This window comes from Odoribacter sp. N15.MGS-14 (genome assembly GCF_000980245.1).
Taxonomy (GTDB): Bacteria; Bacteroidota; Bacteroidia; order Bacteroidales; family Marinifilaceae; genus Odoribacter; species Odoribacter splanchnicus.
In genome coordinates this window covers 1-52,652 of the sequence record NZ_LARE01000020.1, presented here as the reverse complement: position 1 = coordinate 52,652, position 52,652 = coordinate 1, and the positions used below count along the sequence as shown (strand labels likewise).

Genomic DNA, 52,652 nt, shown 5'->3' with positions numbered 1-52,652 from the left:
ATAACGGCATTCTGCGGACGTACATATCCTTCCATTTGCTGCTGTTGCTCATTCCCACGGCCATTCCAAAGGATATATCCCGCCACACCTAACCCCAAAGGTAACACTACGGCAACTGCATACTTTATCACATTCCACCATAATCTCCGCTCCTTATTCCTTACCGTACCTATCTCCCTTTGTACTTTATCAAACACTTCTTCTATATCCAACTCCGGTTCTTTTACAGCCATATACATTTGGTCGACAACTTCCCGCACCTGCAATTCATCTTTGTTCCCCTCTTCATAAAGAGCTGCCCATACTTTACGGAATAATTCCTCTTTGGTACTTGTATCCATGCTCCTGCATTTTGAAATTCTTTTATAAAGAACATGAACATCCCGAAAGGGTGAAAAAATTATAGTATTTTTTTTAAGGAAAGTAAAAATAAAATAGTAAGATACATATTATCAGGAGATTTCTGAACCGTATTTTTTAATTTCTTATAAGCAATCTTCACTTGTGACTTTACTGTATTCACCGACACCCCCAATTCCTTGGCCGTATCTGTATAGCTCATTCCCTCAATTACAGACATCACAAATATCTTTCTACATCCTTCCGGCAATGCATCAATTACTTTCTTTATAGTCAATAATTTAGCATCTACATCAATCTCATCGTACGTCAACCCCGCTAACCATTCCTGCTCACGCACAATCTCTTTTTCCTGCCTGATCCGGATATTTTGATGCCGGATATAATTCAACACATAATGCCGCACACAAGAATATAAATAACCCTCTATGGCAATATCAGGCTTCATCTCCTTCCGATGGTTCCACAAATACACAAAACTTTCCTGAACAGCATCTTCTGCCACAGCTGTATCCCGATAAAGTCCTAATGCCACAAGCTGCATACTTCGCGCATATTTCCGGAACAAACGTTCAAAAGCCTTCACATCGCCGGCAATAAACTTATTTATGGTTATCTGATCTAACATGATTTCAATTACAAAATTGAAAAAAATAAATACAAACACAATTCTACCCAACAATTTTTTTCCAAAAAAATAAAAATATCACCAATACCATTATTTTTCAATCACACTTTTTATATACTTTTGTAAGGAAAAACAACAAATACAATTATGGCACAACTTCCTTCTATACCAAAGGGAACAAGAGATTATTCACCTGAAATCATGGTGAAGCGCAATTATATATTCGATACGATCAAGAGTGTTTTTAAACTATACGGTTATATGCCGCTGGAAACGCCAGCCATGGAAAACCTGTCCACTTTAATGGGCAAGTACGGAGAGGAAGGGGATAAGCTATTATTCAAAATCTTAAATTCAGGAGATTTTATCGGGAACATCTCCGATCAGGAATTATTAGAAAAGAATAGTATAAAGCTCACCAACAAGATCTCAGAAAAAGGATTACGTTATGACCTGACTGTCCCTTTCGCACGATTTGTCGTACAACATCAAAGCGAATTAACCTTTCCTTTCAAACGTTATCAAATCCAGCCGGTTTGGCGGGCCGATCGGCCTCAGAAAGGACGTTACCGGGAATTTTATCAATGTGACGTAGATGTTGTCGGAAGTGATTCGCTTTTGCATGAAGTAGAGTTGATTCAAATGGTCGACGAAGTATACCGGCGTCTGAAAATCAAGGTGCGTTTATTAATCAATAACCGGAAAATACTGGCAGGAATTGCAGAAATCATAGGTTATCCGGACCAGCTGACAGATATTACAGTAGCCATCGATAAAATGGACAAAATCGGTCTGGACAAGGTTAATGCTGAATTACGGGAAAAAGGAATCACCGAAGAAGCAATCGTCAAATTGCAACCTATTTTGAACCTGGAAGGAAGTAATAGTGAGAAGCTGGAAAAACTCAAAACTATTTTACAGGATAGCCCTATCGGTTTAAAAGGTGTCGAAGAACTATCCATTGTATTCGATTATCTGAAGGATGTGGACATCCGGACCGAAATCAAACTGGACCTTACCCTGGCCCGTGGTTTGAGTTATTATACCGGTGCTATTTTTGAAGTAAAAGCCTTAGATGTCCAGATCGGTAGTATCACCGGAGGTGGACGTTATGATGACCTGACCGGTATTTTCGGATTAAAAAATATGTCGGGAGTAGGTATATCCTTCGGTGCCGACCGTATTTTCGATGTCATGAATCAACTGGATCTGTTTCCCAAAGATAATATGACAACCACTCAGATCCTTTTCGTCAATTTCGGTAAGCAGGAAGAAAGATATTGTTTACCACTTCTCAAACAACTGCGGGAAGCCGGTATCAATGCGGAAATTTATCCGGAAGCCGCTAAAATGAAAAAACAGATGACTTATGCAGATAAAAAAGAGATACCTTTCGTAGCCCTGATCGGCGAAAATGAAATGCAAGAAGGTATTATCTCCCTGAAAAATATGCTATCGGGTGAACAGCATAATGTTACAATGGAAGAGTTAGTCGAAAGACTCAAGCGATAAGACGAATAAAACATTCATCAACCGGTATTTATGCAGATATATAAAAAGGAACATCGTCCCCTGAAAAGTCACGGATACGATTCCAGATGTCCATGATAAAATGAAAAAGAACAGTGAAAACGGGAAACAACTTTCACTACATGTGATGTGTGCATTTTTCAATTTTTAATTTTCAACATTCAATTATCATGGTACATTATATATCTCCAGCACCTCTTACATTCGAGGTCATCGATAAAATTTTAAGTAAGAATTACAAACTGGCTCTTTCCGAAGATAGTAAAAAATTAATCAACGATTGTAAAGCCTACCTGGATCATAAAATCGAGAGTTCTGCCAAACCTTTATATGGCATAACGACAGGTTTCGGTTCATTATGCAAAATCAGTATTTCCAAAGAAGACCTCAGCCAATTACAGGCCAACCTGGTGATGTCACACGCTTGTAGTCTTGGAGAACCGATTCATCAGGATATCATTCGTCTGATGTTATTGCTGAAAGCACATGCTTTGTCGCTGGGGAAATCCGGTGTGCAGTTAGTGACCGTCGAACGGATCATCGATATGTTCAATCATAATGTATTGCCGGTAGTCCGTGAATTAGGTTCTTTGGGAGCCTCCGGCGACTTAGCTCCTTTGGCCAATCTATTTTTACCTTTAATTAACGAAGGAGAAGTGTGGTATAAAGGCAAGATTTGCGATGCAAAAGCAATCAATGCCAAATTGGGTTGGGCCCCGATCGAACTCGGAGCTAAAGAAGGATTGGCACTATTAAACGGTACTCAGTTTATGAGTTCTCATGCCGTATATGCTTTATTGAAAGCTTTCAAGATTGCCAAATATGCCGATATCATCGGAGCGCTTTCATTAGAAGCTTACGACGGTCGAATCGATCCTTTCTTACCTCAGATCCAGGCCGCACGTCCTCACCCGGGTCAAATCGAAACAGCACGCAATATCCGTACTTTACTGGAAGGGTCCGAATTCCAGCAAAAAGAAAAAACACATGTTCAGGATCCCTACTCTTTCCGTTGTATGCCACAAGTTCACGGAGCCAGTAAAGACAGTATCATGTATGTCGCTTCTGTTGTAGAACGGGAAATTAATTCCGTAACGGACAATCCCACCATTTTCATGGAAGACGATTTGATTATTTCCGGCGGCAACTTCCACGGTCAACCTCTGGCTTTGGTGATGGACTTCCTGAGTATTGCTTTGGCAGAGTTAGGCAGTATATCCGAGCGGCGTACTTACCGGCTGATTTCAGGTGACCGGGGAAATATTCCTGAATTCCTGGTAGCCAATCCGGGCCTGAACTCCGGTTTTATGATTCCTCAATACGCAGCAGCAGCTATTGTAAGCAAAAATAAACAATTGTGCACTCCCTGTTCTGTAGACTCTATTCCTTCTTCCAACGAACAGGAGGACCATGTCAGCATGGGAGGAAATGCAGCGACGAAAACGGTTAAGGTTGCCGAAAACGTAGAACGTATTTTAGCAATAGAACTGATGAATGCAGCTCAGGCAATCGATTTACAGCGGCCAACCAAAACCTCACCTTACCTGGAAGAGTTCCTGAAAGAATTCCGTAGCATCGTCCCCTTCAACGGGCAAGACAGAGTGATGTATAAAGACATCGATGCCGCCACAGAATTTTTAAAACAAGGTGATTTCGAATAAAACCCAGCGATTTCTTCAGTAGAATATCCCCCAAGTCAAAAAAGCTTTGGGGATATTCCCGAAGAAATTCTTTCATTCATTACGATGTTTGCGCAGATAACGTGTCAAACTTCTTTCACCAATCAAAAGAAGTATAAAAATCCCCAGCAACACAAGGATACGCATACAAACCCCGGAATACAACGAAAAAGTAAAATGACGCATATCGATCATCATCACACTCAACAAAATCGATAAAACATCCAGATACATCACTCCCCGGATCAGTTTCAATCTTTTACTTTTCAATATCTTATTTCTACTTTCCATATTGCCAATAAAGATAACAATCCTAAAATAAAAGACAAAACTTTTCTTTTCTTACCACAAATTATTTTTAATTTTATGGAATTCCATTCGTTTTTGCATCTCTAAGACGATAAATATTTCGTATGTATCATAAAAATAGAAACAGATGAGACTAAGTAAACTTTTAATCGGCATACTATTATTTATAGGTTCAGCCACTTACGCACAGCACTCCCCGCAGGACACCTTGACGGCCTACTACTATCGATATCCTCAACAAGCCATCAAAGACGCCGAGGCACTATACCGACAAGCCATCAAAAACAACGATACCCCTTTACTGATCAAATCATTGATTTTAAAAACTACTTTTACATTAGCGATCGATCACGAGGACTATCCGGCAATATTAAGCGAAGTCGAAAAATACCTTTCCCAGGAGACGGATTCTGCCGGTATAGCTGTCATAAATTCCTATTGTGCCCAGCTTTATGCAGAGTACTACAATAACAACAGCTATCTGATCAACCAACGCACCCCCGTAACCGATTATATTCCGGAAGATATAGCAAGCTGGAGCAGTAATATTTTCGCCGAAAAAATCAAAAAATGTGTAGCAGCCTCTCTGCTTCCTGCCCGAAAATTACAAGAAACTCCTTTGAGCGCATACAAAGCCATACTGACTTCTTTGACTCCAGCGGATTCATTACGTCCTACACTTTACGACTTTCTTTGTTACCGGGCTATAAATATTCTTTTGCAAACCAATACTCCCGGCTTTGCAGAACCATCTTCCGATTCTCCTTTACTATTCGCTCCGGCCGACGAATTTATCGCCACTCCTATTCCCGCAGAACTAAAAGGGCGGTCGGCTACCATTTTGCAGATATGGCAAGAATTACTCCGCTTCCGGAAAAAACAAGCCAATCTCCCGGCTTTCCTGGCTACCGATCTGGACCGTCTGGAATATGCCAAAAAACTTTCTTCCGAAGACAGAGATTCCCTTTATCTAAAAGCTTTGCAGGAACTGACCCAAAAATACATCGGCAGTCCTTTTGTCATCGAAGTGATGGCTAAAGAAGCCAATGAATATGTACAAGCCCTATCTTCCTTTACATTTGGGCAATCTGCCGATCCACAACAACTCATCAAAGAAAAAGAAAAGATCATCAACTTCTGCGAAAAAGGGATACATTTATATCCTAAATATACACGTATCAACTTGCTACGTTCGATCGTCAGCGAAATGAAAGCTCCTAAACTATCGCTCCAACTCCCTGAAGTAATCTACCCGGAAGAAAAGGTTGCCTTAAAACTGACTTCACAGAACCTGGACAATGCCACCTTACAAATCTACCGAATCGATCTCACGACCGAGGCATACGAACAATTGAAAAATCAGGATAAGAACAATGTCCAACGTAAAGTTTACGAAAAACGTTTCACCTTAACTCCCAGTCTGATCGAACAAGATACCACCATCCATATCCCCCTTCCCGAAGCCGGACTCTATCAGATTTCATTAAATACAACGGAGACAAAACATAGTGTATCCCAAACTGTTATCGCCACCCGTTTATTTTCAAATTCTCAGAACAGCAAGAACCAGCAAATTTATTCCGTATACGATTCGAAGAGTGGCAAACCCATTCCCAAGGCCAAAATTCTTCTTTATAAACCCAACTATCCGGGTTACACCCTACTAGACACAGTGTTTACCAATTCCCGGGGACTGGCATTCTCTTCCCAAAATTTATCTAAACAAAATCTGGCTTATCAGGTAATCAATCCGGAGAACCCTAATGGTCCCATCAACCCGATATACCGGTGGTATACCTCTCCTACCTCTCAAAACCATACGACCTTAATCACCGACAGAAGGATTTACCGGCCAGGCCAAACGGTTTATTATAAAGGTATCGGCTGGAAAGCAACCCTAGATACCCTTTATACGCTGGAAGGTCAAAAATACAAAATCAGCTTTAAGGATGCCAACGACAAGGAAATCGCCCAACAAGAAGTAACATCCAACCGATACGGTTCCTTCACAGGAAGTTTCGTCATTCCGGCCCGCATCCTTAACGGATATTTTACCCTCTATACCGAAAAAGGTCAGACTACCATCGAGGTTGCGGATTACAAACGACCTGAATTCGAAATCACCTTTCACAAACCGACACGAACCTATTTTGTCGGTGATATCGTCCGGCTGGAAGGACAGGTCGGAAGCTTTTCCGGCGTAAAAATGGCTAATACCGAAATCAATTATGCCATTTCGGTATCATCGCCGATATTCTATTTTCCACATAGAGACACCACAATCCACGGTATTACCAGAAGTAACGCCGAGGGAAATTTCGAGATTACTTTTAAAGCCCAGGATATTCCGTCCTATCCCTCTTTCCGCAACTCCTATCTCTATGAAATAAAGGTAAAAGTGACGGATACCAAAGGTGAAACAGAGGAAGCGGGCACGAGTATTCCCATCTATTCCGGCAAAGCAACCCCAGCTTTACAAATCCCGGAACAAGTGAATAAACAACAACGTACTGCTTTTCATATCTCACTAGAGGAAATCGGCAACGACTCCAGTGCTTATCCGGTAAAGTACACCATACAAAAATTGGTATCCCCCAAACAATTACAAACCAATTTAGAAATCAAAGACACTATCGTAGAAAAAAACATCCTTGAAGGTCATCTAGACGTCTTCCGAAAAGATTCTATTTTTCCGGATTTAACCCAACAAACATCAGGTATATATTTATTTACAGTGGAATGCAACCAAATCAAGACAAATCGAGTCTTTTTCCTCTATTCCCCTCTGGATCAGAAACCACCTTTCCCGACCTACGAGTGGATTGTCAGAGAAAAGACCACTTGCCGTCCGGGTGAAACAGCACGTATTCTTTTCGGTACTTCAGTCAAAGAAGCCTATGTCAGATATGATATTTATACTTCCGATAAATTAATCAAACGGTCTTACCCTGTTCTTTCAGACGAAGTGCTTTCGATCGATATCCCTTTTCTGAAAGAATACGGAAAACAAATCTGGTTGTATATCTCCTATGTAAAGGACAAAAAGTTTTTCTCGGAGATCATCCCTATCCAAAAGACAGAACCGGATCGTAAGTTAACCGTAGAGACCAAAGTTTTCAGAGACCACCTTACCCCGGGACAATCGGAAAGCTGGAAATTTCGGGTTGTCGATGCTGCAGGCAAACCTGTGACAGCAGAGCTATTGGCCATGATGTACGATGCCTCCCTCGATAAAATCGCACCTTATTATTTTAATTTTCAACCGACTCACTTAAATCCTGGCGAACCTTATTCATGGGGGGCTCCATTCCATTATAACCTCGAGAACCGGATTATTTTGTGGAGTAATATCTTTAAACGTCCTTCTTATCCTGTCACACCTCTTTCTTTCAGTGAATTACAGACTTATGTATCTTCACATTCCCATTATCGGTTTTCAACCAAAGCGTTGGGAAATACCTACATGACCGGTTCAGCCAAGTTGGCTGCCAGTGATTTTGCAGAAGCGGCATTAGACGAAGCCGGATCATCCGGAATGCCAACCCCCGAAATAAACTACCGGGAGAACTTCCAGGAGACCGCCTTTTTCTATCCCCAACTACAAACAGATCCGGAAGGATATGTCGATATCAGTTTTACTATACCTGACGCGACAACCCAATGGAAATTCACAGCTCTCGCCACGACACCCGCCTTACTGTTCGGGCAATTATCCGAAACGATCGTTACTTCCAAACCGCTGATGGTACGCCCGAATCTGCCCCGTTTCCTCAGAACCGGCGATCAGACGGAATTGCAAGTAACCGTCAGTAACCTGTCGGATACTCTTCAGCAAGGCAAAGTAAACTTTGAATTTTTCGATCCGGCAAATCAAAAAGTTTTCATGCAGCAAAATCAGACTTTCCGGACACACCCCCAGGGCAGTCAAACGCTAACTTTCCAGTTCACTGTACCGGCAGATATCGATTTGCTGGGATTCAGAGTATCCGCTCAAAGCGGGCACTTCAGTGATGGCGAGCAACATTTGCTCCCCGTATTGCCGACAGAAACTTTAATCACTCAGACCTTACCGATCTACACGAATCAGACCGGCAAGCATACCTTTACGCTAAAACAACCCAACACCACGATCACTCCTTATCGGCTAACTTTCGAATTAACCGAGAATCCGATCTGGTATGCTGTTTTGGCTATCCCCTCCATACAACAACCTCAGAACGAAAATATCACCGACTTATCAGGTGCCTATTATGTCAACAGCATAACCCAGCGTATTATACATGCCAATCCTCATATCGCCGGAGTTATCCGCAGCTGGCATCTATCCGCAGACGACCCGACTTTATTGTCCAAACTGGAACAGAACCAAGAGCTGAAATCCATTTTGCTGGAAGCTTCACCTTGGGTAATGCAAGCACAATCGGAAACAGAATGTATACAGAGTTTGGTTCAATTATTCGACCAAAACAGATTAGATTACCAACAAAAAAGTATACTCCAAAAGCTTGCAGCATTACAAAATCCGACAGGAGGCTGGAGTTGGTTCAAAGGAATGTATCCGAGTCGTTTTATGACTGCCAATGTTCTTGCGATTATGGCCAGGGCTAATCTTACCGGCCAACGGGCTTTCAATGAGCAAGAGAAAGAGATGCAAATAAAAGCACTTCGTTACCTGGATAATGAAATCCGAAAAGATTTTGAGACAACTCCCCAACGAATCGGATACGAACAAATCCTTTACCTCTATGTCAGGAGTCTATATCGGGATATCCCCTTGGGAGATGCTTTGAAAGCACACAAATATTTTATAGCATTAACTCAAAAGCAATGGAGCGATTTCACTCTGTATGAAAAAGCTTTAACTGCCGTTACATTAAACCGATACGGTTTTAAGCAAGAAGCACAAAACATACTGAAATCCCTGCGCCAATATGCAGTCACGAATAATGAACAAGGGATGTACTGGCCTAATAACCGGAGACAAATTTACAGAAATTCAGCCATTCAGACTCACGTTGCCTTGATGGAAGCTTTTTACGAGTTAGAAGGGAATACGCCCGAGACCGAATTGATGAAACAATGGTTACTCCGGCAAAAACAAACTCAAAATTGGGGAAACGTTCCTTCTACCGTAGACGCGCTCTATGCCCTGCTGTTAACAGGGAAAGATCAACTGAATCAATCTGAAAAAATAACTGTCGAATTAGGGAAACAGACATTACCGGTCTCTACTACCGCCAATCCCTTAGGTTATTTAAAGTATACCTATACAGCATCCGAAATCCAACCCGATATGCTGAATGCCGATATCACCAAAACGACCGATTCTCCTAGCTGGGGCGGTTTATATTTGCAATACTTCGAAAAATTCGATCAGGTACAACAACAGAAAGGAATACTCAGTGTCACTAAAAAACTCTTTATTGAAAAAATAGGGTCGGATGGCAAGCAAGAACTCCTTCCTCTCGGAAAGGAAAAACTGAAAACAGGAGATAAAGTGATTACCCGCCTAACGCTTTCTTTAAAACAAGACATGGATTTTCTTTACCTGAAAGATTTCAGAGCTGCCTGTTTCGAACCCATCGGGCAGTTATCGGGCAATCAATGGAAATTCGGTACCGTATACTATGAAGAATCTAAAGATGCCGTTACCAATTTCTTTTTCAATTCTCTGGCCAAAGGTACCTACGTATTGGAATACCCGGTATGGGTAAATCAGGCAGGCACCTATCAGGACGGGATCGCAACTTTCCAAAGCATGTACGCCCCGGAATATACGGCCTATAGTGAGGCAGGAAAAATAACCGTAACCAAGTAACAAAAAAAGCTGAGGTTTACCCTCAGCTTTTTTTACTCTTCAATCACCAACCGGAAACCGGAGCCGTGAACGTTCTCTATCTTTATATTCTGATCATCTTTAAAATATTTCCTCAATTTAGTCACATAAACATCCATACTTCTGGCTGTAAAATAATCATTGGTCCCCCATATCTCGGTCAATGCTTTCTCACGGGGTAACAAGCCATCTTTATAATTATACAGCAATTCCAGCAGACGAGCCTCTTTCGGGGTCAATTTGATTTGTTCCTCATTTTTTGTGATCGTCCGCAATTCGGTATTGAACACATATTCACCGATAGTGATAAATTTCGGTTTAGGCTCGGCTTCTTCGTGTTTACTACGGCTAAGGATCGCTTTAATCTTCAAAATCAGTACTTCAGAATCAAAAGGCTTTACAATATAATCATCCGCCCCGATCTCATAACCTTGTTTCATATCTTCTTTCATACTTTTAGCCGTGATATAAACAAAGGGCACATTTCCATCGATCTCACGAATTTTTTTACCTAAGGTAAAACCGTCCATTTCAGGCATCATAACATCCAGTAAACAGATGTCGAACTTATCTTTCCGGAAAGCCTCCAAACCATCGTTACCATTCACACATAAAGTAACTTCATAATCGGATAATTCCAAATAAGATTTCAATACCGAACCAAAACAGGGGTCATCTTCCACTAACAATATTTTCTGTGCCATACTTTTTGATTTTTGACTTACGATTTACAATTTACGATTTCAACTTTTAATGCAAGGCTTTTCAAAGCTCTTTTCGTAAATCATAAATCTGAAATCTAAATTATTTTATTCTTTTTTAAATTCTATCTCTACCAAAGTTCCTTTATTTTTCCTGGAAGTCAATTTCACGCTTCCACCGTGCAACTCTACGATAGACTTCACATAACTCAGCCCCAATCCGAATCCTTTCACGTTATGTAAATTTCCACTCGGGACACGGTAAAAACGTTTGAATACTTTCTTCTGGGCTTCTTTCGATATGCCGATACCATGATCTTGCACTCCGATCAGATAAGCTCCGGTCTTTTCTTGTGTATATACCAATATCTCCGGTTTTCCGCCCGAATATTTAATGGCATTATCGATCAGATTGCATACAGCATTCATCATATGAACTTCATCTACCGAACGGATGAAATGATCGGCTTCAAACTTGCACTCCAAAGTTCCGCCGGCATTTTGGACAATGAGCATAAAATGTTCAGCTGCTTCTCTGACCATTTCATTGATATCTACCTCAGTCTTATTTATTTGCAATTCTCTCCGATCCAACTTCGCTTGTTGCAAGATCCGCTCGACGTACTTATTCATCCGGTCATTTTCACTCTTAATCATGGTATTGAATTTCAGGATCTGTTCCCGGTCGTTCAATACCTTATCTTTCATAATAGCAGAAGTAGCCAGAGATATCGTCGCTATCGGGGTCTTGAATTCGTGCGTCATATTATTGATAAAATCGTTCTTGATGACCGATAATTTCTGTTGACGCATAATGATAACGATCGTAATAATAAATACGAACATCAACCCGAAAATACAGAATCCGGAAGCTAAAAACAGCCACCCCATATTTTCCAGTAAGACCGGCTGCACCGACTCAAAGCTCACCCCCAGATAATATCCTTTTTTGACTAAATCCTGTTGAAACAGTTCCACATAATAAAAATTCTTAGGAGCCCCACCTTTTACCCTGTTCAGCAGTCCCTGTTTAGTCATAATCTCATAAGTGAAAGGCAAATGAATATTATAAGTCCGGAAACCATACAATAATAAATTATCGATATCAATATGAGCCAGACGTTGTTCGGCAGATACATTTTCAGGATCTTTTTCATGAAGCAAACGTATCAGAAATTCTTGCATCTGCTGACTGAGCTGTGCCAGTCTGGCAGCCCGTGCCGTACTATCCCGCTGAGGTAACTCCATCGACCGGATCGTTTGCTCGATAAATTCCTGATCTATTTTCTTCCCGATTCCGGAACGGGCATACGGGACAACTGAAAACAAATAGGAACGCTCACCTTTCAACCGATTGATATCGTTATTCAGAATATTAAACAAATTGTTGGAATACCATTCAGAGGAGGTTCCCCCTTGCTGGGAAGCGATCAGGTCATTGTAGTTTTTAATCTCCCCGATCTGTTCATTCATTTCCTGTTTGTATCTCAGGTAATTGAATTCATCGATCCGGTTGACCACCCGGTTCAATACATCGTATACCTGCGAAGTAAATTTCGTTTCCCGTTCCCGGATAGCATATTTTATCCACAGCCATTGCACAACGACTACTGCCGTAAATGCAGCCATCATCACAACCAAAAGAATTTTAATAATTGTCTTCTTTATCATACTCCAGGAATATCTCCGTAAAAATAGTATTTATTACAAAATAATCAAAATCTGCATGATATGAAAATAAAAAGGGGGTACCGGACAGGTACCCCTAAAAACAACTAAGTAATAAAAACGGGAAAACAAAACCATTTACATGGCTTTACTTTTATTGCAATTTTTCTGCAGTAGTCTTATAAATATTACTTTCCTTATTGGCAATTTCCAATTTTTTGAACAGCTCTCTCTGTAAATCGAGACTATCTTTCAGTTCGTCTTGTAATAAGAAAAGAGACAATTCCATCGTCGGGTTAACTTCGATCAGGTTCTTGACATATTTAGCACGAGCGCGGATATAACGTTGTCTTTGCAACTGATGAACTCCCAACAATACTTCTTCTTCTTTCGATCTTTTGGGTTTTTCCATGATCTTTTTGATTGCTTTGTCGATCGGTTCGATCGGTCCTTCATATTTCTCCTTGAACATTTTTTTCAACTTCGCATATTCCATATCCAGGCCCGAACCTTTCACTTCAATTTGATCGGGGAATTTAATTTTTCCCTGAATCCATATCTGATCTTTACTATCGAGAATAAATTCCAATGTATTTTTTCCTGCCACATCCACCCATACTCTAGCTGGTATTTGCAATGCCTCTGTTTCGAGATCGATATTACCGTCAGTAACATCTTGCTGGGCTAAGATCACCAATCCTTGTTGTCCCGGCATCTCTGCCAACAATTTTACAGTACCCTGTAAACCAATAACTTTCCCTCTGACTTTTACCTTATTAGAATTACATCCGGCTAATAAAAGCGTAAAAGCAATTAAAAATAAACAAATCCTTTTCATTTTCTTATCTCACTTTGTAAATTTTATAGCGCAATTTTCTACAAAGATATAAAAAAACCAAATGAACCAAGAAAATTTAAGAATTTGTTTCGGTTGCAAAAGTTAAAAAGCGTGTACCCTTAAAGCTCCAATGTTTCAAATAATTGCAAAATCTGTCCCGAAGGTCTGGGGGCATTCGAATTTAAAATTTTCCCATCGGGTCCGATCAGGATAAATCTCGGCACACTGATAATCATATAATCTTCTGCAAATTTATCTGCGGCCCCACTAAAGGTATGATTTCCAGCATAGGGATTCTGATGCAGAAAATTTAGCCAGGTATTCTGCTCATCAGCGTTTCTTCCCACCGCGACAGTCAAAAATTGAATATTTTTACCGGCATATTTCTTTTGTAATAAATTCAAATAAGGCAATTCGCTTTTACAAGGTACACACCAAGTCGCCCATACCATGATATACAAATAGGATCCCCGGAAAGCTTCTAAAGTCACTGTTTTCCCCTCGGTATCCCGAAGGGCAAAATCAGGAGCATCGTGTCCCGGTAGAATCTTTTCCCATAATTCTACCATACCGTCGATATAAGCGATTTTATTCGGATCCGTACATTCCTGATGAAAAACGGACAACAAATAATCAGCTCCCTCAATTCCGTTATTTTCACAGATATAATTATAAACGAGCTGAGTCAGTAAGAAACTCTTAATCGTCGGACTATTTACGGTAGCCAGTATATAATCGGCAATCCCGTTGGAATAATTCTCCCATCCCTGAGCACCGCGACTTCCTTGTATATAAACATAATTCAACAAGAAATCACGGTAATCTTTTGCTCCGATCAGCCTTTCATTATTAATCGAGAAAGAGGATAAGAAATCGGAAAAAACACTCCCCGGACGATAGTCTTCGTCCGGATACATATTCCTCCGGAAAGAGGGATACAACGACGCTCTTACAGCAATGGAATATCCGATTCGTTGTTTTTCCAATTCTGTAAAAGAATCGTCAAAATTTTTCGCTTCCAGCAATTTCACCTTTTCATCGATAAGTGCCCTCATCTTCTGCACGAACTCTTCTTCGTTCAGCGCGTAATAGTCTTTATCGAAAAAGACTGCAATCTCCTGTTCTTTCAGGTAGCTATTGATCCCACCCAAACTCCCCCGAAAATACAAAGACCCTGAGAAATTTTTTGCATTCACATAGATTTCCAGATCCTCTCCCGGACTCAGATAAAGATTCAGGGCATTATGTAACATCGTGGCATATCCACCTTTTACCATATCGATCTTACCTGAAAAAAAACCTTGCTGATCCAAGGACAAAGTATAAATGCTGTCGTCTACCAAAATACTGACAATAGAATCTCCGTTCTCAATCCGTCCACTGACTTGTACAACGTCACTTTTCGAACATGAAAACAAAGAAACCAGCACCAATATTAAAACAATTATTTCTTTCATTATTTTTCAGCCAATTATCATCCATAATAAGCCATATTACTCTGATTAGCAAATATAAAACAACAATCGGGAAAAATATGTTAAAGAAAGGCTAAAAGAAAAGATTGTTCTGAATAAGAAAATAAAAAAAGCTGCGGAAATAAAATCCGCAGCTTTATATTGAACTATGGCATTCAACTTATTTTACAATAGCTTGGAAATCAGCATTGTCAAACAATTTAGCGAATTCCATATCAGTAGCAGCTAATTTCTTCATAGAAGCATCTTTGCTACAAGCAGTTTTCAAGTTAGAAAGCACTGCACTATTATCGTTGTTACGGGCAGCGATAACAGCTTTCAGGTAAGAAGCCAAAGCAGAATCATCTTTACCTTCATTCAGTTTTTTAGCAGCTTCGTTATTGTTACCTGCCAGGATATTAGCTAAAGCAGCATTGACACAGTTGCATTTTCCGAAATAGTCTACAGCAGCTTTATAGTCACCTTTCATGATAGCCACGATACCTTTGTTGTAGTTTACTTCGTTGCCAGCACCGGTAGCAGCACCGAACAGTACTTCAGCTTCTTTTACGTTACCGTTGATCAATTCAACAGCACCTAAGTTGTTCTTAATCGTTTTATTGTTTGCAGACAGAGCATTCGCTTTTTCGAAGTCAGCTTTAGCCTGAGCAACTTTACCCGTTTCGAACAGAATCATACCTGCGTCATTGAAACCTCTCCAATCGTTCGGGAATTGTCTCATAGCAGCTTCGTAGATAGCTAATTTATCTCCATTATTATCGAACAGCGTAGCTGCATACAGTAATTCTTCAACATTCAGAGCAGAAGGATTAGATTTTGCCAGGTTACGGATTTCTTCATCCGATTTACCGATGCGTTCTGCATTTACAACAAATTTAGAACGTCTCAGTTTCGGCAGGATTTGTTCAGCCACTACAGAATAAGCAGAAGAAATATTTTTGATTTCTCTTTCTCTTACTTCAGGATCTGAATACATAGCCAGTACACGCAAGATCAATTCTTTGTCGCGGATATTAGATTCTTCCATCGCTTTTTTGAAACCTTCCCAGTCTTCAGCCACAACATATTTTTTGAAGAAATCCAAGTCTTTGTATTCTTCTACTTTATTTTTCTTCATGTTGTTTTTAACGAACTTGTCAGCAGCACCTTCCCGGTTGTTAGCCAAATTCTCGTTAAAAGACATCGGACCATCAGGAGAAGCATAAGACTGAATCTGGATATTTTTCAATTCCATATCTTCTGCAGCTTTCGCATCTTTGATGAATTTTTCCATTGCCTTGATTTCTTTTGAACTCATTTCTTTGGTACGGATCTGAGCAGAATTGATCAAATAATAGATAGCAGCTTCCTGTTCTTCCTTGGTGATTCTTTCGAACTGATCCGCACCGATAGCGATAGCCGGAGCATTATTCACCATAGTAGCGGTAGCAATCACACCATCAGCAATTTTACGGGATTCGTAATCAGCAGATTTTTTACCTTTAGATCCCTGAAATTTCACATACAAGCCGGAAACTCTCATTCCTTCTTCAAAAGGAACGGTTCCACTATAATTGACAGTCTTTTCGGTAGCATAAGGTACAACCTCGTTGTTTCCCTGCACTTTTTCGCCCTGGAAAGTTTTAGGTTCATAAGCTTTTTCTCCACCATTTTGGAATTTTAAAACCGGAGTAGCAACCAAAGTTACTTTCTTGTTAAAATATTTAGCAGGAATAGTAGCATCGATTTTAAGGTCTACTTGGCCACCTTTAGCTTCCAGCATTTCAGGAGTTACCTTATAAGCAATGTTCTTTTCTAATCTTTTCATCTTATTCAGAGATGAACAAGAAGCAACAACAAACCCGGCTAACGCAACGGTAGCAACAGTTTTCAATGTTCTTTTCATAATCACTTTCAAATTTATTCTTAATATTCAAATTGGTTGCTCAATAAGCAAAGCAAATGTATAAAAAAATATTAAAACATTCACTTATCTGGAAAAATATTGAAACTAATCTACATTAATTTTATGCATCACTAACTTTTCTGCTTTTTCGATGGCTTTTTCTATTCCTTCCGGATAGGCCCCTCCCGCAGTTGCGAAGAAAGGTTGTCCGCCTCCGCCACCTTTTATTTCCTGAGCAGCTTCACGCACGATCTGACCGGCATTCAACCCGTAGTCTTCTGCTATACTATTACTGATCATCACGGTCAGGTGAGGCTTCCCGGCATTTACACCTCCCGCAATGAAAATCACTTTTTCATATTCCCCTTTCAGTTGAAAAGCGATATCTTTCGCTTGAGCTGCGGGGATAGACAAATTCGTAATAATCAGATTGATATCCCGGTATACCTTTTTCTCGTTTTTCAACCGTTCTTTCAATAAACGTAAGCTTTCTTTAGCAAATTTTTCAGTTTCCTTTTTTAATCCTTCGTTCTCTTCCAAAACATTCTTTACGCATTCCATCAAATTTTTATTGGATTTGAACATTTTCTCCATTTCCCGGATGATAGCAAAAGAGTTATTGATGTACTCTTCCGCTTTATCGGCTGTGATCGCTTCGATACGACGCACACCGGCAGAAACCGAACTCTCAGACAGAATCTTGAAAAAACCAATTTGTCCGGTAGCCGGAACGTGTGTACCTCCACACAGTTCGACAGATTCCCCGTACTTGATCACCCGGACCAGATCGCCATATTTTTCCCCGAAAATAGCTAAAGCTCCCATAGCTTGTGCCTTAGCCATAGGGACACTGCGATGTTCTTCCAAAGGAATATTCATACGGATCAACCGGTTTACAATGGCAGCAACCTCGGCCAGTTCTTCATCGGTCACTTTCTGGAAATGTGAAAAATCGAACCGTAAATGCTCGTCACTCACATAAGAACCTTTCTGTTCGACATGCTTTCCTAACACTTTCCGCAAAGCATAATCCAGCAGGTGAGTAGCCGAGTGATTATTAGCGGTCAGCACCCGCTTATGTTCATCCACTTTCGCGATGAAAGTCTGGGTTACATCCTCCGGCATCTTCTCCGCCAAATGAATGGTCAGTCCATTTTCTTTCTTAGTATCGATAATCCGGATAGTCTCTTTCTCTCCGATCAGTACTCCGCTATCTCCTACCTGTCCTCCTCCTTCTCCATAGAAAGGAGTAATATTGAATACCAGGTGATAGAGGGTCTTGTTCTTGGTAACTACTTTCCGATAGCGGGTGATTTTCACGTCCACCTCGGTATAATCATATCCTACGAACTCCTGAACATCGTCGTCGATCAATTCGATCCAATCGTCCGTATCTACAGAAGATGCTGAACGGGAACGCTCTTTTTGGGCTTCCATTTCAGCTTTGAATTCCCGGCGGTTAACCACCAACCCTTTCTCCCGCAAGATCAACTCGGTCAAATCGAGTGGGAATCCATAAGTATCGTATAATTCAAAAGCAACATTACCGGGAATCGTCAGAAAATCTTCTGCTTTAGTTTTCTCGATAATCCGATCCAGCAATTTGATACCTTTATCCAATGTCCTCAGGAAGGCATTTTCTTCTTCCCGTATCACTTTTTCAATCAATTCTTGCTGAGCGACCAATTCCGGATAATGTTTTCCCATCACTTCTATCAAAACAGGCACCAACCGGTACATGAAAGCTTCCTTCTGATCCAGGTAAGTATAAGCATATCTCACCGCTCTCCGCAAGATCCGGCGGATCACATAACCTGCTTTCACATTCGAAGGCAATTGCCCGTCTGTAATAGAGAAAGAAATAGTACGCAAATGGTCTGCAATCACCCGCATAGCCACATCGGCATCGTGTGACACCCCATACTTCAAACCGCTAAGCCGGGATATTTCATCGATGATTGGAGTAAAAACATCCGTATCATAATTAGAAGTTTTTCCTTGCACAGCCATACAAAGCCGTTCGAATCCCATTCCTGTATCCACGTGATGATTGGGCAAATTTTCCAGACTTCCGTCCGCTTTCCGGTTGTATTGCATAAATACAAGGTTCCAGATTTCGATCACCAGTGGATTATCCTGATTCACCAGTTCACGACCGGATTTCAATTTTCTCTCCTCCTCGGGCCGGAGGTCGATATGGATTTCAGAACAAGGCCCACAAGGTCCCATATCCCCCATTTCCCAAAAATTATCTTTTTTATTGCCGAAGAGGATTCGATCCTCGGACAAATAATTCATCCAAATTTTACGGGCTTCTGCATCTCCTTCCAGTCCGTCCTCTTTGCTTCCTTCAAAGACAGTAGCGTACAACCGGTTTTTATCCAGTCCCATAACTCCGGTCAGGAATTCCCAGGCAAAAGCAATCGCATCTTCTTTGAAATAATCACCGAACGACCAGTTCCCCAGCATCTCGAACATCGTATGATGGTATGTATCGTGTCCTACCTCTTCCAGATCGTTGTGTTTTCCGGAAACCCGGAGACATTTCTGCGAGTCCGCGACACGCCGGTGTTTGGGATTGATATTCCCAAGAATAATATCTTTGAACTGATTCATTCCTGCGTTTGTAAACATCAACGTAGGATCGTCCTTAATCACCATGGGTGCCGAAGGGACGATGGTATGTCCCTTACTTTCAAAAAAATCCAGAAACTTTTGTCTGATCTCTGCTGATTTCATATTTTTTTAATGAACAAGTTGTAACTATCGTTTTTTGTACTCAGAAGTACAATTAAAAAACGGGATTGTGTTTCCACGTCCTGAACCTGCCCAAGACTGTCTCTCCCGTATCGACGCAAAATAGAATTGCAAAATTAGATTATTTCTTTAACTTTGCATCGAAAATTATCAATTTTATAATAAAAAATGGCGAAAACAGGTTATCGTTTTAATCCCGAAACACTGTCTTATGATAGAATACATGTCTCCGTAAAAAAGAAACTATGGTCGCTGGTCGTAAAATTCTTTTCCAGTTTATCCCTGGCCCTGGTCATCTTTTTGATTGTTTCCGCTATCGTCGATTCTCCGAAAGAAAAGGCGCTGAAAAGAGAAAAAGAAGAAATACTGGCTCAATATCATATTCTGAACAACGAATTGGAGCGTATGGACGAGGTATTGAAAAATCTGGAAACCCGGGATGACAATATCTATCGGGTGATATTCGAGTCCGAACCGATCGACGCTTCTATCCGCCGGGCAGGTTCGGGAGGAGTAAACCGGTATGAGTCCTTGAAAGACATGGACAATGCCGAATTGATCATCAATACCAGCAAAAAACTGGATGAATTATCGAAAGCGCTTTATATCCAAAGTAAATCGTACGATGAAATAGAAACATTGGCGAAAAATAAGATCGAAATGCTGGCATCGATACCGGCCATCTTACCCGTATCACTTAAAGATCCGAGTACCCGTTTTTCTTCCTCCTACGGCTATCGGATGCACCCGATTTATAAAACGGTAAAACTCCATGCCGGGATGGATTTTTCCGGAGCCGTCGGTACGCCGATCTATGCAACGGGAAACGGAAAAGTCGTATATGCAGAAATTCATCAAGGTTATGGAAAATGCGTATTGATCGACCACGGCTTCAATTATCAAACCCTTTACGCTCATATGAGCGCTTACAATGTTAAAGCAGGCCAAAAAGTCAAACGTGGCGATATCATCGGATATATGGGTAATACAGGGATGTCTACCGGGCCTCATATTCATTATGAAGTAAAGAAAAACGGCATTCCTGTCGATCCGATTAACTATTATTTCAACGATTTAACAGCCGATGAATATGATAAACTCGTAACAGAAGCAAACAATAACGGGCAAACCATGGATTAAGCGGCAACTTTATACCTCAGATTATGGAACAGGAGAAACAACCATTAAAAGTATACTACTCAATCGGTGAAGTCGCCGATATGTTCGGAGTGAATACCTCACTGATTCGTTTTTGGGAAAAAGAATTCGACGTCATCAAACCACATAAAAACAAAAAAGGCAACCGCCAGTTTACCAAGGCAGATATCGACAATTTTCACCTGATCTATCATCTGGTCAAAGAAAAAGGCATGACACTCAAAGGTGCTCAGATGAAATTACGGGAAAACAAAGCGGAAACCGAAACCAACTTCGAAGTGGTAAAACGCCTGAAAGCAATCAAGGAAGAATTACTTCAGATTAAAGACCAATTACAATAATCAGGACTTACAGTCCCAAGTACAGACATGCAAAACCAGCAACGGCCCCTATATGTCAGAGACATCCTCTCTATTTTAGAGGACTTCGCTCCTTTGAGTTTACAGGAAAGTTACGATAATGCCGGACTCATCTGTGGCAATCCGGAAGCCGAAATACATTCGGTTCTGTTAAGCACGGATATTACCGAAGAAGTAATCGACGAAGCCGTACAGGGAGGACATGATCTGCTCATCTCCCACCATCCGCTCACTATACAGGGATTAAAAAATCTGCGTCCGGACAGCTATGTAAAACGTTGCCTCATCAAAGCCATTCGGCACAACCTCAATATCTACTCCGCACATACCAATCTGGATGCCGTATTACACGGTGTCAGCGGCAGAATGGCCGACAAACTGGGATTACAAAACCGGAAAATCCTGCAACCGGGCGGTAAATTATTCAGCCTGTGCTTCTACACGCCTGTTTCAAAGGCAGAAGAAGTAAGACAAGCCGTATTAGGAGTAGGCGGAGGCCACATCGGTAATTACAGTCACTGTTCATTCAACCAGAAAGGAGAAGGCACCTTTCACGCCGAGGCAGGCAGTCATCCCTATGTCGGAGTGATCGGGACCCTTCACCGGGAGGAAGAGATAAAAACCGAAATTACGGTCCCTGAATACCTCCTCTCCAAAAGCATAGAGACTTTACTGAAGGTACATCCTTATGAAGAACCGGTATGGAACATCGTTAACCTGGATAATACCAATCCTGTAACGGGTTTCGGAATCATCGGCGAACTCGCCGAGCCAGCCGATAGTCTGACTTTCCTGCAACAGGTAAAAAAGACTTTCCGTTGTAAAGTCGTCCGTCACACTGCAATCTGTAAATCTCAGATCCGGAAAGTAGCCGTCTGCGGCGGTTCCGGTGCCTTCCTCACTTCGGCCGCAATAGCACAGGGAGCCGATATATATATCACCGGAGACTACAAATACCACGATTTCTTCCAGGCAGAAAATCGGTTGATCCTGACAGACATCGGGCATTATGAAAGCGAACAGTTCACAAAAGAGATTTTTTATGAGTTAGTTACAAAAAAAATATCTAACTTTGCGATTCAGTTTTCGAAGGTCGAAACAAATCCCATACATTATTTATAATAGGGTGTTTCTTCCTCTGATGGTTCAAAAATAAATTAGAGTTACTTTATAAATATGGCAACAAACAACGAAAAACTGCAAGAACTTTCTGTCGAAGAAAAATTGCAGCATCTTTACGAGCTACAACGCATTGATACCGAGATCGATAAAATCAAGACATTAAGAGGGGAATTGCCTCTTGAAGTTCAGGACTTGGAAGACGAAATCGCCGGTCTGGAAACCCGTCTTGAAAATTTGAAAAATGAAATCAGTGAAGCTGACAAAAGTGTAACAAACAAAAAACAGGAAATCACCAAGTCGGAAGAGCTGATAAAAAAATATTCAGAGCAATTGGATAATGTCCGTAACAATCGGGAATACGATGCCCTGACCAAAGAAGTCGAATTTCAGAAACTGGAAATCGAATTACAGCAAAAAAGAATCCGGGAAGCTCAAAAACTGAAAGCCGAAAAAGAGGTAAATCTGGAAATTTCCAACAAACAATATACAGAAAAGAAAGCAGATTTAGAAGCGAAGAAAGCGGAACTGGACGACATCATCGCCGAAACCCACAAAGATGAAGAAGCATTGATCAAAAAATCCGAAGAATTATCTCAGAATATCGAAGAGCGTTTGTTGACAGCCTACCGGAAGATCCGCGACAATGCCCGCAACGGTCTGGCAGTCGTCACCGTCGACCGGGATGCTTGTGGAGGTTGTTTCAATAAAATTCCGCCACAGCGGCAATTGGATATCCGTTCCCGGAAAAAAATCATCGTGTGTGAGTATTGCGGACGAATCCTGATTGACAAATATATCTGTGACTATGACGGCAGCATGCAAAAAGCAGATCTCGAATCAGCGATGGAAGCTCAAAAGAAAAAAGGAAGACGAATCAAAAAATCAGAAGAATAAGAAAAGGCTGCATTTGCAGCCTTTTTATTATCATTTTAAATCTAAAATTTCAGGCATGATTGCTACAAATTACAATCCGAAAGCAAGCGAAGAGAAATGGTACAAGTACTGGATGGATCATAAACTATTCCATTCGGAAGTAGATAACAGCAGAGAACCTTACTGCATCGTCATCCCTCCTCCTAACGTCACCGGAGTTCTACACATGGGGCACATGCTGAACAATACAATACAGGATGCTTTGGTACGCCGGGCCCGTCTGTTAGGGAAAAATGCTTGCTGGGTGCCTGGCACGGACCACGCTTCGATAGCCACAGAAGCCAAAGTAGTAGGCAAGCTTCAAAGTGAAGGAATAAAAAAAACCGATCTGACCCGGGATGAATTTTTAAAACACGCCTGGGATTGGACGCATACACACGGCGGAATCATCCTCAAGCAATTGAAACGCCTGGGAGCTTCCTGTGACTGGGATCGTACTGCTTTTACCATGGATGAAGAACGAAGTGAAAGTGTACTGAAAGTTTTTGTCGACCTTTACAACAAGGGACTGATTTACCGGGGAGTACGTATGGTCAACTGGGATCCGAAAGCACTGACCGCTCTTTCCGACGAGGAAGTGGTTTACAAAGAAGAGCATAGTAAATTATACTATCTCCGTTATAAAATAGAAGGCGAAGACGGTTATGCCCTGGTAGCGACCACCCGTCCGGAGACCATCATGGGAGACACTGCTATGTGTATCAATCCCAAAGACCCTAAAAACCAGCATTTACGGGGAAAAAAGGTGATCGTTCCTTTGGTCGGGCGCACGATACCGGTTATCGAAGACGAATATGTCGATATTGAATTCGGTACAGGCTGTTTAAAAGTAACTCCAGCTCATGACGTCAACGACTATATGTTAGGTGAAAAATATCATTTGCCTTCTATCGATATTTTCAATGACAACGGTACGATCAGCGAGCAGGCCGGAATTTATGTCGGCATGGATCGTTTCGACGTACGGGAGCAGATAGAAAAAGATCTGCAAGCAGCAGGGTTACTGGAGAAAGTGGAACCTTACACCAATAATGTCGGTTTTTCGGAACGGACCAATGTGCCCATCGAGCCGAAACTATCTATGCAATGGTTCCTGAAAATGGAACATCTGGCAGAGATCGCTTTATCGCCGGTGATGAACGACGATATCCGTTTCTTCCCTTCTAAGTTCAAAAATACCTACAGACACTGGATGGAAAACATCAAAGACTGGTGTATCAGCCGTCAACTTTGGTGGGGCCACCGGATTCCGGCCTGGTATCTGCCTGAAGGCGGGTATGTCGTCGCTTATAACGAAGAGGAAGCTTTACGCTTAGCCCGGGAGAAAAGTCATAATTCGAATCTGACCATTGCAGATCTACGACAAGATGAAGATTGTCTCGACACTTGGTTTTCTTCCTGGTTATGGCCTATTTCCTTATTCGACGGAATCAACCATCCCGGAAATCCGGAAATCAATTATTACTATCCCACGAACGATCTGGTGACCGGCCCGGACATCATTTTCTTCTGGGTGGCTCGTATGATCATGGCCGGTTATGAATACGAAGGGAAAATGCCGTTCAAAAATGTATATTTCACCGGTATCGTACGGGATAAATTAGGCCGTAAGATGTCTAAATCCCTGGGAAATTCTCCTGATCCGTTGGATTTGATCGACAAATACGGAGCAGATGGGGTACGGGTAGGGATGTTATTATGTGCTCCGGCAGGAGGTGATTTACTGTTCGATGAAAGTCTGCCCGAACAAGGCCGTAATTTCACTACCAAGATGTGGAATGCTTTCAAACTGGTAAAATCCTGGGAGGTAGCCTCCATCGACCAACCGGCCCATTCCCGTTTGGCGTTGGAATGGTTCAACCACCTGTTGGGAAAAGTAAACGAAACGTTGAATACCCAATTCGACCAATACCGGATCTCCGAAGCACTGATGACGGTATACACCACGTTCCGGGACGAATTTTCATCCTGGTTACTGGAAATGATCAAACCAGCGTACGGCCAGCCTATCGATCGGAAAACGTATGAGGAGACGCTGAATGTCTTCGAGCAACTGTTGCAATTACTGCATCCGTTTATGCCATTTATAACAGAAGAGATCTGGCAAACCTTACGCGAACGGCAAGACGGTGAAAGTATCATGATTTCACGACTCCCGAAGGCGACAAGTTATGACGAGAGTTATCTGCAACGCTTTGAAGCGGTAAAAAATATCATCGTAGGTATAAGAAATATCCGGAAACAAAATAATATCGCTTTCAAAGATGCCCTGGAGCTGAAGGTAAAAAAGAACGAACGTTATCCGGCTTCCTTCGATAGTATCATCCGTAAAATGGGAAATATCGGTCAGATCGGATTGGTTAACGAACCGGTCAAAGAAGCCTGGAGTTTTATCGCCGATACCGTCGAATATTTTATTCCGGCACAAGGTGAAGTAAACACAGCCGAAGTAAAAGCCAAACTGGAAGAAGAATTAAACTATACCCGTGGTTTTCTGACTTCAGTGCTGAAAAAACTCAGTAATGAAAAATTCGTCAACGGTGCTCCCGAACAGGTAGTGGCCAACGAACGTAAAAAACAAGCTGATGCAGAAGCTAAAATTGCCGCTATCGAAGCTCAATTAGCTGAGTTGAAGTAAAAAGGAAATATTGACCCAAAAACGAGAGGATTTCAATAAATCCTACCGGACAGATGAGTCGCTTTTCAAGCCTGACCGGCAGGTTCTTCCGGAACTCTGATAAGTGAACTTTCAGTTAATTCCAACAAGTCAAAAAATTTGACTTGTTGGATGCCTTCCGATAATTTACAAGTAGAGAAATCTGTATTCTGAAATTTTAATGATACCTTTGTGCACATAAAACATGGGAATTATGATGAAACTGGTTGTATTAACAGGAGCAGGCATGAGCGCAGAGAGCGGAATCAAAACTTTCCGGGACAGCGACGGTTTATGGGAAAATTACCGGATCGAAGATGTTTGTACCCCTGAAGCATTAGAACGTAATCCGGAATTAGTAAACCATTTTTACAATGAGCGCCGAAAACAGCTCTACGAAGCCCGACCCAATGCCGGTCATAAGGGCCTAGCCGAGTTGGAAAATTATTTCGATGTCCGGATCATCACCCAAAATATCGACGATTTGCACGAACGTGCCGGTAGTAAGCATGTTCTACACTTGCATGGAGAACTGAAGAAAGTGCGAAGCAGTAAAAATCCCGATTCGATTTACGACCTGAAAGGCTGGGAACTGAAACCAGGGACCCGTTGTGAAGACGGCTCATTGTTACGTCCTCATGTAGTTTTCTTCGGAGAGGCAGTACCCAATATCGAACCGGCAACCGATCTGGTTCGTCAGGCAGATATTTTCGTCATTATCGGTACTTCACTGGCCGTTTATCCGGCAGCCAGTCTGTTGCACTATGCCCCCGAAGGTATTCCGGTCTTCGTTATCGATCCTAAGATTCCTCAACAAGCACACCGGATGGGCTATCACCTGATTGAAAAAGGAGCTTCCGAAGGAGTACAAGAATTGAAAAATATCTTACTATCCGAAACTCGTTAAAGCATGAATAAAATAAACCATTATAAAAGCTGAATACAAGTGGGAAGAGGTAAAAAACCATTGTTAGAAAAAGTAGAAATACAAAAAATCGCAGCGGAAGGTAAATCCATTGCTTATATCGACGAAAAAGTGTTATTTGTCCCGAATACGCTTCCGGGAGATATTGTTGATGTTCAAGTCACCCGAAAACGTAAAAATTTTATGGAAGGCATAGTCACCCATACCCATCGGTTCTCGGCCTTACGTATAGCCCCGGCTTGTACCCATTTCGGCATTTGCGGAGGATGCAAATGGCAAAATCTCCCTTACGAAAAACAACTGGAATTCAAACAGCAGGAAATCAACGACAATTTGCAACGCATCGGAAAAATAAAACTACAAAATGTTTATCCGATCATCGGATCTGCCCGCCAACTCTATTACCGCAACAAGCTAGAGTTTACATTTTCGAATAAGCGCTTTCTCACCCGGGAAGAAATCAGCAGGGAAGCGGATATAGAGCGTACTCCGGCTTTAGGATTTCATGTGCCGGGACTGTTCGACAAAGTGGTAGATATCGATCATTGCTGCCTGCAAGGATCGTCTTCCAACGAAATCCGGAATTTCATCAAAACTTATGCCCTGAAAAAAGGTCTTTCGTTTTACGATATCCGGGCCCAGCAAGGTTTCCTGCGCACCCTGATCATCCGAACTGCCTCGACAGGGGAAATCATGGTTATCCTCGCCTTCGGACATGAAGATACTGGAGCACGCGAACAATTATTGGAAACGCTTGTCCGGCAATTCCCACAAATCACCTCCCTGATGTACGTGATCAACGAAAAACTGAACGATAACCTAACCGATCAGGATATGTTCTGTTTTCATGGCCGGGATCATATCTTTGAAGAAATGGAAGGTCTGAAATTCAAGATCGGTCCGAAATCTTTCTATCAGACTAATTCCGAACAAGCCTATAATCTATACAGCAAAACACGCGAATTGGCAGGTTTAACCGGGCAGGAAACTGTCTACGATCTCTACACAGGAACAGGAACGATCGCCAATTTTATCGCCCGTCAGGCCCGGAAAGTGATCGGTATAGAATATGTTCCCGAAGCAATCGAAGATGCTAAAGTCAATTCAGCAATCAACCACATAGATAACACTATTTTTTATGCCGGAGACATGAAAGACGTGCTGAATGCTTCATTCATAAGTAAACATGGACAACCGGATATTATCATCACCGATCCTCCCCGCGCAGGCATGCATCCGGATGTAGTCCAAACGATCCTTCAAGCCTCTCCCGAACGTATTGTCTATGTCAGCTGTAACTCAGCAACCCAGGCCAGAGATTTGCAAATGATGGATTCTGCCTACGAAGTTATAGCTGTTCAACCGGTCGACATGTTTCCACACACTCATCACGTCGAAAACATCGTCCTGCTCAGGAAAAGAGAGTTCTCCCAAACTGATTCGTGTCAGCCCTAGAGCTTTCTAATCGACGGAATCGTTCCTTTTTTGATAGCACACCTATGGTTCTGATTGAGATTTTTCACCGGCACCGTAGGTGCGCTTATGAATATCAATAATTCGTAAGGAACATCGGACCAAAAGCCTGCATGCGGATAAGGGAAGTATCCAAGTCTCCGTCCGGAAGGCAGTTCCCGTACAAACTTGCCGATATAAAACTAATATCCGCTTCTTTGACAGATGTATAAAACGGAGGGATGAAATAAAAAAAGCCATAGCAAACTTCGTCGTGTGGAAATCCGGGTCCAGTTTTTCATCCCCAGTAACAGCTATTCGTCCGGCAGAATTGGTCAGGACCAGGAGCCTGTACAATGGCCATGGTCAATCCGGGAGATGGCAATTTCACCGGAACTGTTGTCAATTCTTCCTTAAAAACAAAAAAGGTAAAAGCACACCCGTACGGCAACTTCTACCTTTTTATATACAACAATACAATCGAACAATTATTTCTCCAGATATGCCCGGATCATCCAAGCCGTTTTTTCCTTTTTCTCGATCATATCTTCCAGGAAATTTGTCGTACCGGCATCATCGGTATCCTCTTCTTTCTCGAGTTGTTCGATGTCCTTACGGATTTCACGAATTAACGTATCATTGTCCTGACTCAGGATAGCCAACATCTGTTTAGCTTCGGGCAGAGGTTCCGATTCACAATGTTCTTTAATGCGGTTGTGCTCCAGATAACCGGCCAACGAACCGATGGGACGTTCGTCCAAAGAACGGATACGTTCTGCAATAGCATCAATATCTTCAATCAACCCATTATACAAATCTTCCATGAAAACATGGTAAGAATGAAAACTTACCCCTTTGACATTCCAATGGTAATTCCACGTCTTTGCCAATAACACAAAATGGTCGGACAGCAAATTATTCAATACTGTTTTGCTGGCTCTCACCATACCTTCATTTAAACCAATATTAGCAGCCATAATAAATATTTTAACAATTAGACTTTATTTATGTATGGCTATATAACGCAATAAATCAGTTTTTGTTACGTAATAAACGATTGAAATAAAAGCCAACGGGACTTTCTCCCCCAACCCGGCAGTTCAAAATATCAGGGCTCAGATCTTTTTCAGCCAATTGGCCAACAAATTAGTCCACTGGTTATGGTATTCGAAATTATTCCGCATTCCCCAGCCATGCCCGCCTTTATCAAAAATATACAATACAGCAGGCACTTTATTCTTTTTCAAAGCCTGATAAAATACGACACTATTCATCGAAGGTACCACTGTATCGTCATCGCTATGAAATAAAAGTGCAGGTGGGGTCTTGGCAGTAACATGTTGTTCGTTCGAGTATTGTGCAATAGCTTCGGCAGAAGGATTCTTACCCAACAGAGCTTCACGAGAACCGCTATGTGTCAACCCGGCAGTCATGGAGATCACTGGATAAAAAAGAATCTGAAAATCAGGCCGGGAACTATATTGCTCCAAACGGTCGGTTGTTCCGCTCTTTCCACTATCGAAATGCGTCGACACGGTAGAGGCCAAATGCCCGCCTGCAGAAAATCCGGCAATTCCAACTTTCGCCGGATCGATACCCCATTCCTCACTACGGCTCCTTACCCACTTCATCGCACGCAAAGCATCGGTCATCGGTATACGATCATGTTGGTTAGGCATCCGATATTTCAATACGATACCTGTAATCCCCTGCTTCACCAGCCACTGTGCAAATTCTTCACCTTCATATCCCATAGCCAGATAAGTATAACCACCTCCCGGACAAATCAAAACAGCCTTGCCCGTATTTTTAGCAGGATCAGGATGAAAAACCAACAGTTCTGCTGTACTATTGTTCGAAATTCCGCCCTGATCATCTACCGTACAGTCCACTTTAATGCCATTATTCTCTTTTACTCCCTGGGGCCATAAAGGAAATACTTCCGGTGTCTGAGCTCCGGCAAGCATAGCACATCCCAAAACAAAACTCAGCAACAAGAATTTCAATCGTTTCATTTTCACAGCTTTAAATATTCTTATTTTACAATTTATAAGGCGAATAAATATAAACATTTTTTATTTTATCCGGTTTTATTTCAGAATCTTCTTTAATTTTTTTTACTTTGTAAAAAAAGAAATCATGTGGCAAAACATAATTTTTGTAGGCCTGGGTTCTATAGTCGGAGGGGTTTCACGTTATTTTATCTCTGAGTGGAGCCGGCATCTATTTCCCTCAAGCTTCCCTTGGGGAACTTTTATTGTAAATATCGCCGGTTGTTTCTTACTCGGTTTGTTAAGTGGTTTTTTCACTTCCCATCCTGCTCCGGTCTATCGTCTCTTTTTTACCGTAGGATTCTGTGGTAGTTTTACTACCTTTTCCACCTTCTCATTCGAAAATCTGCAATTACTAAGCAATAAGGCATATGGTTTATTTTCATTAAATATCGGACTGAGCCTCATTTTAGGCATACTTTTTGCCGGACTGGGATATTTGATGACCAATAAGTGAAAAAAGACAGTAAAACATGGATTTCAGTATTATAGACCCACATACGAACGCAGTTTTTCAGCAAATACTTTCACGTATCCGTCGTCTTCAAAGCGGAGGGACGATCGATAGCCTGCAAGACATCGGCGCTAATACCGATCATCAGATCGGTGCCAGTTACGTTTCCCTGAAAGAATTGGCAGCAGCTTATCCGCCCGATGAAAAATTGGCCCTTTTGTTATGGAATCAAGGACAAAGAGAAGAGCAAATCGTGGCCTGCCTGCTTTTCCCTCAAGATTTAAATAAAGAAAAAATTACGCAATTAGCACCTCACTGTCTCCATTTTGAAATTGCCGGTTATTTAGGTTCGCTTTATTTATATAAACGCTCGGATTTACTTGAATTAGCGGAAGAATGGCTCAATTCAGAAAACCCGTTCATGCAGCTGGCAATCATGACAGCCCTTGCCAGATACCTCATTTTAAATAAAGAGAGTGACAAAATATCTAAAGATTACTTTCGTACTGTTGTCAACCGGAATTATAAAGACAAGTATGTTCAGTTAGCAGCCGAACGCTATCGTTTTAACATTTAATAAATGTTAAAGCTGGCATTTAATGAGTAGTAAGAGATTTTTAATAAGAAAACTTTCTTACTTTTGTGAAGTTATTACGGAAAAAAAGTATTAATAAATCGTTTAATATAAATTTACTACTATGTCAAAATTAGATTTAAGCAAGTATGGCATTACCGATGTGAAAGAAATCCTTCACAATCCTTCTTACGAGGAATTATTCAAAGCCGAAACCGATCCCTCTTTAACCGGATATGAAAAAGGCCAGGTAACCGAATTGGGTGCTGTAAACGTAATGACAGGTATTTATACCGGTCGTTCTCCTAAAGATAAATTCTTTGTAAAAAATGAAGCCAGTGAAAAAACTGTTTGGTGGACTTCAGAAGAATACAAAAACGACAACAAACCTTGTAGCGAAGAAGCTTGGGCCGATCTGAAAGCAAAAGCTGTTAAAGAATTATCAGGTAAAAAATTATACGTTGTCGATACTTTCTGCGGAGCAAACGCAGGTACTCGTTTGAAAGTTCGTTTCATCATGGAAGTTGCGTGGCAGGCTCATTTCGTAAAGAATATGTTTATCCGTCCTACCGAGGAAGAATTGGCCAACTACGGCGAACCGGATTTCGTTTCTTTCAATGCTGCTAAAGCTAAAGTGGACAACTACAAAGAACTGGGCCTGAATTCAGAAACAGCAACTGTATTCAACCTAAGAACCAATGAGCAGGTGATACTGAATACCTGGTACGGCGGAGAAATGAAAAAAGGTATTTTCTCTATCATGAATTACCTGAATCCGTTACGTGGTATCGCTTCTATGCACTGCTCGGCAAACACCGATCTGGAAGGTAAAAACACAGCTATTTTCTTCGGTCTGTCCGGAACCGGTAAAACCACTTTATCGACCGACCCGAAACGTTTGTTGATCGGTGATGACGAACACGGTTGGGATGACGAAGGTGTGTTCAACTACGAAGGCGGTTGCTATGCAAAAGTAATCAATCTGGACAAAGACAGCGAACCGGATATCTACAACGCCATCAAACGTGACGCCCTGTTGGAGAACGTAACTGTAGATGCAAACGGCAAGATCGATTTCAACGACAAATCGGTAACTGAAAACACCCGTGTTTCTTATCCGATCTATCACATCAAGAATATCGTCAAACCGGTATCTAAAGGCCCGGCAGCCAAACAGGTTATCTTCTTGTCAGCCGACGCATTCGGAGTATTGCCTCCGGTATCCATCCTGAACGCAGAACAGACAAAATATTATTTCCTGTCCGGATTTACCGCAAAATTGGCAGGAACAGAGCGTGGAATTACCGAGCCGACACCGACTTTCTCTGCTTGTTTCGGAGCTGCTTTCTTATCACTGCATCCCACCAAATATGCAGAAGAGCTGGTAAAGAAAATGGAAAAATCAGGTGCTAAAGCTTATTTAGTAAACACCGGATGGAACGGTACCGGCAAACGTATTTCTATTAAAGATACCCGTGGTATCATCGATGCCATCCTGGACGGTTCTATCGATAAAGCTCCGACCAAAACGATCCCGTTCTTTGATTTCGTTGTTCCGACCGCTCTGCCGGGCGTAGATCCGAAAATCCTCGATCCCCGCGATACTTATGCTAACGCAAGCGAATGGGAAACCAAAGCAAAAGATCTTTCAGAACGGTTCATCAAAAACTTCAAGAAATTTGAGGGTAATGCTGCCGGTAAAGCTCTGGTTGCTGCAGGACCGAAACTTTAATTACAAGACTCCCGGAAACGGGAGTTTTTTTATAGCTTCCCAAAACCTATCGAAAAAGCATGTAATTTGAAATAAAGCAGAAAACTCACAATAATTCCCGATAATAAAAAATAATAGGGTAAAAACACATATTATCCGAATGCTTCGAGAAGACTTCAGACAACAAATACACTTTAGAAGCATTGTTCGGCTCGAACAATTCACTCCAATTGTGCCCTAAAGAGAAAATTCTATTATGAAAAAAGAGGGTGACTTCACCCTCTTTTTCCTATTATCCCATATATCCCTTCATGATTCCCCGCTTACTATTGCGGACAAACATGATAATTTCATCCCTTTCTCTGGAAGCAGGCATTTCAGCTTCTATTCTTTCGATAGCATCGGAGTTGTTAAGACCCGATTGATAAAGAATGCGGTAAATATCCTGGATTTCATTAATTTTCTCGTTTGAAAACTCCCGACGGCGCAAACCGATAGAATTTACTCCGGCATATGAAAGCGGCAAACGTCCGGCTTTTACATAAGGAGGTACATCTTTTCCAATCAAAGAGCCTCCCTGGATCATCACATGTTTGCCGATATGCACAAACTGATGGACAGCGGTCATTCCTCCCAGAATCGCAAAATCGTCGACGACCACTTCACCTGCCAACTGACAGGCATTGGTGATGATACAATTATTACCGATCTTACAGTCATGAGCGATATGGGCATAAGCCATAATCAAGCAATTATCCCCGATTTCAGTAACTCCTTTAGCAGCAGTGCCCCGATTAACAGTCACACATTCGCGGATAGTCGTATTATCTCCGATTTTTACAATGGTCTTTTCACCTCTGAATTTCAAATCCTGGGGTACAGCAGCAATCACTGCTCCCGGAAAAATTTTACAATTCTTACCGATATGTGCACCTTCCAGAATAGTTACATTCGATCCGATCCGCGTACCTTCTTCTATCACCACATTTTTATCAATCGTCACAAAGGGTTCTATCACCACATTATCAGCAACCTGAGCTTCCGGATGAACATATGCTAACGGTTGTTTCATTCGTTTATTATTTAATGAATACTATATTACCTGAATAAAAAATTTCAGCCTGCAAATATAATTATAAGTTTTTGGTTTTTGCGACCTGAGCCATAAATTCTCCTTCACAAACCAGTTTTTTTCCAACATAAGCATATCCCTTCATCTGCACGATGCCTCTTTTTATAGGTGCTGTAGTGATTAATTTGAAGACCAGTGTGTCACCGGGCACTACTTTATTCCGGAATTTCACCCCGTCGATCTTCATAAAATAAGTCGAGTAGTTTTCGGGATCAGGCACTCCACTCAGCACCAATATACCACCACATTGCGACATCGCTTCCACAATCAACACGCCCGGCATCACCGGCTCATCAGGAAAATGTCCGACAAAATGAGGCTCATTCATGGTCACATTCTTGCAACCGATCACCATGTTTTCAGTTACTTTATAAATCTTATCGACCAATAAAAACGGTGGGCGGTGAGGCAGTAAAGTACGGATCTTATTGATGTCCATCAGCGGAGTGGCATCTAAATCCAGATCTATAGGATAAGCATCGTCTTTCTCTTCAGCCAGAATTTCTTTATAGATCATCTTGGCCATAGAAGTATTTGCTTTATGTCCGGGTCTCTCAGCAATCACCCGGCCTTTGATAAAACGGCCACATAAGGCCAGATCACCGATAACGTCCAATAATTTATGACGGGCAGGCTCATTATCGAAATAAAGTTCCAGATTATTGAGAACACCTTCTTTGATCTGAATATTCCCGTAACCGAACAATTTAGCCAAACGATCGATTTCGGGCTGATCCATCTTACGGTCGACGATGACGATCGCATTACTCAAATCTCCTCCTTTAATCAGATTATTGGCCAGCAACATTTCCACTTCCCGCAGAAATACAAAAGTGCGGCAAGGGGCGATCTCTTTTGCAAAATCAGTAGAAGCTTCCGAATAAGAAGCGAACTGCATCGCCAGATAAGGAGAATCGTAAGCTACCATGGTATTGATAGAATACGTATCATCCGGCAATAATGTAATGCGGGTATCCGAAGCTTCGCAATAAAATTCCATTTTTTTCTTTACTGAAAAATAACGGCGTTCTGCTTGTTGCTCTTCAATCCCAACTTTTTGAATCTCTTCCACATAATAACGGGCACTCCCATCCAAAATCGGAAATTCTTCTCCCGACAGTTCGATCACACAGTTATCTATACCGCAACCGTATAAAGCAGCCATAGCATGCTCTAAAGTATATACTTTGGCTCCGTCTTTTTGCAGACAACTGGCGCGATCTACCAATTCAATATATTTCGCCAGTGCCGGAATCTCGGTTTTCTCTTCGAGATCGACTCTGACAATTTTATATCCGGTATTTTCTGCTGCCGGCTTAAAGGTAGCACATACTTCTTTACCTGTATGCAAACCTTTGCCTTTTAATGAAAATTCTCCTTTTAATGTGTTTTGTTTCACTGACATTATTGTTTTGACTTTAATGTTTGTATTTCTTTTTCCAAATCCCGGAGCTGCCCGTATAATTCAGGTAATTTTCTGAACAGCACATAACATTTCCGATATTTCGAAACATCGAAAGCAGGTGCTCCCATAAATACGGATCCTTCGGGGACATCGTTCGTAACCCCGGATTGAGCGGCAAGCATCGTCTTGTCTTCAATCCTGAGATGTCCGGCAATACCGACCTGTCCGCCGAACATACAATGCGCACCCACCTTAGTTGTTCCGGCAATGCCACACTGAGCCGCCATCACCGTATTTTCTCCCACCACCACATTGTGAGCGATCTGAACCAGATTATCCAGTTTTACGCCTTTTTTTATACGGGTAGACCCCATAGTTGCCCGGTCAATACAAGCATTGGCACCAATCTCCACATTATCTTCAATAACGACATTACCAATCTGTGGCACTTTATTATAATTATCCCCATTGGGAGCAAAACCAAAACCATCTGCGCCGATCACCGTTCCGGCATGGATCGTACATCCACTACCGATCACACAGCCATAATAGATTTTTGCCCCGGCATAGATCGTCGTATGATCACCGATCACAACACCCTCACCGATATAAACCTGAGGATAGATTTTTACATCATTACCGATTTTCGCCCCTTTACCGATATAAGCAAAAGCTCCCACATAAGGAGCTTCACCGATAACCGCCCCTTCACCGATATAAGAAGGTTGTTCGATACCTGTCGGCCGGGAACGCATACTATCGTACATCTGCAACAAAGAAGCGATCGCTTCATAAGCCGAAGGCACCCGGATTAAGGTACAGGGTACCTGTTGTACAGGAGAAAAGTCATGATTCACCAAAACGACAGAAGCAGCTGTCGTATAAATATAGTGTTCATATTTGGGATTTGCCAGAAAGGCCAATGTATTGGGCTTTCCTTCTTCAATTTTAGATACATTATTAACCATCACTTCCCCATCCCCTTCAACTACACCTTTTAATAATGCAGCAATATCTTTCGCCTTGAATTCCATATTTCAAAAATTTCGGCAAACTTACAAATTTTATTTGTAACTCATAAAAATATTACGAATATGTTTCAATTTTAAGAAAAATGAAACATATTCCCCATTGAATCAACCTCATAATTAACAACCACTTATCTCCTCTTCAAACTATAAAGATCAGCTATCCGGAGGATATAACAAAAACGAAGCGACACCGATCTATTTAAAACTACGATTGAAATAGTTACAGGAGTTTCAACGGTTACAAAGGTTTCAGCAGTCAAGTTTAACCGTTGTAACTAAAAACGGTAGTTTAAACCAGATTTATAAACTTTTGCCCTATTTATCCCGCGATTATTTTGTATTTTAATAATTAAGTCGTATATTTGCAGAGGTTTAAAGCCAAAGAGAGGGGACGGATGTCCCCTCTCTTTTGTATCAATCGCAAAACAAAGAGATGAAAACGGAAGAAATCAAACACCTCATAGAACCGGTTCTGACAGAACACCATTTATTTCTGGTCGAATTGAAGATTTCTAAAGACAATGTTATCGAAGTCTTTGTCGATGCTCTGGAAGGAGTCAACATACAGACTTGTATCGCCGTCAGCCGGGAGATCGAATCTTCACTCAACCGGGATGAAGAGGATTTCGAATTGACCGTATCCAGTGCCGGAATAGGTTATCCTTTCAAAGTGGAGCAACAATATCAAAAAAATCTGGGTAAAAGTGTCGAAATAAAGCTGAACGACCATACCAAACTAAATGGTATATTACTTCGTTTCACCCCGGAAGAAATTGTCATCGAACAGGAAGAGAAAAAAATCATCGAAGGAAGCAAACGGAAACAATTGGTAAAAACAGAGCGGACAATTGTCCGAAACGACATCAAAGAAATCAAAGATGTCGTGAAATTTTGAACCGGAAAAACAGATAAAATAAATAATCAATAAAAATAAAAGCTAAAAAGTCGAAATGGAAAATATTAATCTGATAGATTCATTCGCTGAATTTAAAGAATTCAAAAACATAGACCGGGCCACATTGATGAGAGTATTGGAAGATATTTTCAGAAATATGCTGTTGAAAAGATATGGTACGGATGAAAATTTTGACATCATCATCAACATCGACAAAGGTGACCTCGAAATCTGGCGGAATCGTACTGTTGTAGAAGATGACAAACTGGAAAATCCCAATAGCGAGATTACTTTAACCGAAGCGAAAAAAATCGATGAAGATTATGAACTCGGAGAAGAAGTTACGGATGAAGTAAAATTCAAAGACTTCGGCCGCCGTTCTGTATTAGCTTTACGGCAGAATCTCTCCGCCCGTATTCTGGAATTGGAGAAAGACAATGTTTACAATAAATATAAGGATAAAGTCGGACAAATCATTTTGGGTGAAGTCTATCAGGTATGGAAAAAAGAAATGCTGGTCCTGGATGACGAAGGCAATGAATTGATTTTACCCAAACAGGAACAAATCCCGACAGACTTTTTCAAAAAAGGAGATTCCATCAAAGCCGTGGTCATTCGGGTAGAAATGCGGAATTCCAATCCTTACATTATCTTATCGAGAACTTCTCCGGTATTCCTGGAAAGATTATTTGAAAACGAAGTACCTGAAATTTTCGACGGTCTGATCACGATCAAGAACGTAGTCCGGGTACCGGGAGAGAGAGCCAAAGTTGCCGTAGAATCCTACGACGACCGTATCGATCCGGTGGGTGCTTGTGTGGGTATGAAAGGTTCGAGAATACATGGTATTGTCAGAGAGTTGAGAAATGAAAATATCGATGTGATCAATTATACCAATAATTTACAACTCTACATCACTCGTGCTTTAAATCCGGCTAAGATCAAAAATATCGAAATCGACGAAGCCCATAAAAAAGCAAATGTCTACCTCGATCCGGAAGAAGTATCACTGGCTATCGGTAAAGGTGGATTGAACATCAAATTGGCCAGTCAGCTGACCGGTTACGATATCGACGTATATCGCGAACTCGATCAAGCCCAGGAAGAAGATGTCAATCTGGATGAATTCGCCGATGAAATCGAAGGTTGGGTGATCGACGAACTGAAACGTGTCGGCTGTGACACTGCCAAGAGTGTATTAGAACTCAGCGAGTCAGAACTGGAAAGCCGGACAGACCTTGAAATTGAGACCATACGTGAGGTTCTCAATATTTTAAAAGCAGAATTTGAATAATTCTGTATTAACGCTTGTAAATTTGTAATCTCAATATGGCAGTAAGATTAAGTAAAATAGCCCGAGAATTTAACGTAGGTTTATCTACTATTGTAGAGTTCCTGCACAGTAAGGGGATCAAAATATCCTCAGATCCGAATGCAAAGTTAACGGATGAAGATTATGCTTTGGTTGCAAAAGAATTTTCATCTGACAGCCAGGTAAAAAAAGAGTCCTCTCTGGTTGATCTGAAAAATACCAGAAAGAAAAAAGAGACTGTCACGATAGACAACGCTGGCAACATCTCTTCAGGAAACGAAGATACAGAAGAAGAGGAAGAGGAATTCATTTCGATTAAAGATGAAGTGAGATTCGAAAATAAAATTAAGATTGTCGATCATATCGATCTGAATCCGGAGAAAAAAACACAACCGGAACCGGTAGAAGCAAAGGTTGAACAACCGAAAAGAGAAACTCAGGAAGAAATAACCGAAAAAGTGGAAGAACCGAAAGTAACCCGGGTTGAAGTAGAAGAAACTCAGGAAGAAGAAAGAAAAGTAACACCAGAAGTGGAGCCCGAAATTTCCGTACAAATGGAAGAGTCTTCTGAATCCACTCCTTTCAAAGTAGCACAACCTGCGCTGAAAGATGTAAAAGTAGTGGGTACAATCGACCTGGACGCCATCAACCAACGTACCAGACCTCCGAAAAAAAGTAAACAGGAACGGGAACGGGATCGCCGTGAACAGAAAAAAGCCAACAAGCCTTTCGTATCGGCCGCTAAAACCGAACAGCCGGTAGCAAGCCCATCGACAGATATCGTTAATAAGGGAGAAGAGGATGCAGATATCCGTAAAAAACGGAAAAGAATTCATCGTCAGGATGAAAAAATTCAGGTGGAAGCAACTACCATTCCGGCCAAAAATGCCAAAATTGAAGAAAATAAGCGGAAACTGAAAAAGCTGAAGAAAAAGAAAAACGAAAAGACTGAAATCTCCGATGAAGATATCGACAAGCAAATCAAAGATACTTTTGCCCGCTTAGGAAGCAAAGGAAAATCACAGACTGCAAAACACCGTCGGGATAAGCGGGATGCTGCACAGCAAAAGTTACAGGCCGAACTGGAACAAGAAGAAAAGGAAAAGAGCATTCTGAAACTAACGGAATTCGTGACGGTAGCCGAATTGGCAACCATGATGAATATTAGTGTGACAGAGGTTATCTCTGCTTGTATGTCGCTCGGACTTTTTGTATCTATCAACCAACGCTTGGATGCAGAAACGATCAATATTGTTGCCGATGAATTCGGCTATTCGGTTGAATTTGTAAGCATTGAAATTCAGGAAGCCATCGACGAAGAGGAAGAAGATTCCGAAGAGAACCTGTTGCCACGTCCGCCGATTGTCACTGTTATGGGGCACGTCGACCATGGTAAAACCTCTTTATTGGATAGTATTCGTAAAACCAATGTCATCGCAGGTGAAGCCGGTGGTATTACACAGCATATCGGAGCTTACAACGTAAAATTGAGTGACGGCCGGACGATCACTTTCCTGGATACTCCGGGGCACGAAGCATTTACAGCGATGCGTGCCCGTGGTGCTCAAGTGACCGATATCGCTATCATCATCGTCGCTGCCGACGATAACGTCATGCCTCAAACCATCGAGGCGATCAACCACGCCAGTGCTGCGGGAGTACCTATTGTGTTTGCCATCAACAAAATAGATAAACCGGGAGCGAATCCGGACAAAATCCGGGAAGAACTGGCCAATATGAATTATCTGGTGGAAGAATGGGGAGGAAAATACCAATGTCAGGAAATCGCAGCTAAGAAAGGCTTAAATATCGAAGAGTTGCTGGAGAAGGTATTGTTAGAAGCCGAACTTCTGGATATGAAAGCCAATCCTCATAAGAAAGCTACCGGTTCTATCATCGAATCGTCTTTGGACAAAGGACGTGGATATGTAGCTACAGTGCTCGTACAATCCGGAACGCTTAAAGTAGGTGATATTGTGCTTGCCGGCCAGTATTTCGGACACGTCAAAGCCATGTTCAACGAACGGGGAGAAAAAATGGAGAAGGCAGGTCCTTCCGAACCGGCTTTAATATTAGGTTTGAACGGTGCTCCACAGGCAGGTGACAAATTCAATGTAATGGGGAACGAGAAAGAAGCGCGGCAACTTGCCAATAAACGGGAACAGCTCCAGCGTGAACAAGGTCTGCGTACTCAGAAACACATCACTCTGGACGAAATCGGACGCCGTATCGCTATCGGTAATTTCCAGGAATTGAATGTGATTGTTAAAGGCGACGTCGACGGTTCTATCGAAGCGTTGTCCGATTCACTGATCAAGCTGTCTACAGATGAGATCCAGGTGAACATCATTCACAAAGCTGTCGGACAGATTACAGAAGGAGATGTACTACTGGCTGCAGCCTCGAATGCAATCATCGTCGGGTTCCAGGTACGTCCGTCTATGGGCGCCCGTAAACTGGCTGAAAAAGAACAGATAGATATCCGGCTTTATTCTGTCATCTACCAGGCGATCGAAGAATTGAAATCAGCTATGGAAGGTATGCTTTCTCCGGAAATCAAAGAAGAAATCATTGCAACGGTCGAAGTTTTGGAAACCTTCAAAATCTCCAAAGTGGGTACCATCGCCGGTTGTATCGTCCGTGACGGAAAGATCACCCGTACAGCGAAAATCCGGGTTATCCGCGAAGGTATCGTTATTTACACCGGTGTTTTGGGTTCTTTGAAACGTTTTAAGGACGATGTAAAGGAAGTAACCAAAGGATTCGAATGTGGTCTGAATATCGAGAACTACAACGACATCCGGGTCGGAGACATGATCGAAGGATACCAGGAAGTGGAAGTGAAAAAAACACTTTAAATATATCGGACGAGCGACAAACGATTTCCATATTGCTTGCCGCTCTCTATTTTGTTAATCATTAATTAAGGAACATTTAACACCTGTCTAACACTGCTTATCAGGGATTATTTCTTTACTTTGTGATAGATAAAAAACAAAACAATTAATTTTTGAAAAAATGAAGAAGATATTGGTTATAATGGTACTGTTCGCAGCATTTACAACAGGACTGACAGCTCAGGTTTTAAAACCCGTAAAATGGCAAATCACCCAGAAAAAAGTGAGTGACGGAGTATATGATATCATCTGCAAAGCTACTGTAGACGGCGGATGGCATTTATACGACACGAAACTTCCCGAAGGCGGACCTCTGCCAACCACCTTCAATATGGATGAAGATGAAACCAGCGGTATCGAACTGGTAGGTGAATTCAAAGCGACAGAGAAAGCTCTGACCGAACATAGCGAAGCGTTCGATATGGATCTGAAATATTTTATCAATGCCGCTACTTTTGTTCAACGGGTCAAGGTAACCAGCGCAAAAGCTAAATTAGTGGGTTATGTAGAATATATGTCTTGCTCCGGCGGACAATGTACTCCTCCTGCAGAAGCAGATTTCAGTTTTGATTTAACAAAATAAGTACAGGATTCCGATTCCTGCTATAAAAAGAGACAAAGATCCAACCGATATTTTTGTCTCTTTTTTTCATTTTATCCGCTTATATAGTATGAAACATTTCCTGTTGGTTTTTCTGATTTCAGGATATATCCCGGCTTTAGCCCAACCCTGGTTATACCGGGATAATAGTCCGGAATTGGATAGCCTGAGCTTTTTTTTCTTCGGAGACGTCATGCAACACGAACCTCAGATCAGCGGGGCCTGGAATGCAGAGACAGCTGATTACGACTATCTGCCCTGTTTTCAGTACATCACTCCTTATTGGCAAAAAGCCGATTATGTCATCGCCAATCTGGAAACGACTTTATCCGACAGGGGGTATAGTGGTTATCCTCAATTTTGTGCTCCCTGGCAACTTGCCCGTGATTTAAAAGCATGTGGAGTCGACATCCTGACCACCAATAACAATCATTCCTGCGACAAAGGACATCGCGGTATAGCTAAAACCATATACTATCTGGATTCCCTGCAATTCCCCCATACCGGTACCTTTACCGATACAACGGCTTGGCTTACCCGTTCTCCCCTTTATATTCGCCAGGGAAAATTCAAGATTGCCCTGATCAGTTATACTTATGGGACTAACGGTATTCCGGTAACCCACGGCCAGGTCGTTTCCATGATCGATACCTTTCATATGGCCCGCCAAATCGAAAAGGCCCTTTTAGACACGGTTACCAATATCATTGCAGTCATGCACTGGGGTGAAGAGTATTTTACAGCTCCGAATGCAACTCAAAAAAAACTTTCTTCCTGGTTGCACGAACGGGGAGCCGACATCGTCATCGGTTCACACCCACACGTCATCCAACCGATAAGCTATATTCGACACGAACAGGACACACTGGGTGTTACTGTCTTCTCTTTAGGAAATTTTGTATCCAACCAAAGTAAACGATATACAAACGGAGGCTTGGGAGTTCACCTCACTCTTTACCGCCAAAACGGGAAAACCCGTTACCGGATGCAAACCCTCAGTAACTATGTCTATCGTCCACAGGAAGATGGGAAAAGACGTTATTACGTCATCCCCGAACCGGAAGCCCACCGAATCCTCGCCAGCCAGGACTCTTTGCTCTATACCCGATTTTTTCAGGATACCGATTCGATTATCGGTCATATAGCACCGAAATTCCAATTAGAATAGGTGCTCACCGAAATCGACTCCGCAAATATTTTTACCGGAAGGACTTATTTTATGTAATAAAATTTGTAATTTCGTAGAGTTAAAAAATAATAACTTTTAAATTATGAAAATTGCAGTAATTGCACATGATGGAAAAAAAGCCGAAATGGTAGCTTTCCTGAACAGACACATGGACTTTCTGAAATCCGTAGGTACAGAAATCGTAGCTACCGGAACTACAGGGAAACATGCACAGGATGCAGGTTTGGAAGTTGAACGCTTACTATCAGGGCCGTTGGGAGGTGATGCTCAGATTGCCGCATTGGTAGCTGAACACCAAATTGCGATGGTAATTTTCTTTCGGGATCCGCTGGGTAAACACCCACACGAACCGGATGTACAAATGTTAATGCGGGTATGTGACGTTCACAACGTACCTATCGCGACCAATCCAGCCAGCGCTGAAATGATGATTCGGGGATTCCTCGATATGCATCAGAAGTAAAGCCCGGACCCCGGACTTTACTAATGGAAACGTCTTTATCAATCGGCAGATAAAGCCGTTATTCAGAGAAATCTATGAAAACCTTTGCACAAACCATTCTCATCTATTATATTTGTGCAAAATATAAGATTCGGATGATCAGGAAATTTACAGCAATAACGCTTCTTTCTATGGCCAGCATAGTGATGCTTGCTTTTGTTGTATTTCCACATCATCATCACAACGAATATATCTGTTTCGCAACCGCTCACTGCCAGGATGAAGGAGAAAACGAAGAGCACAGTCATGACACAGGCAGTAGCAATCATCGGTGTGTAAAAAATCTTTTTCAAACCCAGATCAACCGGGGCCAAAATGTAGAACATCAGAGCGAAGAAGGAGCCTATCATCATTTTAGCCTCTCGTTGTTTCTTGTTTCCAATATTCTTGAATTCTTATCTTCTGAAGCAGAGCAACAATGTGATTCCGATAGTTATTATCAGGAAAAACTTCATACAGCCTGTTATATATCAGCCTTGGCTGGCCGAGCCCCTCCTTTTACAGTATAGTTTTCTAAATATCAGGGAGATACCCTTCTGATAAACCGGACAGAATTTTATCGTACCGATAAAGCTTAGTTCATAAAATTTATAAAGTCGATACCCCTGCGGGCGTTTTATTTACGGCCGCAGAACGATCGTTAGAAATGAGGTTTGGTATAATCCTCCGAAGAATACGATCCACTTTATAAACTTCAGACAGTGAAAACACAACTTTATCAGCTTTACCAATAAGAATTAACCGAATTAAATATCCATAAATAAAACGATATGAGACTATTTATTATAGCCCTAACTATTTTATCGATGTGTTTTTACGGATGTAAAAATACTCAAAAATCCTCTCATGAACACGAGACAGCCGAGGAGCATGCAGCTCATAACCACGACCATGAACACGAAAATCACGACCATGAACACGAAGGTCACAACCATGAAGAAGAGGAACATGAGAACGGCGAAGGACATAGTGATGAGATTATCTTCACAAAAGCACAGGCAGCCAAAACAGATTTTGAAGTGAAAGAAATACAGCCCGGAACCTTCCACCAGATTATCAAAACGACAGGTCAGGTGCTTCCGGCTCCCGGAGATGAATCGATCATCGTAGCCACCAACAACGGGGTTATTTCCTATGCTAACAATAACCTGGCGGAAGGAAGTATGGTAAAACAAGGACAACCTCTTTTTTACATTACTTCGAAGCACATGGGCGAAGGAGATTATTATACCCGTATCCATGCCAATTACGAAAAAGCCAAAGCCGAATACGAACGAGCTGAAAAATTAGTAAAAGATCAGATTGTTTCTCAAAAAGAATTTGAAAATGCCCGCTTAAATTATCAGAACGCCAAAACCGCTTATGAAGCTATTTCGGGTAAACAATCGGCCAAAGGTGTCGGGATCACCACTCCATTAACCGGTTATCTCAAAAACATCTCTGTCAAAGACGGCGAATATGTTACAGCAGGTCAGGCTATAGCCACTGTATCGCAAAATAAAAAACTGGTTTTACGTGCAGACGTATCTGAAAAATACTATAACTCGCTGAATTCCATCAACAATGCCAACTTTAAAACTCCTTACGATAATCGAGTATATGCTTTACCTGATTTATCCGGGAAATTACTATCTGTCGGTAAGGCAGCCGGAACAAATTCATTTTTTATCCCGGTAACCTTCGAATTCGACAACCGTGGTGATATCATTCCGGGTTCATTCGTCGAAATTTACCTGCTCTCTTATCCCATGGAGAATGTACTGAGCCTTCCGGTATCGGCCTTAACGAACGAAATGGGTAATTTTTATGTATACCGCCAACTCGATGAAGAAGGTTACCAAAAGCAAGAAATCACACTCGGAGCCAACAATGGCAAGGAAGTTCAGGTATTATCAGGCTTAACTCCGGGAGACCGAATCGTTACCCGTGGAGCTTATCAGGTGAAAATGGCTTCAGCCTCTGCTGCTATTCCGGGTCATACCCACGAACATTAAAATGGAGTAACTATGCTAAATAAAATCATACAATATTCATTACACAACCGTTTGTTGGTAATGATTGCAGCAGTAGCCCTGCTGATTTGGGGAAGCATTACAGCCCACAACATGGAAGTGGATGTTTTTCCAGACCTGAATGCTCCGACCGTAGTGGTGATGACCGAAGCTCAAGGGATGGCACCGGAAGAAGTAGAACGGCTGGTGACCTTCCCGGTGGAAACCGCTGTCAACGGAGCCACCGACGTCAGACGTGTACGTTCGTCTTCTACCACAGGTTTCTCGGTCGTATGGGTTGAATTCGAATGGGGCACGAATATTTATACAGCCCGGCAGATTGTATCGGAAAAGCTGGCAACCCTGGGAGAAGCACTTCCTGATAATGTCGGTACTCCCACCCTGGGCCCCCAATCTTCGATCCTGGGTGAAATGATGATTATCGGTCTGACTGCCGACAGTACTTCTTTACAGGATTTACGTACAATAGCCGATTGGACCATCCGACCGCGCTTACTCTCGACCGGAGGAGTTGCCCAAGTGGCCGTTATCGGAGGCGACATCAAAGAGTATCAGATATTGCTCGATCCGGCCCGTATGAAGTATTACAATATCGGATTGGACGAGGTCCTGCCGGTAGTAGAAAATATGAACCAAAATGCCACCGGAGGTATCCTTTACGAATACGGAAATGAATATATCATACAGGGAGTTATGGCAACCACCCGGGTCGAGGAAATAGGTAAAGCCGTCATTAAAACCGTCGACGATTTTCCTATCACATTGGCTGATATTGCAAACGTTCAGATCGGAGCTAAAACACCTAAATTAGGAGTTGCTTCAGAAAAAGGTAAACCGGCAGTGCTGGTTACCGTCACCAAACAACCCGGCACCAACACCCTCGAACTAACCGACAAACTGGATGCCTCTATCCAGGAACTTCGTAAAACTTTACCGGAAGACGTCGAGGTTTCGACAGACATTTTCAGGCAATCCCGTTTTATCAACAGTTCGATCCACAACATCCAGGAAGCTTTACTGGAAGGAGCTGTTTTTGTGATTGTGGTGTTGTTCTTTTTCCTGATGAATTTCCGGACCACGATCATTTCCCTCGTCGCTCTTCCTTTGTCTATGTTGATGGCAATCCTGGTGATGCATGCTTTGGGGTTGACAATCAATACTATGAGTTTAGGAGGTTTGGCTATTGCTATCGGCTCGTTGGTCGACGATGCGATTGTGGATGTGGAAAATGTATATAAACGCTTACGCGAAAACCGATTCAAACCCGCCACAGAACGACGCCCGACCATCGAAATTGTTTTCGAAGGTTCGAAAGAAGTCCGGATGCCTATCCTGAACTCTACGTTGATCATCGTGGCTTGTTTTCTTCCTTTATTTTTCCTTTCGGGCATGGAAGGCAGAATGCTGATACCGCTGGGTATTGCTTTCGTTGTCGCCCTGTTTGCTTCGACCGTCATCGCTTTGACACTGACTCCGGTATTATGTAGTTATATGCTGACTACCGAAAAAGCATTGAAAAAAAGCGAAAAGGAGCCATTTATCTCCCGCAGCTTAAAAAAGGTATACCGAAAATCGTTAAACTGGGCACTGCATTACAAAAAAATAGTGATCGGTACAGCTGCCACCCTACTGGTTTTATCGCTGATCATCCTATTCAGTTTAGGACGTAGCTTCTTGCCTCCTTTCAACGAAGGTTCGCTGACCATCAATATCAGTACCATGCCGGGTATCTCACTTGAAGAGTCGGACCGTATGGGTGGATTAGCCGAAAAGATTCTCCTGGGGATTCCGGAAATTCAAACTGTGGCACGTAAGACAGGACGTGCCGAGCTAGATGAACATGCACTGGGAGTAAATACCTCCGAAATCGAAGCACCTTTCGAGTTACAAGACCGGGACAGAGATGAATTTCTGGCTGATGTACGAAAACAATTGGGTGAACTGAAAGGAGCCAATATCGAAATCGGTCAACCGATCTCCCACCGTATCGACGCCATGCTTTCCGGAACGAAAGCCAACATTGCGATCAAACTATTCGGTAATGACCTGAATAAACTGTATAGCTTGGGAAGTGAAATCAAAAATTCTATACAAGGAATCGACGGTATTGCGGACCTGACTCTGGAACAACAGATCGAACGTCCTCAGTTACAGATTCTTCCTAAACGGGACATGTTGGCCAGGTATGGTATTACTCTACCGGAATTTTCCGAATTTATCAATGTCGCTCTGGCCGGGAAAGTAGTTTCACAAGTGAATGAAGGTGGAAAAATCTTCGACCTGACCATTAAAGTAGCCGACCATGACCGGGATAGCATGGAAGAAATCGGTGAACTCATGCTGGATGCCGATGGACGTAAAGTGCCCCTGCATTATGTAGCGGAAGTACTTCCCCTATCCGGGCCCAACACCATCAGCCGGGAGAATGTACAACGTAAGATCGTCGTTTCTGCCAATGTTGCCGGCAGGGATTTGAAAGGCGTAGTCAACGATATCCAAAAAACAGTAGACGAACAAATCTCTCTACCGGAAGGTTATCACATCGAGTATGGCGGACAGTTCGAAAGTGAAGCAGCTGCTTCCCGAACTTTATTCCTGACTTCCCTGATCTCCATCCTACTGATATTCTTGATTTTGTATCATGAATTCCGGAGTTTACCTTTATCCGGTATCATCATGTTGAATCTGCCCTTAGCCATCATCGGAGGAGTGATCAGTATCTGGTTTACCTCAGGGGTAATCAGTATCCCTTCTATCATCGGATTCATTTCCCTATTCGGTATCGCTACCCGTAACGGAATACTACTGGTATCCCACTACAATCATTTACGGGAAGAAGGTCTGAATCTGAGGGAAAGTATTATTCAAGGTTCTTTGGACCGGCTCAATCCGATTCTGATGACAGCCTTAACCTCTGCACTGGCTTTAATTCCGTTGGCTGTGGGTGGGGATCTTCCGGGAAATGAAATCCAAAGCCCTATGGCACAGGTGATATTAGGAGGATTATTAAGCTCCACTCTGCTAAACGGATTTGTAGTCCCTATCGTATATTTTCTGTTGAACCGGAAAAAAGAAGCATCAATAGTAACCCCTCAGGAGATACAAGCCGATTTATAAATTTACAATTCATCATTATGAAAAAATACATATACATCCTTTGCCTGTCTCTGATCGTCACTCTCCCTGTATTTTCCCAATCGGGAATCAAGGAAGTGCTTAAAAATATCGAGATAAACAATCCCACCTTACAAGCAGGCATGCAACTAAACCAAGCACAAAAGCTGGAAGCACGGACGGGGATTTTTTTACCCAACCCGACAGTCGAATTAAATCAATTGTGGGCCGACCGTAGTGTAGGCGGAAATGCCAACGAATTAGCCGTCGTACAGAGTTTCGACTTCCCTACGGTCTATGCCAATAAAAACAAATTGGCCAAATTGAAATCTGCAACTTCCGATCTCCAATATGCAGCCACCCGTCAGGAGATCTTACTGACAGCACAACAGACCTGCCAGGAGATCATATACTTACGCAAACAAAAACAGTTATTGGACCAACGGCTGAAAAATGCGGAAAAACTAGCAGAATTGTATCGTCAACGTTTTGCGAATGGTGATGCCAACCGATTAGAATACAACAAAATTCAATTAGAAAAGATTAATGCCAATAATGCCAGCCGACTCAATAACTCGGCTTTGCGGGCTCAATTGGAGAAATTACAGGCACTGAACGGTGGCCACCCCCTCGATTTCGAAGCAACGGACTACCCACAGACTCAGGTTCTACCGGACTATTCCAGTCTGGAATCGGAGTATCTGGCCGCTGATCCCACATTAAAAAGTCTACGCAGCGAATCCGAATCCGCCCGACGGGAGATCAAAGTAAACCGGGCCCTGACTTTACCTAAATTCGATCTGGGTTACCGTCGTAACGGGGGTAGTGAATCAAAGATGAACGGTTTCAAAATCGGCCTTTCGATTCCGCTTTGGGAAAATAGAAACACGGTTAAACAAGCAAAAGCACAAGCCGAATATACGGTTACCAATATCTTAGCCAATCAACAGACCCTGAAAGCTACCCTCCGGGAACTATACCTGCAAGCCGAAGCTTTGGCAAACTCCCGGAATGAATATGCAGAGGCTCTTTCCAGCCAACGGACCGACGAATTACTCAATAAGGCTCTCGAAACCGGGCAGATATCCATGATCGATTATTTTGTAGAGATCACTCTGCTTTACGATAGTATGCAAAACTATTTGGATGTAGAAAAAGAATATCAGAATGCAGTGGCCCAACTATTACAATATCAATTGTAATAAGTTTTAAAGTCCCCCAACCTGCCGGCGCGTTTTTACAACCACTAGTGCTGCTGTAAAAACGCGCCGGCAGAGTTCAAAAAACTTTAGGAAGCAATTACTCCAGATTTTAATAATTACAGGGGGCACAAAAGTTGCAAGAAATTCAGCATCAAGGCAATTACCGCTATACGGCTATCCCCCTAATAACTCATCAAACACAGGTCAGCAATTCCCTCATCTGATGAATGACAGGAGCTTTTTTCTGCAGGCGTTCTTCATTGTTATGCCCTCCTGCAAATAAGATACAATCGAACCCCAAAGCGTCGGCCACCTCGGCATCGTGAATAGTATCTCCAACCATCAGGGTGTCTTCGGGTACAATCGGACAAGTCTGTAACATTTGCTGTCCCCGTTCGATCTTGCCGGCCGCATAAATATCATTCGCCCCACAAGCGCGGTCAAAACGGGAATCGATCTGAAAATGCCGGAGCATCTGTTGCAACAAATCTTCCCGAAGAGCAGACAGGACATACTGTTTTACACCGGTTTGCTGTATGCCTGCCAGCACCTCTCTTACTCCTTCGTTCAATCCCACTTCGCCGGCATATTTATCATAGGTCTCGACAAAATCGACAGACAGTTCATGAAAAGATTCTTTCTCCATATCGAATCCGACCCGATCATAAAAGTCTATGACCGGAAAACCGAATTTTTCTTTATAATCTTCTACAGAAAGCAATGGCAAACCTCTTCTCCCGAGCATATCGTTCAACGTATTCACACCGACTTTCACATCATTCAATAAAGTACCGTTCCAATCCCACACGACATTTTTATACTTCATAAATTTATCTTTAATCCCTATTATTTATTCCTCTTCTTCTACAGGCTTATAAAAAGCTTCCGCTCCAAGCCAATCCAATTTTTTCCGCGCCACTTCTTCCGGGTAAATCATATACACCACATCAGCCTCGGTCGCCAACTCATTTTTTTCATTGAAAAGCTCCACGTGAGCGGTCACCAACCGTCTTGCCACTTCGGTCACCTTGGCTCTCAACCAAATTTCTCCCTGATCTGTCCGGACAGGCCGTCGGTATTTCACCTGCATTTCTGTTGTCACACCAGCTGTTTTTTCATGAGAAAAGATTGCCCAACTGGCAATCTCATCGATCAGTGTCGCCTGTATCCCTCCATGCAAAACATGAAAAAAGCCCTGATAATTCTCCGAGGGCACCCAATGGCAGGTGATATATTCACCTTCATCCACAAACTTACATTTCAGTCCATACGGATTTGTCGGCGAACAACCGAAACAATTGTATCCCTCCAAATCCGCATAGGCATTATACATTTTCCGTTTTTCCATTTTACGTTCCGATTATCGAACCGTAAAATTAACGCATTTTTCTAAGAATTATTATTTATCTTATATTTTTCAGGTATCTAATCAAACAATCCGGCACAAAAATCTTTCAATTTCTCTCCTCGCAAATTCTTTGCAATAATCTTTCCATCCGGATCCAAAACCCAAATAGCCGGTATTCCGACAATCCCATACAATGCATACACCTGTTTTCTATTATTTCCCGACAAGATACCTTGATTCCAAACCATCCCGTCTTGTTCTATCGCCTGTATCCAAGCCTGTTCGTTCTTATCCGAAGAAACAGAAAAAACATCCAATCCCCGATCATGATACCGATCATATAATTCCTTCACATGTTTTGTCTCGGCACGACACGGCATGCACCAAGAAGCCCAAAAATCCAAAATCACATATTTTCCCCGCAAATCGGCTAAAGAGAGAGAATCCCCATTCAACGTAATCGCAGTAAATAATGGCGCCACCGCTCCGGGAGCCACCCGCCTTAACACATCGGCCCGATTCTTCATGTCTAAATAATAACGATGATCCGACAACGACGGATCGAATTTCCTCAACAAAGCATCGATCTCATCGCTCCCCATAGCCAAAAACCTTTTCCAAAAAACATATAAAGCTGCTAAGGAATTCCCATCGCCAATCAATTTTTCCTGACACCGGAACATCTTTTCCCCAGACTCTTTCAAAATTCTTTTCTGTTCGGCAACTCTCTGCTCTTCCTCCAAAACCTGTATACCCGGGCCGAACATTTCTTTATCACGCTGTTGCATAATTTCCTCTTCCATCTTCCGATACCTCCACCATTCATCATTTCCTCTCGTACCCGAAGCTCTCGAAAAGAAAATAGAATCCGCATGCCCTTCAACCCGCACCGTGCCTTTCTCTGCAAAAACAATAGCCCGTCCGGGAAGATCTCCGAACTGCAATTCATAC

The 52,652-nt window shown here is 42.1% G+C and carries 40 protein-coding genes; 23 read left to right on the top strand and 17 right to left on the bottom strand.

The window, feature by feature from the left end:
• Positions 1–341, bottom strand: a 341-nt coding sequence (locus WS34_RS06525) for a hypothetical protein (protein ID WP_046403850.1), incomplete at its 3' end; no start/stop codon positions are given.
• Positions 342–400: 59 nt separating this feature from the next.
• A complete protein-coding gene (locus tag WS34_RS06520; protein WP_046403821.1) occupies positions 401–988 on the bottom strand; it encodes an RNA polymerase sigma-70 factor in 588 nt (195 codons plus the stop codon).
• A 147-nt stretch (positions 989–1,135) separates the two neighbouring features.
• Between WS34_RS06520 and hisS the strand changes: the two genes are divergently transcribed.
• Together hisS and hutH are read left to right on the top strand one after the other, a co-directional pair.
• Entirely contained in the window at positions 1,136–2,500 is a 1,365-nt protein-coding gene (gene hisS, locus WS34_RS06515; protein WP_013612075.1) for a histidine--tRNA ligase, read from the top strand.
• A 188-nt stretch (positions 2,501–2,688) separates the two neighbouring features.
• A complete protein-coding gene (gene hutH, locus WS34_RS06510; RefSeq protein WP_013612076.1) occupies positions 2,689–4,179 on the top strand; it encodes a histidine ammonia-lyase in 1,491 nt (496 codons plus the stop codon).
• A 72-nt stretch (positions 4,180–4,251) separates the two neighbouring features.
• On the opposite strand, the gene WS34_RS06505 is transcribed toward hutH, so the two are convergent.
• Entirely contained in the window at positions 4,252–4,488 is a 237-nt protein-coding gene (locus WS34_RS06505) for a hypothetical protein (RefSeq protein WP_013612077.1), read from the bottom strand.
• Between the two features lie 145 nt (positions 4,489–4,633).
• Here WS34_RS06505 and WS34_RS06500 point away from each other — a divergent pair, with 145 nt between their 5' ends.
• Entirely contained in the window at positions 4,634–10,324 is a 5,691-nt protein-coding gene (locus WS34_RS06500; RefSeq protein WP_046403848.1) for an alpha-2-macroglobulin family protein, read from the top strand.
• A 32-nt stretch (positions 10,325–10,356) separates the two neighbouring features.
• Here WS34_RS06500 and WS34_RS06495 read toward each other — a convergent pair whose 3' ends face one another.
• The 6 genes from WS34_RS06495 to alaS form a co-directional block, all read right to left on the bottom strand.
• The gene (locus WS34_RS06495) at positions 10,357–11,046 is read right to left on the bottom strand and encodes a response regulator transcription factor (RefSeq protein ID WP_013612079.1); all 690 of its coding nucleotides are present in this window, start codon (positions 11,044–11,046) and stop codon (positions 10,357–10,359) included.
• Between the two features lie 105 nt (positions 11,047–11,151).
• Positions 11,152–12,714: a sensor histidine kinase gene (locus tag WS34_RS06490; RefSeq protein ID WP_254703187.1), complete on the bottom strand. Its 1,563-nt coding sequence runs from the start codon at positions 12,712–12,714 to the stop codon at positions 11,152–11,154.
• Between the two features lie 151 nt (positions 12,715–12,865).
• Complete coding sequence (locus WS34_RS06485) at positions 12,866–13,549, bottom strand: hypothetical protein (RefSeq protein ID WP_013612081.1); 684 nt, start codon at positions 13,547–13,549, stop codon at positions 12,866–12,868.
• 119 nt (positions 13,550–13,668) lie between these two features.
• Positions 13,669–15,006, bottom strand: coding sequence for a TlpA family protein disulfide reductase (locus WS34_RS06480; protein WP_046403842.1), 1,338 nt, complete (start codon positions 15,004–15,006; stop codon positions 13,669–13,671).
• A gap of 178 nt (positions 15,007–15,184) precedes the next feature.
• Entirely contained in the window at positions 15,185–16,909 is a 1,725-nt protein-coding gene (locus tag WS34_RS06475) for a tetratricopeptide repeat protein (RefSeq protein WP_013612083.1), read from the bottom strand.
• Between the two features lie 105 nt (positions 16,910–17,014).
• On the bottom strand, positions 17,015–19,648 hold the full coding sequence (gene alaS, locus WS34_RS06470; protein WP_046403841.1) for an alanine--tRNA ligase: 2,634 nt from the start codon (positions 19,646–19,648) through the stop codon (positions 17,015–17,017).
• Positions 19,649–19,834: 186 nt separating this feature from the next.
• On the opposite strand from alaS, the gene WS34_RS06465 reads away from it, so the two are divergent.
• From WS34_RS06465 to rlmD, 7 genes are all read left to right on the top strand, one after another.
• Positions 19,835–20,806, top strand: coding sequence for a M23 family metallopeptidase (locus WS34_RS06465; RefSeq protein ID WP_013612085.1), 972 nt, complete (start codon positions 19,835–19,837; stop codon positions 20,804–20,806).
• A gap of 23 nt (positions 20,807–20,829) precedes the next feature.
• Positions 20,830–21,165, top strand: a complete 336-nt coding sequence (locus WS34_RS06460; protein ID WP_013612086.1) for a MerR family transcriptional regulator — start codon at positions 20,830–20,832, stop codon at positions 21,163–21,165.
• A gap of 27 nt (positions 21,166–21,192) precedes the next feature.
• A complete protein-coding gene (locus WS34_RS06455) occupies positions 21,193–22,305 on the top strand; it encodes a Nif3-like dinuclear metal center hexameric protein (RefSeq protein WP_046403840.1) in 1,113 nt (370 codons plus the stop codon).
• Between the two features lie 54 nt (positions 22,306–22,359).
• Positions 22,360–23,199, top strand: coding sequence for a zinc ribbon domain-containing protein (locus tag WS34_RS06450; protein WP_013612088.1), 840 nt, complete (start codon positions 22,360–22,362; stop codon positions 23,197–23,199).
• 55 nt (positions 23,200–23,254) lie between these two features.
• On the top strand, positions 23,255–25,876 hold the full coding sequence (locus WS34_RS06445) for a valine--tRNA ligase (RefSeq protein ID WP_046403836.1): 2,622 nt from the start codon (positions 23,255–23,257) through the stop codon (positions 25,874–25,876).
• Positions 25,877–26,108: 232 nt separating this feature from the next.
• The gene (locus tag WS34_RS06440) at positions 26,109–26,801 is read left to right on the top strand and encodes an SIR2 family NAD-dependent protein deacylase (RefSeq protein ID WP_046403854.1); all 693 of its coding nucleotides are present in this window, start codon (positions 26,109–26,111) and stop codon (positions 26,799–26,801) included.
• Positions 26,802–26,840: 39 nt separating this feature from the next.
• Positions 26,841–28,274, top strand: coding sequence for a 23S rRNA (uracil(1939)-C(5))-methyltransferase RlmD (gene rlmD, locus WS34_RS06435; protein WP_013612100.1), 1,434 nt, complete (start codon positions 26,841–26,843; stop codon positions 28,272–28,274).
• A gap of 485 nt (positions 28,275–28,759) precedes the next feature.
• Here the strand turns inward: rlmD and WS34_RS06430 are convergent, their stop codons facing one another.
• Positions 28,760–29,248 carry a Dps family protein gene (locus tag WS34_RS06430; protein ID WP_013612101.1) on the bottom strand — a complete coding sequence of 163 codons (489 nt, stop codon included), beginning with the start codon at positions 29,246–29,248 and terminating at the stop codon, positions 28,760–28,762.
• A 138-nt stretch (positions 29,249–29,386) separates the two neighbouring features.
• Positions 29,387–30,286 (bottom strand): alpha/beta hydrolase, encoded by a 900-nt coding sequence (locus tag WS34_RS06425; RefSeq protein ID WP_046403834.1) that lies wholly within the window; start codon positions 30,284–30,286, stop codon positions 29,387–29,389.
• A 124-nt stretch (positions 30,287–30,410) separates the two neighbouring features.
• Here WS34_RS06425 and crcB point away from each other — a divergent pair, with 124 nt between their 5' ends.
• The 3 genes from crcB to pckA all read left to right on the top strand — a co-directional run bounded on the left by crcB (position 30,411) and on the right by pckA (position 33,082).
• Complete coding sequence (crcB, locus tag WS34_RS06420; RefSeq protein ID WP_013612103.1) at positions 30,411–30,779, top strand: fluoride efflux transporter CrcB; 369 nt, start codon at positions 30,411–30,413, stop codon at positions 30,777–30,779.
• 16 nt (positions 30,780–30,795) lie between these two features.
• Entirely contained in the window at positions 30,796–31,353 is a 558-nt protein-coding gene (locus WS34_RS06415) for a DNA alkylation repair protein (RefSeq protein WP_046403831.1), read from the top strand.
• Between the two features lie 121 nt (positions 31,354–31,474).
• Positions 31,475–33,082 carry a phosphoenolpyruvate carboxykinase (ATP) gene (gene pckA / locus WS34_RS06410; protein ID WP_013612105.1) on the top strand — a complete coding sequence of 536 codons (1,608 nt, stop codon included), beginning with the start codon at positions 31,475–31,477 and terminating at the stop codon, positions 33,080–33,082.
• Between the two features lie 271 nt (positions 33,083–33,353).
• Here pckA and lpxA read toward each other — a convergent pair whose 3' ends face one another.
• The 3 genes from lpxA to lpxD all read right to left on the bottom strand — a co-directional run bounded on the left by lpxA (position 33,354) and on the right by lpxD (position 36,632).
• Complete coding sequence (gene lpxA / locus WS34_RS06405; RefSeq protein ID WP_046403829.1) at positions 33,354–34,133, bottom strand: acyl-ACP--UDP-N-acetylglucosamine O-acyltransferase; 780 nt, start codon at positions 34,131–34,133, stop codon at positions 33,354–33,356.
• A 61-nt stretch (positions 34,134–34,194) separates the two neighbouring features.
• On the bottom strand, positions 34,195–35,598 hold the full coding sequence (locus WS34_RS06400) for a bifunctional UDP-3-O-[3-hydroxymyristoyl] N-acetylglucosamine deacetylase/3-hydroxyacyl-ACP dehydratase (RefSeq protein ID WP_013612107.1): 1,404 nt from the start codon (positions 35,596–35,598) through the stop codon (positions 34,195–34,197).
• On the bottom strand, positions 35,598–36,632 hold the full coding sequence (gene lpxD, locus WS34_RS06395; protein WP_013612108.1) for a UDP-3-O-(3-hydroxymyristoyl)glucosamine N-acyltransferase: 1,035 nt from the start codon (positions 36,630–36,632) through the stop codon (positions 35,598–35,600). Before lpxD ends, WS34_RS06400 begins: the two co-directional genes overlap by 1 nt.
• A 430-nt stretch (positions 36,633–37,062) precedes the next feature.
• On the opposite strand from lpxD, the gene rimP reads away from it, so the two are divergent.
• The 10 genes from rimP (at position 37,063) to WS34_RS06345 (ending at position 50,353) form a co-directional block, all read left to right on the top strand.
• The gene (rimP, locus tag WS34_RS06390) at positions 37,063–37,524 is read left to right on the top strand and encodes a ribosome assembly cofactor RimP (RefSeq protein ID WP_046403827.1); all 462 of its coding nucleotides are present in this window, start codon (positions 37,063–37,065) and stop codon (positions 37,522–37,524) included.
• 55 nt (positions 37,525–37,579) lie between these two features.
• Positions 37,580–38,818, top strand: a complete 1,239-nt coding sequence (nusA, locus tag WS34_RS06385; RefSeq protein ID WP_013612110.1) for a transcription termination factor NusA — start codon at positions 37,580–37,582, stop codon at positions 38,816–38,818.
• A 35-nt stretch (positions 38,819–38,853) separates the two neighbouring features.
• Positions 38,854–41,694 (top strand): translation initiation factor IF-2, encoded by a 2,841-nt coding sequence (gene infB, locus WS34_RS06380; RefSeq protein ID WP_046403826.1) that lies wholly within the window; start codon positions 38,854–38,856, stop codon positions 41,692–41,694.
• A gap of 160 nt (positions 41,695–41,854) precedes the next feature.
• Positions 41,855–42,316 (top strand): protein-disulfide reductase DsbD domain-containing protein, encoded by a 462-nt coding sequence (locus WS34_RS06375; RefSeq protein ID WP_013612112.1) that lies wholly within the window; start codon positions 41,855–41,857, stop codon positions 42,314–42,316.
• Positions 42,317–42,404: 88 nt separating this feature from the next.
• Positions 42,405–43,502, top strand: a complete 1,098-nt coding sequence (locus WS34_RS06370) for a CapA family protein (protein ID WP_046403824.1) — start codon at positions 42,405–42,407, stop codon at positions 43,500–43,502.
• Positions 43,503–43,605: 103 nt separating this feature from the next.
• Positions 43,606–43,986 (top strand): methylglyoxal synthase, encoded by a 381-nt coding sequence (locus WS34_RS06365; RefSeq protein ID WP_013612114.1) that lies wholly within the window; start codon positions 43,606–43,608, stop codon positions 43,984–43,986.
• Between the two features lie 74 nt (positions 43,987–44,060).
• Positions 44,061–44,534, top strand: coding sequence for a DUF6769 family protein (locus tag WS34_RS06360; RefSeq protein WP_046402785.1), 474 nt, complete (start codon positions 44,061–44,063; stop codon positions 44,532–44,534).
• A gap of 261 nt (positions 44,535–44,795) precedes the next feature.
• Positions 44,796–46,019, top strand: a complete 1,224-nt coding sequence (locus WS34_RS06355; RefSeq protein ID WP_046403822.1) for an efflux RND transporter periplasmic adaptor subunit — start codon at positions 44,796–44,798, stop codon at positions 46,017–46,019.
• Positions 46,020–46,031: 12 nt separating this feature from the next.
• Positions 46,032–49,154, top strand: coding sequence for an efflux RND transporter permease subunit (locus WS34_RS06350; protein ID WP_013612117.1), 3,123 nt, complete (start codon positions 46,032–46,034; stop codon positions 49,152–49,154).
• A 17-nt stretch (positions 49,155–49,171) separates the two neighbouring features.
• Positions 49,172–50,353 carry a TolC family protein gene (locus WS34_RS06345; protein ID WP_046403820.1) on the top strand — a complete coding sequence of 394 codons (1,182 nt, stop codon included), beginning with the start codon at positions 49,172–49,174 and terminating at the stop codon, positions 50,351–50,353.
• 193 nt (positions 50,354–50,546) lie between these two features.
• Here WS34_RS06345 and WS34_RS06340 read toward each other — a convergent pair whose 3' ends face one another.
• The 3 genes from WS34_RS06340 to WS34_RS15470 all read right to left on the bottom strand — a co-directional run.
• Positions 50,547–51,179 carry an HAD family hydrolase gene (locus WS34_RS06340; protein WP_046403818.1) on the bottom strand — a complete coding sequence of 211 codons (633 nt, stop codon included), beginning with the start codon at positions 51,177–51,179 and terminating at the stop codon, positions 50,547–50,549.
• A 24-nt stretch (positions 51,180–51,203) separates the two neighbouring features.
• On the bottom strand, positions 51,204–51,701 hold the full coding sequence (locus tag WS34_RS06335; protein WP_046403816.1) for a PaaI family thioesterase: 498 nt from the start codon (positions 51,699–51,701) through the stop codon (positions 51,204–51,206).
• A 77-nt stretch (positions 51,702–51,778) separates the two neighbouring features.
• Positions 51,779–52,652 (bottom strand): TlpA family protein disulfide reductase (locus WS34_RS15470; RefSeq protein ID WP_286693657.1); only part of this gene is annotated, 874 nt, incomplete at its 5' end.

What these genes read in the sequence shown, in the direction of transcription:
- WS34_RS06520 (WP_046403821.1), bottom strand. Translation starts at nt 988, where the DNA reads ATGTTAGATCAGATAACCATAAATAAGTTTATTGCCGGCGATGTGAAG.
- hisS (WP_013612075.1), top strand. Translation starts at nt 1,136, where the DNA reads ATGGCACAACTTCCTTCTATACCAAAGGGAACAAGAGATTATTCACCT.
- hutH (WP_013612076.1), top strand. Translation starts at nt 2,689, where the DNA reads ATGGTACATTATATATCTCCAGCACCTCTTACATTCGAGGTCATCGAT.
- WS34_RS06505 (WP_013612077.1), bottom strand. Translation starts at nt 4,488, where the DNA reads ATGGAAAGTAGAAATAAGATATTGAAAAGTAAAAGATTGAAACTGATC.
- WS34_RS06500 (WP_046403848.1), top strand. Translation starts at nt 4,634, where the DNA reads ATGAGACTAAGTAAACTTTTAATCGGCATACTATTATTTATAGGTTCA.
- WS34_RS06495 (WP_013612079.1), bottom strand. Translation starts at nt 11,046, where the DNA reads ATGGCACAGAAAATATTGTTAGTGGAAGATGACCCCTGTTTTGGTTCG.
- WS34_RS06490 (WP_254703187.1), bottom strand. Translation starts at nt 12,714, where the DNA reads ATGATAAAGAAGACAATTATTAAAATTCTTTTGGTTGTGATGATGGCT.
- WS34_RS06485 (WP_013612081.1), bottom strand. Translation starts at nt 13,549, where the DNA reads ATGAAAAGGATTTGTTTATTTTTAATTGCTTTTACGCTTTTATTAGCC.
- WS34_RS06480 (WP_046403842.1), bottom strand. Translation starts at nt 15,006, where the DNA reads ATGAAAGAAATAATTGTTTTAATATTGGTGCTGGTTTCTTTGTTTTCA.
- WS34_RS06475 (WP_013612083.1), bottom strand. Translation starts at nt 16,909, where the DNA reads ATGAAAAGAACATTGAAAACTGTTGCTACCGTTGCGTTAGCCGGGTTT.
- alaS (WP_046403841.1), bottom strand. Translation starts at nt 19,648, where the DNA reads ATGAAATCAGCAGAGATCAGACAAAAGTTTCTGGATTTTTTTGAAAGT.
- WS34_RS06465 (WP_013612085.1), top strand. Translation starts at nt 19,835, where the DNA reads ATGGCGAAAACAGGTTATCGTTTTAATCCCGAAACACTGTCTTATGAT.
- WS34_RS06460 (WP_013612086.1), top strand. Translation starts at nt 20,830, where the DNA reads ATGGAACAGGAGAAACAACCATTAAAAGTATACTACTCAATCGGTGAA.
- WS34_RS06455 (WP_046403840.1), top strand. Translation starts at nt 21,193, where the DNA reads ATGCAAAACCAGCAACGGCCCCTATATGTCAGAGACATCCTCTCTATT.
- WS34_RS06450 (WP_013612088.1), top strand. Translation starts at nt 22,360, where the DNA reads ATGGCAACAAACAACGAAAAACTGCAAGAACTTTCTGTCGAAGAAAAA.
- WS34_RS06445 (WP_046403836.1), top strand. Translation starts at nt 23,255, where the DNA reads ATGATTGCTACAAATTACAATCCGAAAGCAAGCGAAGAGAAATGGTAC.
- WS34_RS06440 (WP_046403854.1), top strand. Translation starts at nt 26,109, where the DNA reads ATGATGAAACTGGTTGTATTAACAGGAGCAGGCATGAGCGCAGAGAGC.
- WS34_RS06430 (WP_013612101.1), bottom strand. Translation starts at nt 29,248, where the DNA reads ATGGCTGCTAATATTGGTTTAAATGAAGGTATGGTGAGAGCCAGCAAA.
- WS34_RS06425 (WP_046403834.1), bottom strand. Translation starts at nt 30,286, where the DNA reads ATGAAACGATTGAAATTCTTGTTGCTGAGTTTTGTTTTGGGATGTGCT.
- crcB (WP_013612103.1), top strand. Translation starts at nt 30,411, where the DNA reads ATGTGGCAAAACATAATTTTTGTAGGCCTGGGTTCTATAGTCGGAGGG.
- WS34_RS06415 (WP_046403831.1), top strand. Translation starts at nt 30,796, where the DNA reads ATGGATTTCAGTATTATAGACCCACATACGAACGCAGTTTTTCAGCAA.
- pckA (WP_013612105.1), top strand. Translation starts at nt 31,475, where the DNA reads ATGTCAAAATTAGATTTAAGCAAGTATGGCATTACCGATGTGAAAGAA.
- lpxA (WP_046403829.1), bottom strand. Translation starts at nt 34,133, where the DNA reads ATGAAACAACCGTTAGCATATGTTCATCCGGAAGCTCAGGTTGCTGAT.
- WS34_RS06400 (WP_013612107.1), bottom strand. Translation starts at nt 35,598, where the DNA reads ATGTCAGTGAAACAAAACACATTAAAAGGAGAATTTTCATTAAAAGGC.
- lpxD (WP_013612108.1), bottom strand. Translation starts at nt 36,632, where the DNA reads ATGGAATTCAAGGCGAAAGATATTGCTGCATTATTAAAAGGTGTAGTT.
- rimP (WP_046403827.1), top strand. Translation starts at nt 37,063, where the DNA reads ATGAAAACGGAAGAAATCAAACACCTCATAGAACCGGTTCTGACAGAA.
- nusA (WP_013612110.1), top strand. Translation starts at nt 37,580, where the DNA reads ATGGAAAATATTAATCTGATAGATTCATTCGCTGAATTTAAAGAATTC.
- infB (WP_046403826.1), top strand. Translation starts at nt 38,854, where the DNA reads ATGGCAGTAAGATTAAGTAAAATAGCCCGAGAATTTAACGTAGGTTTA.
- WS34_RS06375 (WP_013612112.1), top strand. Translation starts at nt 41,855, where the DNA reads ATGAAGAAGATATTGGTTATAATGGTACTGTTCGCAGCATTTACAACA.
- WS34_RS06370 (WP_046403824.1), top strand. Translation starts at nt 42,405, where the DNA reads ATGAAACATTTCCTGTTGGTTTTTCTGATTTCAGGATATATCCCGGCT.
- WS34_RS06365 (WP_013612114.1), top strand. Translation starts at nt 43,606, where the DNA reads ATGAAAATTGCAGTAATTGCACATGATGGAAAAAAAGCCGAAATGGTA.
- WS34_RS06360 (WP_046402785.1), top strand. Translation starts at nt 44,061, where the DNA reads ATGAAAACCTTTGCACAAACCATTCTCATCTATTATATTTGTGCAAAA.
- WS34_RS06355 (WP_046403822.1), top strand. Translation starts at nt 44,796, where the DNA reads ATGAGACTATTTATTATAGCCCTAACTATTTTATCGATGTGTTTTTAC.
- WS34_RS06350 (WP_013612117.1), top strand. Translation starts at nt 46,032, where the DNA reads ATGCTAAATAAAATCATACAATATTCATTACACAACCGTTTGTTGGTA.
- WS34_RS06345 (WP_046403820.1), top strand. Translation starts at nt 49,172, where the DNA reads ATGAAAAAATACATATACATCCTTTGCCTGTCTCTGATCGTCACTCTC.
- WS34_RS06340 (WP_046403818.1), bottom strand. Translation starts at nt 51,179, where the DNA reads ATGAAGTATAAAAATGTCGTGTGGGATTGGAACGGTACTTTATTGAAT.
- WS34_RS06335 (WP_046403816.1), bottom strand. Translation starts at nt 51,701, where the DNA reads ATGGAAAAACGGAAAATGTATAATGCCTATGCGGATTTGGAGGGATAC.